Source organism: Bradyrhizobium vignae, assembly GCF_004114425.1.
Lineage (GTDB): Bacteria > Pseudomonadota > Alphaproteobacteria > Rhizobiales > Xanthobacteraceae > Bradyrhizobium > Bradyrhizobium vignae.
The window spans coordinates 1-53,190 of record NZ_RDQF01000003.1 but is presented as its reverse complement, the minus strand read 5'-3'; the positions used below and the strand labels follow the sequence as shown (position 1 = coordinate 53,190).

Here is a 53,190-nt window from a genome sequence, read left to right as displayed (position 1 = left end):
CCGCGAGCATCAGGCCAAGTTGCACGGGGCGGTTGGCGCGGACCGGCCAGGTGCTGTTGCCGTAATGTTTGCCGCCGTGACCGCGTTCGCCCGGCGCGAGCGGTGCGAGGGGAATTGTCGTTGCGACCTCCTTCACCGCCTGCTTGACCGTTCCGCGCGGGATCCGCGGCGTCGCGACCGCCACGCGCAGGCGGCTCGCAAGCGGCACGATCGGCTTGGGCTTGCGCCTCATCTGCGCCATCGCCACCCCGGCACAGACCGCAGCCAACACCAGCAGCACTGCGCCGACCGCGCCAAAACCCCAGAATTGCCCGTAACTGATGGCGATCCAGCGGTACAGGGCGATCAGCCCGACGAAAAGTGCCGCGACAACGAACAGGCCCGCGGCTGCGAACAGTCCGCCGGCCACGGCGTAAGATGTCACCTTGCCCGTTGCCTGGCTGGTCTGGTCACGCAGATAGGATTGAGCGGCGCGTTTGAGGTGGTTGAGCTTGAGCGCCACGCCGGCGCGCAGCAATTCGCCCGATGGCGCGAGCATGCGGACATCCTCCGAGAGCGAAAAAATGCATCGGAGGATGAACGTGGCGCTATTTGACTTGTTCCGAAGCGCGCGCGTCGCAAAGGCTCAGCCGAGATCGGCGGCTGCGATCCAGAACACCTCGCCCTCGGAATCTTCGGTGTCGAGCCAGAGCAGCGGCAAGTCCGGAAAGGCCTCGTCGACCAGCTCGCGGCCGCGCCCGATCTCGCAGATCAGCCCGCCGTCCGGCGTCAGGTGATCGGGCGCATCGCGCAGGATGCGGCGCACCACGTCGAGACCGTCGGCGCCGCCGTCGAAGGCGAGCTTTGGTTCGGCCCGGCACTCGGGCGGCAGCGCCGCCATGCCCTCGGCATCGACGTAAGGCGGGTTGGTGATGATCAGGTCGTATCTGTTGCCGCCGAGCGGGGCGAAAAGGTCGCCGCGATGGAGGCTGATCCGGTCCGCCAGCCCGTATTCGCCGACATTGCGGGCGGCGACTTCAAGCGCACCCTTGGAGATATCGACGGCATCGACGGTGGCGTTCGGGAAATGATGCGCGGCGAGGATCGCAAGGCATCCCGATCCCGTGCAGAGATCGAGCACGCGCGCCACGGCCGTTGGATCATCGATCAACGAGCCGGCATCGCCGTCGCCGCCGAAATGCGAATCCAGCAGCTCGCCGATGAACGAGCGCGGAACGATGACGCGCTCGTCGACATAGAAGGGCAGGCCGCGCATATAGATCTTGTTGACGAGATAGGCGGCCGGTTTGCGCGTTGTGACGCGCTTATGAATCAGATCGATGATGGCCTTGCCTTCCGCTGCGGTGACGCGCGCGTTGGCGAAGATATCGAATTGTTCGGGATTGAGATGCAGCGCCTCGCAGATCAGGAAGGCGGCTTCCGCGACCGGGTCGATGGTGCCGTGGGCAAAGGCGAGCCTGGCTTCGACGAAGCGGCTCACCGCATAGCGGACGAAGTCGAGCAGCGTGACAAGCTCGCCGGGCCCCACCTTTGCAAACTTCGGCGCCGCGCGGCCGCGCGCGGTCTTTCTTGCAGTTTTTGCCATCAGGATTTCGTCCAGCGCGCGGCGGCCTCGTCGTCACGGGCGTGGGCCTCGACCCAGCCGGTGCCGGTGGCGCTCTCTTCTTTCTTCCAGAACGGTGCACTGGTCTTGAGATAGTCCATCAGGAACTCGGCCGCCTGGAATGCGGCCTGGCGGTGCTGCGAGGCGGTCAGCACCAGCACGATGTTCTGGCCGGGCATAAGGCGGCCGACGCGGTGAATCACCGTGACGCCATTCAGCGGCCAACGCGAGGTCGCCTCCTCGACATGGCGCTTGATCTCCTCTTCCGCCATGCCCGGATAATGTTCGAGCGTGAGCGCGGCGATCTTCGCGCTCTCCTCGTCGGCGCGGCAAATGCCGGAGAAGCTCACGACCGCGCCGATGTCGGTGCGGCTCTTGGTCAGGACCGCGATCTCGCGCGCGATGTCGAAATCGTCCTCCTGGATGCGGATGGTGACGGGACAGGTCATGATCGTGCCGCTTCGACACCTCTCCCATCGGGAGAGGTCGCGCCGAAGGCGCGGGTGAGGGGATACGCCCTCTCGTGAGACCTCTGTCCCATCACCCGGATCGCGCCGGACGATGCTTTGCATCGCCGCGAGCGATCCGACCTCTCCCCGTTGAGAGGTGAGGCGGCGCCGCACGCTGGTCTGTTCCAGGACATCGGCCTAGCCGCCGGTCATCGGCGGGAAGAACGCGATCTCGCCGGCGCCGGCGATCACGGCGTCTGATTTGACGTGGGCGCGGTCGATCGCGGCGCGGATCACCTTCGGCTTCTCGAATGCATACGCATGGGCCTCGCTTTGGCCGGAGAGCCAGGCGATCAGCTCCTCGACGGTGCGCACGCTTCCCGGCGGCTCGATCGTCTCTTCGGCCTTGCCGACGCGTTCGCGCACCCAGGCGAAATACTTCACCTTCATCCCTCGTCCTCCTTGATGAGGTGATGGATGCCGGCGCGGAAATAGTCGTAGCCGGTGTACATGGTGAGGATCGCAGAAGCCCACAGCAGCGCCAGTCCGATCATCGAGACGACCGGCACCACCTCGTCCCCGGCTGGACCAGCGAGCAGGAAGCCGATGGCGACGAGCTGGACCGTGGTCTTCCATTTGGCGAGCTTGGTCACGGGCACGCTGACGCGCAGCGCGGCGAGGTATTCGCGCAGGCCCGAGACCAGGATCTCGCGGCACAGGATCACGATGGCGGCCCACAGCGACCAGCCGTGGATGATGCCGTCCGCGGCCAGCATCAGCAGGCAGGAGGCAACCAGCAGCTTGTCGGCGATCGGGTCGAGCATCCGGCCGAACGCCGATTGCTGATTCCAGATCCGCGCATAATAGCCGTCGAGGTAATCAGTCACCCCGGCCGCGATGAAAAGGGCGACGGCGAGCCAGCGCAGCCAGAGCGGCTGATCCAGAATCGACTGCGCATAGATGCATCCGACCACGACCGGGATCGCGGCGATCCGGCCATAGGTCAGGATGTTGGGGAGGGACATCGCGCGGCTGGTCGTCCCTCGTGTCGTGGCGATGTTCATCCGTCCTACCAATACCGCTCGGGCCCCAAGGTCAACCGTTCCGCTCCCCAGATGGGCGCGGGATGCAACGACCATATGACCGCGGCCCCCCTTTAGTTCATCCCGGCTGAGGATGGAAATATTCGAAAATCCTGCGGGCGCTCTCGGCGCTCACCCCCGGAACCTTGCCGAGATCGGCGATTGAGGCCCGTTCGATCTCCTTCAGGGTTCCGAAATGGTGCAGCAAGGCACGTTTGCGTGACGGGCCGATGCCCGGAATCTCCTGCAAGCCGGCCTCGCGGATGTCCTTCTTGCGCAGCTTGCGGTGCGAACCGATGACGAAGCGGTGGGCCTCGTCGCGCAGGCGCTGGATGAAATAGAGCACGGGATCGCGCGGCTCGAGTTTGATGGCCTCGCGTTCCGGCATGAACAGGGTCTCGCGGCCGGCATCCCGGTCCGGCCCCTTGGCGACGGACATCAGCGACACCTGGGTCAGGCCGAGATTTGCAAAGATCTCGCGAACGGCGTTGAGCTGGCCGCGGCCGCCGTCGATGATGACGAGGTCGGGCCATTGCGGGAAATCGTCGTCCTTGGCCTTGTCGTTTTCCCTGGCTGCACCGTCCTCGGGGGGATTGATCAGGCGCTTGAAGCGGCGCTCGAGCACCTCGCGCATCATGGCGTAGTCGTCGCCGGGCGTCAGCCCTTCCGACTTGATGTTGAACTTGCGGTACTGGTTCTTCACGAAGCCGTCGGGGCCGGCGACGATCATGGCGCCGACCGCATTGGTGCCCTGGATATGGCTGTTGTCATAGACCTCGATACGCTTGGGCGCATGCGGCAGGTTCAGCGTCGCGGCCATGGCCTCGAGCAGGCGGCTTTGCGTTGCGGTGTCCGCGAGCTTGCGGCCGAGCGCCTCGCGCGCATTGGTCAGCGCGTGAGTGACCAGCTCCTTCTTCTCGCCGCGCTTGGGCGCAGTGATCTCGACCTTGTGGCCGGCCTTGATCGAGAGCGCATTGGCGAGCAGCTCGCATTCCTCGATCTCGTGCGAGAGCAGGATGTTCCTCGGCGGCGGCTTGTCATCGTAGAACTGGGCGAGCAACGAGCCGAGCACCTCTTCCGGCGTAAAGCTCTTTTCCGCGCGCGGAAAATAGGCGCGGTTGCCCCAGTTCTGGCCGGTGCGGAAGAAGAACACCTCGACGCAGGAGAAGCCGCCCTCCTGGTGGATGGCGAACACGTCGGCTTCCTCCACCGTGCGCGGATTGATGCCCTGCTGCGACTGGATCGCCGACAGTGCGGCGAGGCGGTCGCGGTAGAGTGCGGCGCGCTCGAATTCGAGCTCGCTGGCCGCCTTCTCCATCTCGCCGGCGAGCTCCTGCTTCACCGCATGGCTCTTGCCGGAAAGAAAGTCGCTGGCCTCGCGCACCAGCGTCGAATAACCGCCGAAATCGATCTCGCGGGTGCACGGACCGGCGCAGCGGCGGATCTGATACAGCAGGCAGGGGCGGGTGCGGCTCTCGAAGAAGGAATCGGTGCAGGAGCGGATCAGGAACGCGCGCTGCAGCGCCGTGATGGTGCGGTTGACCGCGCCGGCGGAGGCGAACGGGCCGAAATAGCGGCCGGGCCGGGTCTGTGCGCCGCGATGTTTCAGGATCTGCGGCGCCCAATGGTCGCCGGTGATCAGGATATAGGGGAACGACTTGTCGTCGCGCAGCTGCACGTTGAAGCGCGGCCGCAGCTGCTTGATGAGGTTGGCTTCCAGCAGCAGGGCCTCGGTCTCGGTGTTGGTCGAGACGATCTCCACGGTCACGGTGGCCGCGATCATGCGCAGGATGCGGGCCGGCAGCGGCGCACTCTGGCGCGCATAGCTGGACAGTCGCTTTTTGACGTTCTTGGCCTTGCCGACATAGAGCACGTCGGCGTTCGCATTGAGCATGCGATAGACGCCGGGCGAGGTGGGTGCGAGCCGAACCGCGCGCTCGATCGCCTCATGACCGGTCGCCAGCGGGCCTTCGCCAACCGCGCCGCTCTCTTCCAGGATATCCGGCAGCAGCGCATCGTCCTCGTCGTCGCCGCCCGCTGCCGCGGGATCGACGTCCGGCGCTGCCAGGCGCTCGGGCGGCGCGTCGGTCGCACCAGGGCGCGGCGACTTACGCGCGCGGTCGTCCGGATTGTCGGAGGAATCGTGAACCATGGGGCGAATTTAGGTGCTGGGGGGGCCGATTTGAAGTTCCGGCCTTGCTGCACGCACAGGATGGCGGCCAGTTCCCGGTAACGCTTCCTTAAGTCTGTTAAGCGGGCGGTAACCCGACTTAACAGCCCTTTAACTTAAAACTCTCGATAAATCCTGCGCGAAAAGTTCTTGGTTCCGTAACCATGCGACGGTGTCGGCGCGGCGGCGCGGACATCGCGAGGGGTTGCGACAGTTGCGTTGGAGTGAGTGATGAAGAGGTTCGTTGTGGGCGCAGCCGCGTTGGTTGCCGCCGGCTGGACAGCTTCGGCAGAGGCCGCCGATCTCAATTACGGGCAGCGTGCGCCCTATACCGTCAATCAGCCGCTCAATGCCTATAGCTGGGCAGGTCCCTATCTCGGGGGCAACATCGGCTATGAGTGGGGCTCGGTCGACAACAACCCGACGAAGCCGTCGGGCTTCGTCGGCGGTGTCCAAGCCGGCTACAATTTCCAGAACGGCCCGTGGGTGTTCGGTGTCGAAGGCGACATCCAGGCGAGCGGTGCCGACGATACCTTTGCGCCGTGGAAATTCTCCAATCCGTGGTTCGGCACCCTGCGCGGCCGCGCCGGCTATGCGTTCAGCAATGTGCTGTTCTACGGCACCGCCGGTCTCGTTTTCGGCGAGCTGCGTGGGCAGACCTTTGGCTGGACGGAGTCGCACACCACCGCGGGCTGGACCATCGGTGCTGGCGCGGAAGTCGGCCTCGCGCCGAACTGGAGCGCCAAGCTCGAATATCTCTACATCGATCTGTCGACGAGCCAGTTCGCCATTACGGGCGTGTCAAACGGCTATAGCGCCAGCGTTGTCCGCGCAGGCGTGAACTATCACTTCTGACATCCAAAGAAGAAAATACCGGACCAGCCTCCCGGCCGCTCGCGGCCGGGATTTTTTTACTCAGGGCTCGCTAAAGCATGATCCGGAAAAGTGCGAAGCGGTTTTCCGGAAAGATCATGCGTAAACAACAAGCTAAAGCGCGATGACGATTCATCCAAATCTCATTGCGCTTTAGGAGAGGATCACCAAATTGACCGCTTTCGGTCCCTTCCCCTTCTTGTCCGGTTCGACTTCGAAAGTAATACGCTGTCCTTCGGCAAGGTCTTTCAGTCCCGCCCGCTCCACAGCGGTGATGTGAACGAAGACATCGCGACCGCCGTCATCGGGCTTGATGAAGCCGTAGCCGCGCTCGCCGTTGAAGAACTTGACCGTTCCCGTCATGGCCATCGGGAAACTCCCCCTCATTGCTCCTCCGCCGCGACGCAGACTCACGTCACGACATGACCGGGCCTCACGGAGCCCGGGAGCTGGCCATCCTTGGACGGACCTCATCGGTCCGGCGGGATCTTTCTTAGGGCCTTCACTCCGCCGCAACCATTCGCGGAAGCGGAACGTAAAGCCAGTCACAGAAACAGCATAATACGGTTCTTTGCAGATTGACTACGGGTCCTGCATATTTTTCCCAAGAATGCCGGAGTGTTACAGTCTCGGCACCTCCAATCGGAATCTGGCAGCCCCGCCCTGGCCGAGCGGCATTTCCAGCTCGGGCAGGATGGTCTTGAGCTCGCCGTGCAGCGTATAGGGCGGATTGACGATCAGGAGCCCGGTGGAGGTGAGGGCGGCGCCGTCGGCTTGCGGCGCGACGCTGAATTCGAGGCGCAGGCATTTCCCCGGCGGCTTTGCTGCAGCTGCGAGCCGCGCGACCGTTTGGGCCAGCGTGTCGGTGGCCCGCCGATTCTTGGCCGGATACCAAATAACATAGATACCGGTCGGCCATTTTGCGAAGGCCGCCGCGAAGGCCTCGCCCAGCCGCTCGAACTCGTCCTTGGCTTCGAACGGCGGGTCGATCAGCACGAGGCCGCGCCGCTCCTTCGGCGGCACGAAGGCCGGCAGCGCCACCCAGCCGTCGAGATCGACCACGCGGGCCTGCTCGTCGCGGCGCAGCACGTCGATCAGCGCTTTCCGCGCCTTCGGCTCGAGCTCGCAGGCGACGAGGCGGTCTTGCGGTCTGAGCAGGCCGCGCGCAATCAGCGGCGAGCCTGGATAAGCCCTAAGCTCGCCCTTCGGATTGAAGGCGCGGACGATGTCGAGATAGGGCTTGATCAGCGCCGCGGTCTCGTTCGACAGGCGCGCCTGCAGCAGCCGCGCAATGCCGGTCAGCCATTCGCCGCCGCGGCGCGCCTCGTCGCTGTCGAGATCGTAGAGCCCGGCGCCGGCATGGGTGTCGATGACGCGGAACGCCGCGGGCTTGTCCTGCAAGTAAGTGAGGATGCGCGCCAGCACGATGTGCTTGATGACATCGGCGAAGCTGCCGGCGTGGAAGGCGTGGCGGTAGTTCATGAAACAGCACTACGCTACGTGATCGCTTCAGCAAAGAGGCACGATCACATGTCCCGGACGCGGTGCAGCGCGTAACGCTGCGCCGCTGAGCCGGGACCCAGCTCTTTCTCGTATTGGGCCTCAGATCAGCAGCGCACTACGCCGCGGTTCGCGGCGTAGTGCGCTGAATCCCGGCCACAAGAGCGGGGCTACCCGCCCCTGATCGGCGGCATCGTCACCTGGTCGCGGCGGCAGGCGCGGCGCTCGATCTCGTCGCAGGCGCGGAATTGCAGGTCCTTGCTGAGGCAGATGCGGACCTCGGAGAGCCGGGTCCGGTTGCAGGTGACCGAGATGGCGGCATTGCTGAGACCGGGATTGGCCTTGATGAAGGCTTCCTCGACCTCCGCCGGCGCCACGGTCTTGGCCTGCGACAGATCGAGATATTCGGGCGGAATCTTGATCGCGGCGCGCGCCTTGCGGATCGTCTCGAAATAGCTGCGGCCTTCGAGCCCGGAGCAGGTGCCGTGTTTGTCCCATTCGTTGAAGATCAGGCCCGGCGCCGGCATCAGGTCGAGCATCGAGGAGACGATGCTGCGATTCAGCCGCGGCGCCGGCCGCTGGCAGTATTCCGGAAAGCCGTTCTCATATTGCGGCCACAGCCCATGCACCACGAAAGCGTAGGGCCGTCCGCCGCATTGCATCTGTGACCGGCCGCCGCGTTCTGCCGCTTCCTCGCAGAACGATGGCGACCATGACAGCGAAAGCACATAGAAGTCGAATTCGCCGGGCGCGTTCTGCCGCTTGTCCTGGGCCTTCGCACCGCCGGCGAGAGTTGCCAACCCGGCAGCAAGGGTCAGCGAGATCATCAGACGGGACAACGAACGCAATCTGGAATGAAACATGGCGACGCCCTCAACTAGACTGTGCACGCAGCCTAGCAGGCGGTTGGAACATTTCAAGAACAAAATTTGGAGCCGCTCTCGTGCGCCGGCCGATCAGCCCGAATCAGGCGCTCTTCGGATCAGGGTTTGGCGGCGCGGCAGGCCGGGTTGTAGGCCCAATTGCGATCGAGCCCGACCACGCACCACTCGACGCCGTTGCCGTAGCCGGCAAAGCCGCCGTCCTCGATGAGCGAGAAATGCACCCTGCGCACCTTGCCGTCGTTGAGCATGGCGTCAGCGGTGCAATAGCGGCGCGGAATGTTATCGGACTGCCAGGGGCGGAACGCGACCTCGCGAACGGCCGAGAAGCCGGTGATCTTCAAGGAGGAATTCCAGAACGAGCTTTCTTTCTCCCAGAACTGGGTGGCGATCGTCGGCAGCGCCTTGTCGCAATCGGCAACGGCGCCGTCGTAGCGCGGGCCGCTCAGCCAGAAATTCAGCTCAAGTCCGTTGGCGGCCTTGGCTTCGCCGAGCGACAGTGCCCCGAACATGAGGCCGAGCACGGCGGCGAAGCGGAGCGATTTCGAGGAGGGGGCGCGCATGATCAATCCAGACAGCTGAGGTCTTGCGAAGGTCGGACGGTGCCGCGAAGGCCGGGGGAGGTCAAGTGCAGCGCGGCAACACTTCGCCAGGAGTTGACCAAGACGTCGCGGCCAACTGGCCTTCGGTTCTTTTCACTTCCATCCCGGCACCGTAAACTGCCGCTAACAAATTGGAGTGACAGGAATGCGAATCATTGCGGCCGCGGGCCTTCTTGCCTTGGGGTTGATGGCGAGCCAGTCGGCGCGCGCCGATATCCTTCCGGTGCCTCCGTTCAAGGGCAACGACACCGGCGGCATCATCGCCTATTCGATGGCGACCCAGGTCGACGCGCGGCAGGTCGCGGTCGATCACTGCGCACGCTACGGCAAGGTCGCGAAATTCCTCGGCGTGCAGGCCTATGAGGGCGGTTACATCTCGTTCTCCTGCCGCTGGGTGCCCTATGGCGCCGCCGATCGGCCGATCCGCACGCTCTACTGAGGCGTTGTCGAAACGCCGCAATCTGTTGGCCGGGAGCTTCCCACATGACGCGCAAACTCGCTTTGCTCGGCTCGACGCTTTGCCTCGCGTTGTCGGCAGGTAGCGCCAGTGCCGATGACCTGCCGGTGCGCAAGGCCGGTCTTTGGGAGATGAAGCTGGTCACATCAGGCTCGCCCGTGCCCGAGATGACCATGCAGCACTGCACCGACGAGACCGTCGACAAGGAGATGAGCAACAACGTCTCCCCGATGGCCAAGCAGATCTGCGCCAAGCAGGAGATCAGGAAGACCGCGACCGGCTATGTCAGCGATTCCGAGTGCAGCGTCGCCGGCGTCAGCACGACCTCGCATGCCGAGATCACTGGCGATTTCAACTCGGCCTACACGGTGAAGACGACCTCGCATGCGCAAGGCGGCGTCGCCGGCGCGGCGGGGCGCGACAACACCACGACGCTGCAAGCCAAGTGGCTGGGAGCCTGCAAGCCGGAGCAAAAGCCCGGCGACATCGTGATGCCAGGCGGTTTCAAGATGAACGTGCGCGACATGGACAAGCTGAAGGCGCTGCTGCCGAAGTAGGGTGAGATGGTCGTGAGACCGTAGCCCGAGCTACACCGGAATCCTCACGCTCGCCCTCAATCCGCCCATCGGGCTGTCACCCAGCGTGATGTCGCCGCCATGCGAGCGGGCGATGTCGCGGGCGATGGCGAGGCCGAGGCCGGTGCCGCCTTCGTCCTGGTTGCGGGCGTTGTCCAGCCGGAGGAACGGCTTGAACACCTCTTCGCGCAAGTGAGCGGGAATGCCTGGGCCGTCGTCGTCGATCGTGACGGTGAGATAACGGTGATCGCGCTGGCCTGTGATGGCGATCGCCTTGCCGTAGCGCGCCGCGTTGGTGACGAGGTTGGCGAGGCAGCGCTTGAACGAGGCGGCCTTCACCGTCACCACCGGCAACCCGTGGAAGGCCACGGTTGCAGTGTGGCCATGGCGCTCGGCATCGCTGCGCAACTCCTCGAGCGCTTGCGCCATGTCGGTCGGCTGCGACTGCTCGCCGGAATCGCCGCGGGCAAACGCGAGGTAATCCTCGAGCATCATCGACATCTCGTCGACATCCTTGCGCATGCCCTCGAGCTCGGGGCTGTCGCCGATCAGCGCCAGCTCGAGCTTGAAGCGGGTCAGGATGGTGCGCAGATCGTGGCTGACGCCGGCGAGCATCGCGGTGCGCTGCTCCATCGTGCGCTCGATGCGCGACTTCATCTCGAGGAAGGCGACCGCCGCGCGCCGCACCTCGCGTGCACCACGCGGCCTGAAATTTGGCGCCTCGCGGCCCTTGCCAAAACTTTCGGCGGCATCGGCAAGGCGCAGGATCGGCTTGATCTGGTTGCGCAGGAACAGCACAGCGACGATCAGGAGGATCGAGGACGTGCCGACCATCCAGAACAGGAAAATCTCCGAATTCGAGGCATAGGCGGCGCTGCGCTGCGCGAACACGCGCATCACGGCGTCGTCGAGCTGGATGCGGATTTCGACCAGGTTGGAGCGGCCGACCGTGTCGATCCAGAACGAGCGTCCGATCTGGCGGCCGAGCTGCACCGACAGCGTCTGATCGAGCAGCGAGAAGAACGGCTTCGGCCCTGGCGGCGGCATGTCGCCGGCGGGCAGGAAGTCGACGACGAGGCCGAGACGCTGTTGCGCGATGCGGCGGATCTGGTCGCGGTCCTTGTCTTGCGGATAGCCCTTGTAGACGTCGATCAGCGCGGCGATGTCCTGCACCACGGCAGCGGACAATCTGCGCGTCACCGTGTTCCAGTGCCGCTCCATGAACACGAAGGCGACGACCGATTGCAGCACCACCATCGGCACGATCATGATGAGGAGCGCGCGGGCATAGAGGCCGGTCGGCATCCAGCCCTTGAACGCATTGCCCATCCAGCCATTGGCCGCCGAAACGCGGCCGGCGGCGCTCTTCAGAAGCGTCAGGCCGGTATCGATCGTGCTCATCTAGCGCGCTTCACTGATTTATGGCGAGGCAACCAGGCGGTAGCCGATGCCGCGCACCGCCTGCAAAAACAGCGGATTGGCGGGATCGGTCTCGATCTTGCGCCTGAGGCGGTTGATCTGCACGTCGACGGCGCGCTCGTTGACGCTGCCATTGCCGGTCAGTGCGCTGCGCGGCACGGTCTCGCCCGGCGTCTCCGCGAGAATCCGCAGCATCTCGCGCTCGCGATCGGTGAGGTGGATGACCTCCTCGCCCTGGCGCAACTCGCCGCGATCGAGATGGTAGACGTAGGGACCGAACGCGATCTTCTCGACGGTCGTGGCCTGCGGCGGCGGCGCGGCGCGCTTGAGGATGTTGTTGATGCGCAGCGCAAGCTCGCGCGGCTCGAAAGGCTTTGCCACGTAATCGTCGGCGCCGATCTGGAGGCCCTCGATACGGGCTTCGGCCTCGTGCCGCGCCGTCAGCATCACGATCGGCACCGAGGACGAGGTCCGGATGAAGCGGGCAAGGTCGAAGCCGGTCTCGCCGGGCATCATGACGTCGAGGATCAGGAGATCGAAATGCAGGCCCAGCAGTTTCGAGCGGGCATCGCCGGCGCTCGCCGCGGTGGTGACGCGGTAGCCCTCACTGGCGAGAAAGCGCGAGAGCAGATCGCGGATGCGGCGATCGTCATCGACCAGCAGCAGATGCGGGGCATCGTCGGCGGGTTGCACCGGCGGGCGGGCGAGCGTGGCAGCGAGCACGGTCACTCCTTGGCGTCGTGGTTGACGGAAGCGAAGATCGTCTCGAGCACCTTGTCCGGATCGTCGCGGTCGATCATCGCGCGTAGGAAGCGCTTCACGATCTCGGCGTCCTGCGGAGCCAACTCCGCGAGCGCCCTGGTGATCCGCGTGGTCTGGAGCCCGGCGAGCTTCTGCACCAGCGCCTCGCCCTTCGGTGTCGCGTAAAGCAGACGCTGGCGGCGATCATTGTCACCGGTCTTCTGCACGATGTAGCCCTCGTCCAGGAGCTGCTTGAGCACCCGGCCGAGCGACTGCTTTGTGATGCGCAGGACGTCGAGGAGGTCGGCGACCTTGAGGCCGGGATAGCGATAGACGAAATGCATGACGCGGTGGTGGGCGCGGCCGAAGCCGAACGCCTCCAGCTCCTGGTCGGGATCGCCGACGAAGTCGCGATAGGCGAAGAACAAGAGCTCGATGATATCCCAGCGCAAATTGCCTCCATCAGACGCGGCGGGCCGAGATTCGGCGACGTCAGGAGAAGAGGCTGCGAAATTTATGTCAGGCATATTGACGTATCTTGGGTTCAATGTTACAAAACGATCGACCCGGACGAAATTTTAGATCGTTTTCGCGTCGGGCGGTGTCGAAGCAGGGACGGCGAAAAGGGCCGGACAGGCGACGACGGCCGGATCAGATCTACCGTGCGATTGTCGAGCGGCATTTCGGCAAAACATACTGGACTTCCGCCTTCCGCAAAAGCATGTCCTCGGCGACATGCTGGCCACGGAAACCGGCCGTAACAAGGCTGGCGGCGGTCCGGCCAAGAACCCAATCAAGCCAGCCGGGCCCGAAACGGGCAGGCGGGCGCCAGAACAGCGCCGCAACCGGCAGCGGGAGGCAAGGACATGAGCATGAAATTCGACATCCAGCCCGCATCCAATCCGACGTCCGAAAAGGACCGTATCGCCAAGCTGGTGGACCCCGGCTTCGGGCGGGTTTTCACCGATCACATGGCGATCGTCCGCTACAATCAGGCCAAGAGCGGCTGGTACGAAGCGCGGATCGAGGCGCGCGCCAACTTCCAGCTCGATCCGGCCGGCGCGGTCCTGCACTACGCCCAGGAAATTTTTGAAGGCCTCAAGGCCTACAAGCGCGACGATGGCGGGGTGAACCTGTTCCGCCCCGACGCCAATGCGCGCCGCTTCAAGGACTCGGCGGACCGCATGGCAATGGCTCAGTTGCCTGAGGATGTCTTCATCGAGGCGGTCGAGCAGGTCGTGCGCATCGACCGCGCCTGGATGCCGGGCGGCGAGGGCAGCCTGTATTTGCGCCCCTTCATGATCGCGAGCGAGACCTTCCTCGGCGTCAAGCCGTCGTCGGAGTATATTTTTGCGGTGATCGCGTCGCCCGTCGGCTCCTATTTCAAGGGCGGGCCTGCGCCGGTCTCGATCTGGGTCTCCGAGAACTACACGCGCGCCGCGATCGGCGGCACCGGCGCGGTCAAGTGCGGTGGCAATTATGCCGCGAGCCTGCGCGCCCAGGCGGAAGCGATCCAGCACGGCTGCGATCAGGTGGTGTTTCTCGATGCGGTCGAGCGCCGCTATATCGAGGAGCTCGGCGGGATGAACATCTTCTTCGTGTTCGACGACGGCTCGCTCTCGACGCCGCCGCTCGGCACCATCCTGCCCGGCATCACCCGCGACTCCATCATCACGCTGGCACGCGATGCCGGCAAGACCGTGCGCGAGGAGCCGTATTCGCTCGAGCAGTGGCGCAAGGATGCGGCCTCAGGCAAGCTGAAGGAAGCGTTTGCCTGCGGCACTGCCGCCGTCATCTCGCCGATCGGCAAGGTGCGCTCGGTGAGCGGCGATTTCGAGATCTCGGGCGGCGCCGCCGGCCCCGTCGCCATGGGTCTGCGCAAGCAGCTCGTCGACATCCAGTACGGCCGCACCAACGATCCGCACAACTGGATACGGAAAGTCTTCTAGGATTCTCGTGTCCCCGACGCGGCGCAGCACTTCTTCAGCGGTGCGCCGCAGAGCCGGGACCCATCCCAGCGTCAATGGACCCCGGATCAGCAGCGCACCACGCCGCCAAGAGGCGGCGCGCTGGGGAGCGCCGGCTGGCATCTGGCACGAGCAGCCGTAGGACGGTTGCCGCCTCCCGCGTCGGCTGGTAAACGCCGCGCATGGCCGAGAAACCCAAAAAACCCCAGAAACTGAAGGCGCGCCTGCCGCGCGGGCTCGAGGATCGCGATCCCGCCGCGATCCGGGCGACGCGCGAGATGGTCGAGAAGATCCGCGCCGTCTACGAGCTCTACGGTTTCGAGCCGGTGGAGACGCCGGCGATGGAGTACACCGACGCGCTCGGAAAATTCCTGCCCGATCAGGATCGTCCGAACGAGGGCGTGTTCTCGTTCCAGGACGACGACGAGCAGTGGATCAGCCTGCGCTACGATCTGACCGCGCCGCTCGCCCGCTATGTCGCCGAGAATTTCGACACACTGCCAAAGCCCTATCGCAGCTATCGGGCCGGCTACGTGTTCCGCAACGAGAAGCCCGGCCCCGGCCGCTTCCGCCAGTTCATGCAGTTCGATGCCGACACCGTCGGCTCGGCGACGCCGGCGGCGGATGCCGAGATCTGCATGATGGCGGCGGACACGATGGAAGCGCTCGGCATTGCGCGTGGCCAGTATGTGGTGAAGGTGAACAATCGCAAGGTGCTCGATGGCGTTCTGGAAGCCATCGGTCTGGCGGGTGAGGAAAATGCGGCACGCCGACTGACCGTGCTGCGAGCGATCGACAAGCTGGACAAGTTTTCCGCCGACGAAGTGCGCAAGCTGCTTGGTCCTGGACGATGGGATGGCGGCGAAGAAGGCAAGGGCGACTTCACGAAAGGCGCCAATTTGAGCGCGGCGGAGGCTGACGTTGTTCTCGCCATCACCAAGACGCGCGAAGATTGGAAAGACGCCATCGCGGCGGCAGAGGCTTATCTCGCCAAGAGCGAAGTCGGTCAGGCCGGTGTCAGCGAGCTGGAAGAGATCGCCAAGCTGGTGACGGCGTCGGGTTACGGGGCAGATCGCATCAAGATCGATCCCTCCGTCGTGCGCGGTCTCGAATATTACACCGGTCCCGTCTACGAGGTCGAACTGCTGCTCGACACCAAGGACGAGAAGGGCCGCCCGGTACGCTTCGGCTCGGTCGGCGGCGGTGGCCGCTATGACGGCCTCGTCTCGCGCTTCCGCGGCGAGCCGGTGCCGGCGACCGGTTTCTCGATCGGCGTGTCGCGGCTGCAGGCGGCGCTGACGCTGCTCGGCAAGCTCGACACGCGGCCCGAGTTCGGTCCCGTCGTCGTCACCGTGTTCGACCGCGACCGTGTCGCCGACTACCAGAAGATGGTGGCAAGCTTGCGCACCGCCGGCATCCGCGCCGAGCTCTATCTCGGCAATCCCAAGAACATGGGCAACCAGCTCAAATATGGCGACCGCCGCAACTCACCTTGCGTCATCATCCAGGGCTCGGACGAGAAGGCGCGTGGCGAGGTGCAGATCAAGGATCTGGTCGAGGGCGCCAAGGCGGCGGCCGCGATCGCCTCCAATCAGGAATGGCGCGAGAGCAGGCCGGCGCAGTTCTCGTGCAGCGAGGCGGATATCGTCGCCAAGGTGCGCGAGATCCTGGCGCGCCATGACGTGAGCTGGGGCTAGCTATTCGCAGGCAGCGTCATGCGCGGGCTTGTCCCGGGCATCCGCGTCTTGTTTGATGGCGACCGTCAATGGCCGGTGTTCGGCCGCAAGGGAGAAAAAAATGCCTGAGATCACCATCAGCATGGCCGAAGGCCGCACGGACGAACAGAAGGCCGGCATGATGCGCGACATCACCCAGGCGCTGGTGAAGAATCTCGGCGTCGACGCCGATGCCGTCGTCATCCAGATCAACGAAGCCCCGCTCCGCCACAAGATGAAGGGCGGCAAGACGTTCGTGGAGCGCGCGGCGGCCGCAAAGAAGTAGTTTCGGCTGGCGCGGCATTTTCCGCTGGTCGTCCCGGACAAGCGTCAGCGCGGATCCGGGACGCAAGCCCCAGGGAACGGTTGTGGGGTGAAGCGGTAACTCCGAGTCCCTGCAATCACGAGGTTCTGTGGTTATGGATCCCGGATCGGCGCGCGCTCAAGGCGCGCTTGTCCGGGACGACACCTTGTTTGAGGCACCATGGACGCACGCGACTTCATCAAGGTTGGCATGAGCGCCGAGCGCACGCTGGTGGTGCCAGTGGAGCGCACCGTCGGGCACTTCGTGCCCGGCATGCCTTTCGTTTACGCGACGCCGATGATGATCCTGGAGATGGAGATGACATCCGGCGATGCGATCCGCTCAGCGCTTCAGCCGGGCTGGGTCACCGTCGGCACCGAGGTCGACATCCGCCATCTTGCCGCTGCGCTCGTCGGCGCGACGGTGCGGACCACCGCAAAGGTGGTCGCCGTCGAGCGCCGCGTCATCCGCTTCGATGTCGAGGCCTTCGAGGGCACGCGCAAGCTTGGCGAGGGCCGCCACGCCCGCGGGCTCGTGAATGTCGAGCTGTTCAACAAGCGGCTAGCCGCAGGCTCGAAATCGTAGGGCGGGCAAAAGGCGCGGAGCGCCGTGCCCATCATCTTTCCCGAATCTCGATCGAAATGGTGGGCACGCTTTCGCTTTGCCCGTCTTACGGCACTTTTCTATTTCGCCAATTCCTTCGACCGCTTCGTCGCCGCCGCGATGGCGCGGATCATCAGATCGCGCAACCCCGGTTCGCCCATCAGCACGCCGAGCGCCGCGGCCGTGGTGCCGCCGGGCGAGGTGACGTTCTGGCGCAGCGTGCTGGCGGGCAGCTCTGAGCGGTGCAGCAGCTCGCCGGAGCCGGTGACGGTTTCGCGGGCGAGCTTCGTCGCCAGCGCCTCGGGCAAGCCCGCTTCGACGCCGGCCCGCGCCAGCTCCTCGGCGAGCAGGAAGACATAGGCCGGTCCCGAGCCGGAGACGGCCGTCACCGCGTCCATCAATCCTTCATCCTCGACCCATTCCACCGAGCCGGTGGCGCGCAGCAGCGCATCAGCCACCGCGCGCTGCGCGGGGCTGACGTTCTTCGCCGCGACGGCAACGGTGATGCCGCGGCCGATCGCGGCCGGCGTGTTCGGCATCGCGCGCACCACGGCGCCGCCGCAGACCTCTTCAAGCGAGGCGATCGTGGTGCCCGCCATGATCGAGACCACCGAGGTCTTGTCCGAGACGAACGGCTTCAGCTTGGCGCCGGCCTCGCGGAACATCTGCGGCTTCACCGCGACGACCAGCGTGTCGATCGCGCCCGCGGTCGCCGCGTCAGGATTGAGCACGACGCCCTTGGCGGCCAGCGCGGAGATCTCGGGCGCAACGTGCGGATCGATCACCGCAACGCGGCGCGGATCGAGTCCGCCCGCGAGCCATCCCGTCAGCATCGCGCCGCCCATCTTGCCGGCGCCGGCGAGCAGGATGGTGCCGGTGATGTTTTGGAGGGTGTTGTTTGCCATCGGTGATCACCACAAGCTCGGTGTCGTCCCGGCCTAGCGCGCAATTGCGCGCGGGGGGCCGGGACCCATAACCACGACTGGTTCTAGTGGATGGAGGTGTTGGCAACAAGCCGCGTGCCACAAGGGACATCACGCGGTATGGACTCCGGATCTGCGCGCGCTTTAGGCGCGCTTGTCCGGGACGACGCGGGGAGGGGGCGGCGGCTCCCTCAAGACCCCTACGCCTCGCCCACCGTGTCGAACATCGCCGCGTCCATGGCCTCCGCGGTGGTCTTGCCGGCCCACACCACGAACTGGAACGCCGGGAAGTAGCGCTCGCAGGCGTGAATGGCGCCGGCGAGCATGGCCTCGCATTGCGCGGTCGAGGCGGTGAGGCCGCCCGGCAGCACCAGAGCCTGGCGGTGCATGATCAAGCCGGTGTTGGTCCACAAATCGAAATGGCCGACCCACAGCTGCTCGTTCACGGCGGCGACGAGCCGCTGCACCTCGCTTCGCCGCGGCAGCGGAATTTTCATGTCGAAGGCACACGCCAGATGCAGCGCCTCGATCTCGGCCATCCAGGTGAAGGAGAGCTGGTAATCGGTCCATTGTCCCTTTGAGACAATCGTGAGTTCGTCTTCGCCAGAGCGTTCGAACGGCCAGTTGTTGCTGGCAGCGATATCCTCGACCACCGCGAGCGGATGGCTTCTGGAATCGGTAGTGCCTTCGAGCAGGGACATGCCGTCTCGACCTCTTGCCTTCTTGTTGTCTTTGATACGCACGCGGTTGGGTCCGGCGCGCGCTCCCCTAACGTCGTCGATCTCGGGAGTCGCTTTCGCAATCTCCTTCCGATCGGCGCGGCCTGTCGCGGATCAACTGATGTGATTTGCGGAATCTGCGCAACTGGGTCCCGAGTCCGTCCACAAGCCAGGACTCGTTCGTCCACAGCTGATCTCGGCCACAATTGTTAACGAATGAGAACAAATCGGAATCGGATTCCCGAAAACCCCCAGTCGCTAATTCCGCTGTGCGAGGGGGCGCACCGCCCCTGCAGCATGGGACCATGCGGTTTTGGGCTGCGGAACACGCTTGCTTGCTGCCCCCGACCGGCGGCATAGTTCCAGCCAGGTCGCTCAATCCCGGGCGGCCGATGTTCTCAGGGCGGGGTGAAAGTCCCCACCGGCGGTAAGGGCCGAAAGGCCCAAGCCCGCGAGCGCCTTCCGTGAGGGTCATCCCGAAGGGAAGGGTCAGCAGATTCGGTGCAACTCCGAAGCCGACGGTCAAAGTCCGGATGAAAGAGAACGGTCGGTGGCAGACGCATCGCAAGATGCGGCTGTTTGTCGTTCCGTGTGCCCTGATTCTGGTCCTTAAACCGAGGAAAGCCATGAATCAGATGTTGCAAGATCCCCAAACCGAAACGTCCCAGCCCACTCGACCGCCGGTTCCCCAGGACCCGGTGCCGGAGCATCCGCGCTTCGCAAAGCCGCAGCGGGTGGCCTTCGTGCAGGCCTGCTGGCACCGCGATGTGGTCGCGGAGGCCCGCATCGCCTTCCTGAAGGAGGCGGAGGCGCGGCACCTCACACATGTCGACGTGTTCGAGGTGCCGGGCTCGTTCGAGATTCCGCTGCACGCCCAGGTCCTCGCCAAGACGCGGCGCTACACCGCGATCGTCGCCGCCGGTCTCGTCGTCGACGGCGGCATCTATCGCCACGAATTCGTCGCGGACACCGTGATCAAGGCGCTGATGGATGTGCAGCTCCGCACCGAGGTGCCGGTGTTCTCGGCGGTGCTGACGCCGCAGCAATTCCACGAGACCGAGGTGCACTACGACTTCTTCCGCAAGCATTTTGCGATCAAGGGCGTCGAGGTCGCGGCAGCCTGCGCCGAGACGTTGCACGGCCTGGAGCGCCTGCGCGGCCAGGTCGCGGCGGGGATCGTGGGATAAGTCGAAGAGCCGTCAGCGTTCTTGCAGCGAGACCCGGACTCTCGAGAGTCCGGGGGCTCTGTTGCCGCGCCCTGGAATGACCAGGGTGCAGATACAAGCAAATCGGTCGGCCATGGAGGCCGACCGACTTGTCATGGGATCACGCCGCCTTGGTATTGCTCAGCGGTGTTGAATCGATGTTCACCGTGGTGCTGCTGGCGAAGCTGCCGGCGTCGTCGAACAGCTCGATGGCGCCGAGATTGAGGTCGACCTCCGGCCAGAAGAACGACGAGACGCAATCGTTCATGTTGACGGCGCGCAGGTCGACAGCCTCGGTCTTGCCGGTGCCGACCAGATCGACGCAGCGGCCGCAGCCGCTGAGGTCCGCCACAGTCTTGCCGGCAGGGCCCGACGTCACGTTATCCATCAACGACATCACAGTGCCGACCGGCAGGTTGAACGCGACGAAGGTGGCCTGGTCGAACGTGAATGATTGGAGCCGCTGACGCTGGTTCGGCACGAAATCGCCGGTGCTGAGGTCGAAGCGCTGGCTGCTCCAATTGTCGTCGCGGAACAGCGCCACCGAGCCGCTGGAGAGCTGTGGGGCGGGCGCGGAAGGCGCAGGCAATCTGGTGAGCAGGCTAACCTGGGTGGCGGGGTAATCTCGCCTCTCTCGGCAAGCGGGAGGGGGCGAAAAATCAGTCGAACAGGCTCGACACCGACTCTTCCGCAGCGGTGCGCGCGATCGCATCCGAGATCAGGCTGGCGATCGGCAGGGTGCGGATGTTCGGCGCCTTGGTCACCGCCTCGGTCGGCAGGATCGAATCGGTGATCACCAGCTCCTTCAGCTTCGAGCCGGAGATGCGCGCGGCCGCGCCGCCGGAGAGAACGCCATGGGTGATGTAGGCGTAGACGTCCTTGGCACCCTTCGCGATCAGCGCGTCGGCCGCGTTCACCAGCGTGCCGCCGGAATCGACGATGTCGTCGACCAGGATGCAGCTGTAGCCGGAGACATCGCCGATCACGTTCATGACTTCGGATTCGCCCGGACGCTCGCGGCGCTTGTCGACGATCGCGAGCGGGGTGTTGATGCGCTTGGCAAGGCCACGGGCGCGGGCCACGCCGCCGACGTCGGGCGAGACCACCATCACCTTGCCGAGGTCGAAACGTTCGCGGATGTCGCGCACCATCAGGGGGGCGGCGAACAAATTGTCGGTCGGGATATCGAAGAAGCCCTGGATCTGGCCGGCATGCAGGTCGAGCGTCATGACGCGGTCGACACCGGCATGGGTGATCAGATTGGCCACGAGCTTGGCCGAGATCGGCGTGCGCGAGCCGGAACGGCGGTCCTGCCTGGCATAGCCGAAATAAGGGATCACCGCGGTGATGCGGCGCGCCGAGGAGCGGCGCAGCGCGTCGGTGATGATCAGCAGCTCCATCAGATTGTCGTTCGCCGGGAACGACGTCGACTGGATGATGAAGGCGTCCGAGCCGCGGATGTTCTCCTGAACCTCGACAAAGATCTCCATGTCGGCGAAGCGCCGCACCACCGCCTTGGTCAGCGGCATGTCCAGGCCTTGCGCGATCGCCTGGGCGAGAGCCGGGTTGGAGTTGCCGGCGACGAGCTTGATGGAGCCGTTTTTGGCCGACATGGACGTTTCCTCCCGCGCTTTGCTGGATACGACGTTCAACATCAGAAAATACCCACAGGCAGCACGGTTACGACGGGCGAGGAAATATCAGGCCGGGGGCTCGAATGGCAACCCGGGATGCTACAGTTTTCCCTGCGAAAATCCCGAGTCGGGCCAACGGCTTGGCCGTGACTTGAGCCCGTGGTTTAGCGGGGGTCATCGGCATAGCCGAGGGCCGAGGCCGGCATGTCCGACGCTGGCGGCTGCTGGATCACGCTCGCGACCGCCGGCCCCCGGAGGCCGGGAGCCGCGCCCGGTGCATCCGGCGTTCCGTTGATCATGTTGGAAAGTCCGCTGAATCCGGCCTGGGCGATCTTCCGCAGTACCAGGTCGTCGGCGGCCGCCCAAGCATCACGTGTCGCGTCGCGACCACCCTTGGCCGAGGTCGGTTCCTCGCCGGACAGGCGCAGTGCCCGTTGCTGATTGGCGTCATAGACGTCCCAGACCCAGGCGATCACGGTCCTGCCGCGGACGACCTGGGCGGAGAGGTAGCTGCGCACGCGGTAGGCGGCCGTGCCCTCGCGGGAGACGACGGACAGGCTGCGTAGCTTGGATTCGCTGTCGAGCACGCCGACCATGCGGTCGAACACTTGCGGCGGCGGCCCGTCGATCGATTCGAACGCCACCGTCGCACCCGAGCCGGTGCTCGGCGCCATTGCATAGGAGTTGGCGGCACTGCCGCCGCCACCGGCGCAGCCGCCAAGTGCGGTCGCAGACGCCAGCAGCATGACCGCCAGCACGCGCGAACCCGCGCGGCGCAGAAAAGATGACGCTTCCCTCATTGGAGGGCAGCGATATCGTTAAAACGCATTAACGTCTAGGGCGGAGGCGACACAAAAGGGGGCCGAAGGAAATGGGGTATTGCCACCCTGGTTTGCGTCACATGGAAGCTTCTCGTGTCCCGGACGCGCTGCGGCGCGTAGTGCCGCTGCGCTGAGCCGGGACACGAGATTGGCGCCGAGATCGAGATTGCAGAGAATCGAGATTGCAGAGAATCGAGATTGCAGAGACATGGGCCCCGGCTCAGCGGCCGCATCACTTGCGTGCTGCGCCGCGTCCGGGAGCACGGGCCCTCAGCCCTCGAGCGCGATCGCGTGAACGTGGCGGCCGTAATCCGGCTCCTTGCGATGCACCGAGCGGCGGTAGCTGAAGAAACGTTCGTCGGCGTAGGTGTCGAGCCCGAGATCGTCGATCATCAGGATGCCGGCGGCTTCCAGCCGCTTGCGGATGAAGCCGGCGAGATCGAACATCGCGTGGCCCTCGCGCACCGACGGGATGAAGAACACCGCGTTGTCCGCGTCCGCCTCGATGAAGCGCGCGACGAACTCGTTGCCGACCTCGTAGCTGTCCTGCCGGATCAAGGGGCCAATCGCGGCAATGATACCGCCGCGCGTGGCGCCGAGTTGCTCCATCGCCGAGATCGTTGCTTCCAGCACGCCTGACAGCGCGCCCTTCCAGCCGGCATGGGCGCCGCCGATCACGCGTGCATTGGGATCGACGAACAGCACCGGCCCGCAATCGGCGGTGGAGACGCCGAGCGCGATGCCGGGCGTCTTCGTCACCAGCGCATCGCCCCTCGGCCGCGGCCCGTTCGGCCACGGCGCGTCAGCCACGAGCACGTCGGGCGAATGGATCTGGTGCAGGCTGAGGAAGCGTTCGGGCGCGACGCCGACATGTTCGGCCATGCGGCGGCGGTTCTCGGCGACCAGCGCCTGATCGTCGTTGGAGCCGAGCCCGCCGTTCAGCGCACAATAAATGCCACCGGAGACGCCGCCCTCGCGGGTGAAGAAGGCATGGCGCAGGCCGGGCACGGCTGACAGCAGCGAGGAAGCAATCGTCATGAGGCCTCTCCTGCGTGTTCGAGATCGCTGAGGCCGGCAAGGCCCGATAGCCGCGGCTCGGAGATGCCGAGCACCTTGAACATCGAGCCCATGCCGCCACGCCCGGTATCAGTCAGGCGCTTGAGTGCCACCGAAATGTCGGTAGCCACCTCCGGCGCCGCCTTCTGCATCAGGGCGGCGGCGCGGGTGTCGATGCCGATCCGCTTCAGGAAATCGCCTTGCGTCACCGGGCCGTGCACGCGGGCGCCGACATCCTCGGCCGCGCGCACCAGCGCCTGGAAGTCGACATGCGCGGTGACGTCGGCCTGGCCCGGCGCCTTCAAGGGATCGGCGAAGGTGTGGCGCGCGATGGCCTGGAAGGTGTCGCCGGCATCGCTGCGCAGATGGCCGTAGTCGATGATCAGCGCCGCGCCGTCCTGGTCGCGCACGCGCGTGGCGAGCTTCATGATTTCGCCGTCGGGCCGCCATTCGAATACGGCCCCTATGGGCGCGGCGCGCACCAAGGGCGGCAGCAGCACGTCGAAGCGTGGCGTCGGCTCGGGCGCCGCGCCGAACTGAAGCCTTCCGTTGGGATCGATCTCGATGACGCGCTCGTGCCAGCCGTTTTCGTGGCGGATCATCTGATGGATCGGCAGCACGTCGAAATATTCGTTGGCGAGGATGATGCTAGGTCCCTCCGGCACCTCGTCGATGCTGTCGTGCCAGGCGATGTTGCGCACGTTGGCCAGCGTCGCGCTCTGCCGTTCGCGCAAGACGGGATTGACCTCGACCAAGTGGATGTGAAGCGCCTGGTAGAGCGGCGGCAGCACGCGCAATGCGCGCAGCGCATCGGCCATCATGGTGCCGCGGCCGGGCCCGAGCTCGATCAGCCGCAGGAATTGCGGCGAGCCCATCTGCTTCCACACCGAGGCGGTCCACAGGCCCAGGAGCTCGCCGAACATCTGGCTGACCTCGGGCGCGGTGGTGAAATCGCCCTCGCGCCCGAGCGGATCGCGCGAGACGTAATAGCCGTAGCGCGGATGCATCAGGCACAGTTCCATGTACCGCCAGACCGGCATGGGCCCTGAGGATTTGATCAGCGCCTTGATCTCGTTGAGGAGCGGCTGGTCGGTCACGGCGTGCTTTCTCGAAATGAATTAATGAACGGCCTCGATCGGCTTCGGCGCACCGCGCCGCACTGCCAATACAATAAGTATGAGGCCGACGATAAGCATCGGGATCGACAACAGCATGCCCATGGTTAATCCGCCCCAGAGGTAGCCGAGCTGGGCGTCCGGCTCGCGGAAGTGCTCGCCGATGATCCGGGTCAAGCCGTAGATCAGGATGAAGCTGCCGAGGATGAGCCCCGGCCGCTTCAACGCGCCGCGGCGGATCATCACGGCGAGCACGGCGAACAGCAGCAGCCCCTCCATGCCCGCCTCGTAGAGCTGGCTCGGATGGCGCGGCACGTCGCCGCCGGTCGGAAAGATCATGGCCCAGGGCAGGCTGGGATCGGCAGCGCGGCCCCACAATTCGCCGTTGATGAAGTTCGTCAGCCGCACCAGGAAAATCCCGATCGGCGCAACGCCGCAGGTGATGTCGCCGAGCGACAGGATCGAGATGCCGTTCTTCCGGGCGAACCACATCACTGCGACGACGCAACCGAGGAAGCCGCCGTGGAAGGACATGCCGCCTTCCCACAATTTGAAGATGGCGGCCGGGTGCTCGATGAAGAAGGGCAGATTGTAGAACAGGACATAACCGCTGCGGCCACCGACGATGATGCCGAGCGTCACCCACAAGATGAAATCGTCGATCTGCACCAGGCTGATCGGCGATGAGCCGGCCCACAGCCTGTCGTTCTTGATCAGTGCGCGGGCATAGAGCCAGCCGATCGTGATCCCGCAGATATAGCCAAGCGCGTACCAGCGGATCGCAAACGGCCCGATCTGGAGCGCGATTGGGCTGAACGAGGGAAAGTCGATGAGAAGGAAGGGCATCACGCCTTCTGTGCCTAGACGAGGTTGCGGCGATCGAGCGCCAGCAGACGCCGCGTGATTCTTCTTATGCAGGGAGGTTGAATACGATTGCAAGGAAACGGGGGCATGACAAGGATACCGCTGATCGGCCCTTGAACCGTTCCCTGCGGATTGCCATTGTCTTTTTCGAATGTTCGCGCAAAGTTTATCGCAAGGCCGCGAGGAGACCGACATGACCCAGACCAGCAACCGGTTTTTCGACGAGATCGGTCGCCTGATGAACGACGCCGCCGGTGCGGCCCAGGGCGTCAAGCGCGAGTTCGACACGGTGATGCGCAGCCAGGCCGAAAAATTCCTGCGCGACATGGATCTCGTCAAGCGCGAGGAATTCGAGGCGGTCAAGGACATGGCGCGCCTGGCGCGTGAGGAGAACGAGTCCCTGAAGGCGCGGATTGCCGCGCTGGAGGCCAAGCTGGGCGGGTGACGCCTCTCTGCGTCATTTCCGGCGCGCGGCGAAGTCGCGAACCCCGGTGCGCAATTGCGCACCTGGGAATCTCGAGGTTCCGGGTTCGGTGCTCCGCATCGCCCCGGAAAGACGGGGTACGGGCCTCACAGGTCCCCGCAAAAAGTCCCCGCATTTCCTTGTCATTTCCGCATCTTCCGGGTAAAAGCCCGCCACGTTCGCGGCCCCCGCACCCCTGGAGGCTTGCTGCGAGCTATGCCATGGGCCGCCTTGCGGCCCATTAACTTTTGCAAAAACAAGGACTTAACGACATGGCGACGACCGTCAAGGAATTGAAGGCGACCGCACGTCCGAAGAGCGGCAAGGGGGCCGCCCGGGCTGAGCGTCGCGCCGGGCGAGTGCCCGGAGTGATCTATGGCAACAACCAGCCCCCGCTGACCATCTCGATCGAAGATCGTGAGCTGCGCCAGCGCATCCTCGCCGGCCGGTTCCTGACCACGCTGGTCGACATCGACCTCGAAGGCAAGAAGCACCGCGTCATTCCGCGCGACTACCACCTCGATCCGGTGAAGGACTTCCCGATCCATGTCGATTTCATGCGGCTCGGGGAAGGCGCCACCATCCGTATCAGCGTTCCCCTGCACGTGGTGAAGGCGGAAACCTCTCCGGGCGTGAAGCGCGGCGGCACCGTCAACATCGTTGCCCACGCGATCGACCTCGAATGCGGCGTCGAGAGCATCCCGCAATACATCGAGGCCGATGTCGGCTCGCTCGAAATCGGTCACTCCCTGCATCTGTCGGACGTCAAGCTCCCGGCCGGCGTGAAGGCGCTGACCCGCGAGGACGCGACCCTCGTCACCATCGTGCCGCCATCCGGCTACGCCGAAGAGCAGAAGGCTGCTGCTGCGGCTGCGGCGGGTGGGGCGGCTCCGGCCGCGGGTGCTGCTGCTCCGGCTGCAGCTGCTCCGGCTGCGGGTGCTGCTGCTCCGGCGGCGGCTGCCAAGGCTCCCGCCGGCGGCGACAAGAAGAAGTAATCTCTCAAAGCTGGCGCGCGGTCCCTGACCGCGCGCCGAGCGAGGGGCGCGCCGCGTCATGCGACTCTTTGTTGGGCTCGGCAATCCCGGCGCGAAATACGCACGCAACCGGCACAATATCGGCTTCATGGCCGTCGACGAGATCGCGCGGCGTCATGGCTTTGCGCCATGGCGCCGTCGCTTTCAGGGCGAGACCTCGGAAGGCACGCTCGGACCTGAGCGCGTGATCCTGCTCAAGCCCACGACCTACATGAACGAGTCCGGCCGCAGCGTTCAGGAGGCGGCGGGCTTCTTCAAGATCGCGCCGGGCGACGTCACCGTGTTCCACGACGAGCTCGAGCTGCCGCCGGCCAAGGTGCGGGTGAAGATCGGCGGCGGCATCGCCGGTCACAACGGCCTGCGCTCGATCTCGGCGCATATCGGCAACGACTATCGCCGGGTGCGGCTCGGCATCGGTCATCCCGGTGTCAAGGAACTGGTGCACGGCCACGTGCTCTCGGATTTCGCCAAGGCCGACAACGAATGGGTGGCGACGCTCTGCGAGGCGGTCGCCGAGCACGCCGCGCTGCTCGCCAAAGGCACGGACGCGACCTTCGCCAACAGGGTCCATCTGGCCATGCAGGCGAAGGGATTTTTGACCAAGGACGAGAACGGCAAGGAATAACGCTCGTGGGATTCAAATGCGGGATCGTCGGATTGCCCAATGTCGGCAAGTCGACCTTGTTCAATGCGCTGACCGAGACGGCCGCGGCGCAGGCCGCAAACTATCCGTTCTGCACCATCGAGCCGAATGTCGGCGAGGTCGCCGTGCCCGATCCGCGGCTGGAGAAGCTCGCCGCGATCGCCAAGTCCGGCCAGATCATTCCGACGCGGCTGACCTTCGTCGACATCGCGGGCCTCGTGCGCGGCGCCTCCAAGGGCGAAGGCCTCGGCAACCAGTTCCTCGCCAACATCCGCGAGGTCGACGCCATCGCGCATGTCGTGCGCTGCTTCGAGGACTCCGACATCACCCATGTCGAAGGCAAGATCGCCCCGCTCGCCGACATCGAGACCATCGAGACCGAGCTGATGCTCGCCGACCTCGACAGCCTCGAGAAGCGCGTCGACAATCTCACCAAGAAGGCCAAGGGCAACGACAAGGACGCCAAGGAGCAGCTCGACCTCGTCAACCGCACTTTGGTGCTGCTGCGTGAGGGCAAGCCCGCGCGGCTCGTCGAGCGCAAGGCGGAGGAAGAGCGCGCGTTCTCCATGCTCGGCCTCTTGTCGTCGAAGCCCGTGCTCTACGTCTGTAACGTCGAGGAAGGCTCGGCCGCGACCGGCAACGCCTTCTCGAAGGCGGTCGAGGAGCAGGCTGCGAAGGAAGGCGCAGTCGCCGTCGTCATCTCCGCCAAGATCGAATCCGAGATCGCGACGATCTCACGTGAAGAGCGAGCCGACTTCCTGGAGACGCTGGGCCTCGAAGAAGCCGGGCTCGATCGCCTGATCCGCGCCGGCTACACGCTGCTCGACCTCATCACCTACTTCACCGTTGGCCCGAAGGAAGCGCGCGCCTGGACCATTCACCGCGGCACCAAAGCGCCGGCGGCAGCCGGCGTGATCCACACCGATTTCGAGAAGGGTTTCATTCGCGCCGAGACGATCGCGTATGAAGATTACGTGGCGCTCGGCGGCGAAGCCGGCGCGCGCGATGCCGGCAAGCTCCGCCTCGAAGGCAAGGAATACGTCGTCGCCGACGGCGACGTGATGCATTTCAGGTTCAATACGTAAGCACCGACCTCGGTACAGGGTGGGCAAAGCGAAGCGTGCCCACCACCTCTCTCATATCGCGGAATGATCGTGGGCACGGCGCTTCGCGTCTTTGCCCATCCTACGGCACCTATGTGTGCCGCTACCGCATCCCGCCGCCCTGATCCCGGATCGCGCCGAGATGCTCGTTGATGCGGAAGACGATCAGGATCAGCTCCGCGACGATGCGCGAGAACACGATGCCGACCACGACGCTCGCGATCGACGACAGCAGCACCAGAAAGCCGCCGAACGGGCTGATCGCCATCGCAGCGAGGCCTGAGAAGATGCCGGAGAGGCCGAACAGGCAGATCAGCGCGATCACCAGCCAATAGAAGGTCTTGATGATTGTCGGCGTGATGAAGCGGTCCCATTGGAATAGGTCGCTGAATGAAAACATTGCTCTCCCCAGGGCAAATCGGGACGTCAAATTCGGCCGCGTCGATGGATCCTGGCCCTCGGCTGATCCGACTCAAGACCACCGCCGCCACCGCCTATGTAGCACGAGCCATGCGGGCCGGCGGGTTGAGATTGCCGCAAAGTGCGGCCACAATCTGTCATTCCCGCAAAGCTTTCCCGAGATGACCCTGACCTTCGAAGACTTCCCGCCCGGCCGGTTCGGCACGTTCGGCCCGCGCCATGTCACCCGCGACGAGATCGTGGCCTTTGCCGCCGAGTTCGATCCGCAGCCGATGCATATGGACGAAGAGGCCGCAGCCAGAAGCATGCTGCGCGGCCTGTCCGGCTCGGGCTGGCACCTCTGCTCGCTGATGATGCGGATGATGGCCGACGGCTTCATCACCCGTGCCGCCTCGCTCGGCTCGCCCGGCGTGGATGAGGTGCGCTGGCTGTCCCCACTTCGCCCTGGCGACGATCTCACGCTCGATGTCGATGTCGTGGAGGCGCGCACTTCCAAGAGCCGCCCGGAGCTCGGCATCGTCAAGTTCAAATGCACCGCGCGCAATGCGGCGGGGCAGGCGCTTGCCGAGATGACCTCGCCGATCCTGATCAAGCGGCGCGAGGGAGCGGTCTGATGCGGTTCTTCGAAGACATCGCGATCGGACAGCGGCGCGAGCTCGGCAGCTATACGTTCACGGCGGAGTCCATCAAGACATTCGCCCATAAATTCGATCCGCAGCGCTTTCACCTCGACGAGGAGGAAGGCAAGAACTCGCTGTTCGGCGGGCTCGCCGCCTCGGGCTGGCATGTCGGCTCGGCCTGCATGAGCCTGGTTGTCGCCGACGGCCAGCGTCTGGCGCAGGAAGCCGCAGCACGCGGCGAGGAGGTCGCGGTGTGGGGCCCGTCGCCGGGCTTTCGCGACCTGCGCTGGATCAGGCCGGTGCTCGCCGGCGATACCGTCTCTTACGTCAGCGAAGTCGTCGACAAGCGCACCTCCGCCTCGCGTCCCGGCTGGGGCATTTTGACGGCTCGCACCACCGGCACCAACCAGCGCGGCGAAGAGGTCTATTCCATCACCGCCAGCGCCTTCGTGCCGCTGCGAAAGACGAACTAGATCAGTTCCAAGATGGACGGGCAAATGAGTGCGCGAGTGTTGCCCTCGCGCTATGGACGCGATTCCGGGCGGCTGCCATAAGCCTGCGCAACATGGTTACCGCGAAGCAGTTTGGCGGAACCGGGGAGATGCTAACTAATTATGAACCTGTCGCTGCCTATTTGAAACGAATTGGCAGAGGACAGGGGACGAGGACCATGGCTGACCGCGGCGCACTTAAATTCGTTGGATTCATCTTTGCGACCGCGACGCTGGCCGTGATGCTGGTCGCCGGCATGGTGGTGAAGGGCTATGCCGATGGCGCCTACACGCTGGAAGCCTCGACCGTGGAAGCCCCGTAAGAATTCGTTGATCTTCCGGGCCCGTGCCCGGCCCTGTGTCAGCGGCTGTAGACGAACGCCAGTACCGCGATCGCAACCACCAGCAATCCGACAAAGCGCAGCATGATCGTGCCGAGCTGATTCGGCGCGGGCCGCAGCGATATCGGGTCCGTGTTGTCGGGCCGAATGCTTTCCATGACATGTCCCCTGAGTCCGGCGGTGCCTGCACGGGTGCTTGGCATTGGTCGCGGGGGAGGGGCTGAGGGTTCAATGCCTCGCGCTGCCGCATCCATCGCCGTCATGTCCCGGCGTGACCGGGGCATCCAATACGCCGCGGCCTCTCGATTCAATCACTGCCGCCTCTGGGATACTGGATCGCCCGGTCAAGCCGGCGATGACACCTTCGTTGATGAGAGTGTCCACCCATCATACCCACAAATCAAAACCGCCGCGCTCTCCTTTCGGGAACGCGGCGGCCAATGGCGTCGTGCGAATGATCAGCTGTTGCGGAGACCGTCGGCGGCGCGCTTCCACTGCGCGACGTTGTCGGCGATCATACGGGTCGACTTCATCGCGGCCTGGCTGAGCTGGGCGTAGCCGGAGATCTCGCGCTGGACGCGCTGGCCTTCGGCATGCAGCAGGTCGCGCAGGCTCTCGAGCTCGGAGATCAAGTTCTCGATCTCGGCGAGCGAGGTGCCGGCGACGCGCTGGATCAGCGAATTGACGTTGTTGACGGTGGCTTCCGCGCTCGGGTCGAGCGGCGGCGCGTCGGCGGTGCTCGATGCCGGACGGCGCAGATAGGCGATGTCGTTGCGGACGAAATCGCGGATGCCGGCTTCGACCTCGGTCACGGCGGCGAGGTTGGTATCGACCGTCTCGGTCTCGGTGGATTCGATCTTTTCCGGGCGAGTGGCGTTCATCGTTGTTCCCCTGTTCGCGTTGAGCGCAGCGCGAGTGTCCCCCGCACGACGACGTCTGTGAGGCAGCCCGCATCAGGGCGTCCGATTTTGACCGCAAAGGGGCCGAGATGCGGCAAGGGAGGACCATTCGGGGGTTTTGCCGTGGCGCATGGTTAGGGGAGTGTGAATCGGCGGGAGCCTCCATCTCCTCATGGTGAGGAGCGCGAAGCGCGTCTCGAACCATGAAAGGCCCAGCTCTAACGGCGGGGCCTCGATCCTTCGAGACGCGCTCCTTCGGAGCGCTCCTCAGGATGAGGGGTGGATGAGGGGAGAGCGTGGAGCGCTGGTCTCACCAGCTCTTCTTGAAACCCGCCGTCACGCTCTTGTTCAGCGCACCTTGCGAAGTCTCGCCAACCGAGCCGGAGACGGTGATGTTGTCGAACAATTTTTGCTCGGCGCCGACTTTGCGCAGCCATTTGTCGTCGGTGGTCGACAGCGTCTGGCCGGCGGTGATGCTGGTGCCGGTGTCGGCGAGGGTGATCTTGGCGGTCTGGTCGGTCTCGTAATTGCGCGTGACGTGGCCGCCAATGCCGGGGACTGCGGTGGTACCCTGCTGGTTGACGCTGTAGCCGTTCTGCAGCGTCAGCGAGGTGTCGCCCGACAGCGGCATCGATTTGGACAGTGACGCCCCGATCTTGCTGTGCTCGGCGCCGGGATCGACCCGGGCTTCCACCGCGGTCTTGTCCCAGATCGCGCCCGCGCCGGGCGCAGTCGCCGCCGCCCAGGCGCTGCCGGAGGATTGCGGCAAGCTGCCGCCATTGGTGGCCTTCTGCGCCAGCAGCTCGGACATCGTCTTGGGTTCGCTCGTCACCGTCATGTCGGCGCCGACCCGCGTATCCCAGAACGAGAACACGGACTGTTTCACGGTCACCGCCGACGAGCCATTTGCATTGGGGTTGGACGACCAATCCAGGCCCTCCTTGGCGGCGGCCTCGGCACGCCTCTTCGCAGCGAGGGGATCGATGCCGGTCCCGGCATCGACCGCGAGCTGGCTCCAGTCGAGCTTGTCGACGTCGATGCCCTTGAGCACGTCGGGATCGTTGACGTCGGGGGCCTCCGCGGCCTCGGCCGCTTCGTCGTCAGGTGCGGCCGGCGTCGGCGCAATGATCTGCGCCGAGACCGTCAGTGCCGAGCCAAAAATGAATGCGGCCGCCAGCAATGGCAGCCTGGTCCAGCCAAACCCTGTCGAGAATTTCATCGTCCTGCCCGCGAGCCCCGGCGCATGCTTTGCGATAGTTATATATCGGCCGTCCGCAAAGACCATGCGCCATTCCGCGCTGAAAATGCCGATTCATCGTTGCGGAATTGTGGCGGTTCGCTGGGGGGCGAACCAACGGGCCGCGCGAAAGGTGCGCGCCCGATGACGAGCTCTTGATGCGACGGCATCCGGCGGGGCTGGAGGCCAGGACGTCGCGCCAGGCAAGGTCATCGGTCCCGATAGGCGGGACCCGTTGGCGTCCCCTTCAGCCGACGCTGGTCATCTTCGGCAGATGAATGGCGCGGCCGAGTGCCTGCTCGACCAGGTCGAAGGTGTCGATCAGCACGCGCATGCTGACGAGCTTGCCCGCCTTGAACTGGGCGAACTGTGCCACGCGCAGGCTGATCGGCTTGCTGGAGTCCAGGGCCGTCAGCGAATAGCGCAGCATCGAGGCGGCGGAATCGGCGCCCAGCATGATGCTCTCGCGGTCGAAGCGGCGGACGTGGAAATTGTCGGCGAGCTGGCGGATGACGTCGAGCACGGCATCCTTGCCCTGCCGCGCGCCGAAAAACGGAAACATGTCGATCGGGCCGTAGAGCGCCCATTCGACGTCCTCGTCGAGCAGGGCTTCGATATCCCTGAAGTGCCGGTCGTTGATCGCGCGGTGCAATGCGCGCGAGAAACGCCAGAGGCTGTGCTCTGTCATTTGGGCAGTCCTGACGCTGGCTTGCGGAAAAAAACGGAAACCAACCCCATGCACCGTAAACGTGCCCTGGGGCGCTCAACCCATTTGTATGCGAACGAAATAGCCGATTTCGGTCAAAACGCAATTCACAATTTCGCAAAGCACAATTGAGCGCGTTTTGTGAGATTTACAATAGAACCCCGTAATTTTCCGGTCTCCGGCCGGCACCAGGGAGAGAGAACGATCAGTCCACCCGCGTCCCGACGATCAGCGGGCCGATCTCCCGTTCCAGCACCTGCTGCACGAGGTCGTAGGAATCGATGATCTCGCGGATCTGCGCCACCAGCCCGCCGCGGAAGGTGTAGAACACCGCCATGTCGAACTGCACGATGCGATCGTTGCTGCGCTTCCTGAAATAGGTGTGCATGTAGGTCGCGACCGCCTCGCCCTCGGCGAGGATGTGCGGTGCCTTGTAGCGGATTTCCGAATAGCGCGACCAGACCGTCTGCCAGAGCTCGCGCAGCTCTTGCTTGCCGTGGCGCGGCGCCATGTGCGGCAGCACGTCGATCGGCGCGTGGGTGAGGAAGTCGACATCGTCGGTGCAGCAGGACAGCGCCGTCTCGATATCGCCGCGCGCGAAGGCGTCGAGCAGATGCACGACGCGTTGGCGATTCAGCTTCTCCAATGTCATCACGCCCGTCCTCGTTTGGCCCCGTGGCGCTCCGCAACGCTAGCGCGCCGCAAGATCAGGGGTGTTGCAGACGTTTTGACGCGCGAGCGCAATGCCCGGTTCATGGCGAGCAGGTTGACATATGGGATGGCTGCACGAATTCGCGCCCTCTGCGGCTACCACGACCTCGTCGGCGACCCCGGCGTCGCCATCTTCGTCGCCATCGCCTCGCTCGTCCACGCGATGCTTGCAGTCACGCTCGGGCCGAGCTTCCCCGCCCTCTTCAAGACCGTCTACGAGCCGAAATTCTTCGAGGCGCAGTTGTCGCTGTCCGACAAGATCACGGCATGGCGTACCCAGCCGGTCGCCTCGCTTCAGCTCGTGACGATTGTGCTGCTGCAGTCTGTGATGGCGGTGGTGACGGCGAGCGTGGGGTGAGGGGCACAAATCTCTCCTCGTCATTCCGGGGCGCCGCGGAGCGGCGAGCCCGGAATCCGCCGCTTACCTCTTCTTCCACCCACCCCGCCGCCCCGGCGCCCCGCCCGTCGATTTCGGCGCCGGCCCGAACTCCGGGCCCGACTGCCGCGAATCCGTCGGCTGGATGATCCGGCTGGTGCTTCCGAACGGCTTTGACGGCAGGTTCGGGCTCGCGCGGTAGGGCAGGGATTCCGGGCCGTGCATTTCGTCGAGATGCGGCTTGTGCACGCGGGAGCCCTTGCCGCCGCCGGCCTTCAGCGCGGTTGCGGCGCTCTTGTTCTTCATGGCGCTGACGGGGAGGTTGGCGGCGTCGCCGTACTTCTTCGCGCCGGCATAGGCGCCGGCCCTGCTCTGCACGGCGCGCTGTTTGGCGGTGGGGTCGTCGACCACGGCGAGCTCGGTGGCGCGCAGGCGCTTGACCTCGTCGCGCAGCCGGGCGGCTTCCTCGAAGTTCAGATCGGCGGCGGCCTCGCGCATCCTCGTCTCGAGATCGGCGAGCACGGCCTCGAAATTGTGGCCGATCGAGATGACGTCGTCGGTCATGTCGTGGCCGCCGACCTCGACCAGCACGTGGTCGCGCTCGTAGACGGAGTTGAGGATGTCGCCGATCTGCTTCTTCACGCTCTCCGGCGTGATGCCGTTGGCCTTGTTGTACTCGACCTGCTTCTCGCGGCGGCGGTTGGTCTCGGCGATGGCGCGCTCCATCGAGCCGGTCATGCTGTCGGCATAGAGGATGACCTTGCCATCGACGTTGCGTGCGGCGCGGCCGATGGTCTGGATCAGCGAGGTCTCGCTGCGCAAGAAGCCTTCCTTGTCGGCATCCAGAATCGCGACCAGCGCGCATTCGGGAATGTCGAGGCCCTCGCGCAAGAGGTTGATGCCGACCAGCGCGTCGAACGCGCCGAGACGCAGATCCCTGATGATCTCGATGCGCTCGATGGTGTCGATGTCGGAATGCATGTAGCGGACGCGAATGCCTTGCTCGTGCAGATATTCGGTGAGGTCCTCAGCCATGCGCTTGGTCAGCACGGTGATCAGCGAGCGGTAGCCCGCCTGCGCGGTGGCGCGGACCTCGCCGACGAGATCGTCCACCTGGGTACGCGCCGGGCGGATGTCGACGGGCGGATCGATCAGGCCTGTGGGGCGAATGACCTGCTCGACGAACACGCCGCCGCTCTCGTTCAGCTCCCAGCTGCCCGGGGTCGCCGACACCGCGATGGTCTGCGGCCGCATCATGTCCCATTCCTCGAACCGCAGCGGGCGGTTGTCCATGCAGGAGGGCAGGCGGAAGCCGTATTCGGCCAGCGTCGCCTTGCGGCGGAAGTCGCCGCGGAACATGGCGCCGATCTGCGGGATGGTGACGTGGCTTTCGTCGGCGAAGATCAGCGCGTTGTCGGGGACATATTCGAACAGCGTCGGTGGCGGCTCGCCGGGCCGGCGTCCGGTAAGATAGCGCGAATAGTTCTCGATGCCGGCGCAGCTTCCAGTCGCCTCCATCATCTCGAGGTCGAAGGTGGTGCGTTGCTCCAGACGCTGCGCTTCCAGCAGGCGACCCTGATTATTCAGCTGATCGAGCCGCTGCTTCAATTCGAACTTGATCGACTTGATCGCCTGCACCAGCGTCGGGCGCGGCGTCACATAGTGCGAATTGGCGTACATCTTGATGAATTCGAGCTCGTCCTGCTTGTGGCCGGTGAGCGGATCGAACTCCTCGATGGCCTCGATGGTGTCGCCGAACAGGTTCACGCGCCAGGCGCGGTCTTCATAGTGCGCCGGGAAAATATCGATCACATCGCCGCGCACGCGAAAGGTGCCGCGGGTGAAATCGGCCTGGGTGCGTTTGTACTGGAGCGCGACGAGGTCGGCGATGAGCTGGCGCTGGTCGATACGTTCACCTTTCTTCAGCGCAAAGGTCATGGCGGTGTAGGTCTCGACCGAGCCGATACCGTAGATGCAGGACACCGACGCCACGATGATGACGTCGTCGCGCTCGAGCAGCGCGCGCGTCGCCGAGTGCCGCATGCGGTCGATCTGCTCGTTGATGGACGAATCCTTCTCGATGTACGTGTCCGTGCGCGGGACATACGCTTCCGGCTGGTAATAGTCGTAATATGAGACGAAATACTCGACCGCGTTGTCCGGGAAAAAGTTCTTGAACTCGCCATAGAGCTGGGCCGCCAGCGTCTTGTTCGGCGCCAGGATCAGGGCCGGGCGCTGCGTCGCCTCGATCACCTTTGCCATGGTGTAGGTCTTGCCCGAGCCGGTGACGCCGAGCAGCACCTGGCTGCGGTCGTTGCGCTGGATGCCCTCGACCAGCTCGGCGATCGCGGTCGGCTGGTCGCCCTTGGGCTCGTAGGACGATTTGATCTCGAAGCGCACGCCGCCTTCGGATTTTTCCGGGCGTGGCGGCCGGTGCGGCGTCCACACCTTCATGGAGCCGTCGTCTTTGCGGAACTCAGGCCGGCCCTCGCGGATCAGCGACTCCAGCGCATCCGCGGTCGCCTTGACGCCGAGCGCTTCCATCTTGCTGCGCGGCGGACGCGCCAGCGCCTCGGCATCGTCCTCTTCCGTCGGCAGGCCGAGCTGACGCGCCAGTTCCGGATCGAGCGTCGGGATCGTGGCCGCCGTGCCGTAATTGGCCTGCGGCGCCTCCTCGAAACCACCGCTCCCTCCCCCCGTGTGGGGGAGGGATGTTGGCCGCGCCATATCCTGCGGAAACTGCTTCGGCGTCGATGCGCGCGCGCGATGCGCCGCAGCCTCGCCCCCGGCGCGGCGGTCACGCGAATTGTCCGGCGGCGGCTGCAGGCCGGTGCCCGAGCCAAGCCCGGCATCGCCGCGATTGATCGCGGGATTGAGCAGCTCGGCCAGCGCCGGCCCGATCGGCTGCACGTCAGGCCGATGTGCTCTGGATTTGGGGGACTTGCCGGATTTTTCGGAGGATGCAGGTTTCTTCGCCATGGGGCGAATATGGGACGAGTCCGCACCGCGATAAAGGGCGAATGCCCGCTGCCATGCAGGCTGCTGACAGCAGGTTGGCAGCAGCCTTGCGGTTCATGCCGCCGGCGGCGGCTCATTGTCATCCCCGGCCGTGATGTGAGGCTCGAGGATGTCGAGATGAATGCCGCCGCAATCCGTGCAGCGCATGGTCCAGTACTCGCATCCGGCACGACCGCCGATCACGCGGAGCACCGCGAGATCGCCGTCGCATTCCGGGCAGTTGGACAGCACCGCGCGGGCGTAGATCCGCGGCCGCGCCGCGTTGATTTCGATGATGGACATGACCGGTTTTCCCCTTGCGCCGCCCCGTCTCTGGTCCGCCCGCGGACCCGTCGTCTATTCGTCGTCGCCGTCGGCCCGCCGGCGGAAGCGATCGATGTGGTGCTTGGCATCGGCAATCGCGGCATCGCGATCGGGCCAGGCGAAGCCGACTTCCATGGCAGGAAACAGCACGCCGTCGATGGCCACCGGGCTGAAATCGGCACGCCGGATCCGCGCGTGCCACAGCCCCTTGCCAGCTTCGAAGGATTCGATGTCAAAGCCGTCGTAAAGGGTCGTCATGAGTGTAGGTCCCACGTTTCTTTTCGGAGGATCAGGGGACCATGTTTGCGGATTTCAGAATGTGAAGCCGTTCACAAGCAGTCGGCTTTTTTGCCCGGGGGGGCCTCAACTCCGCGCCGCGGCGCGGCCAATCCGCCGCGGGCGGGCGGCGGGTTCCGACGCCGCTCGCATGATCCAGCGGCGGAACGCGGCAAAGTCGCGCTGCTCGGTCTGAAAGCTGCGATAGAGCAGGTACCAGCGCATGCCCTTAGGGACGGAGAGGTCGAACGGCGCCACCAGCCGGCCGGCGGCGAGGTCGTCGTCGATATAGGGGCGGATGCCCATGGCGATGCCGAGCCCGTCGGCGGCGGCCTGCAACGCCTGGCCGTAGAACTGGAACTCGGGCCCGCGCGCATTGATCCGCGCAGCGCCTGCGGCCTTCAGCCAGATCGGCCAGTCCTCGGCTGAGTGCGCGACGCGGATCAGGCTCGGTCCCTTCAAATCGGCCGGACGCTTCAGGCCGCCCGCGAGGCGGGGCACGCAGACGGGGGTGAGATCGCCGGCGAACAGCGGCTCCGCGACGAGACCGGGCCAGTCGCCGGTGCCGAGCTTGATGCCGCAGCTCCAGTCCTCGCCGAACGGCACCGCGGCGCCGCCGGTGGTGAAGCGCACCTCGATGTCGGGCTCCTCGCTGCGGAACTCCGACAGGCGCGGGATCAGCCAGCGCATCGCGAAGGTGTGGCCGACGCCGATGGTGAGCACGCGCACGCTGGCAGGCGCCGTCACCTGCGCGGTGAGGCTTGCCAGCGCATCGAAGATCGGGGTCAGTCCGCCCTGATAGGCGCGGCCGGCCTGCGTCAGCACCAGGCGGTTGGCCTTGCGCTCGAACAGCGCGACGCCTAGTCGCTCTTCGAGCAGATGCACCATGCGGCTGACGGCGGCCGCCGACACGCTCAGCTCCAGCCCGGCCGCAGCAAAGCTGCCGGTCCGCGCCGCCGCCTCGAACGCCTTGATGCCGTTGAGAAACAGCAGCCGCCGCAAATGATCCGCCCTCAGGAAAGCTGATGCCAGGCCAAGATAACTCAGTTTGCGCGAGAGGAGCAAGCGAGGCACGTTCTCCTTCGCCTTCCCCCAAGCGGGGCAAGGGGGAATTGGCAACTTGCGTCCCCAACCCACCGGCAGGAGATACCCTTCGTGGCGCCCATCATGATCGCTGCCCTCGGATTGCTGATGGTCGCCACCGCGTTCCTGTCGGGGCTGTTCGGCATGGCGGGCGGGCTGATCCTGATCGGCGTGCTCTTGGCCTTGATGCCGCTGCCGACAGCGATGGTACTGCACGCGATCACGCAGATGGCCTCGAACGGCTGGCGCGCGTTCCTGTGGCGGGCGCATATCCGCTGGCGGCCGGTCGCGAACTATATGGTCGGCGCCGCGGTCGCGCTCACGGCTTGGTCGCTCACCCGCTACGTGCCGGACAAGCCGACCGCGCTGCTGATGCTCGGCGCCACGCCGTTCATGGCGCGGCTGCTTCCCGCGAACATCAAGCCGGATCCCGACCGTCTCTGGCAGGGCACGGTCTATGGCACGATCTGCATGGGCTTGATGTTGATGACCGGCGTCTCCGGCCCGCTGCTCGACACCTTCTTCCTCGGCGGCGATTTCGGCCGGCGCGAGAAGGTCGCGACCAAGGCGATGTGCCAGCTCGTCAGCCATTTCACCAAGCTGGTCTATTTCGGCGGCATCATCGATCAGGCCGCGAGCCTCGATCCCGTGCTCGCCGGGGTCGCGATTCTCGCCTCGATGCTCGGCACCACGCTGGCACGGCGCATCCTCGAAGCCATGACCGACCAGCAATTCATCGCCTGGTCCAACAAGCTGATCACCACCATCGCCTGCTACTACATCGCCCATGGCGGCTGGCTGTTGCTTCGTGCGCCGGTGCTGGCCGCCTTCGACAGGGGAGGTTTGCAATGAGCGAGACCGTCGATCCGCTGGTGCTGGACTTCGTCGAATGGGTGGCGCGCGAGCCGCGCGCCTATGCCGAGGTGATCGCGACCTGGAAGACCTCTTGCCCGCGCCTCACGATCTGGGAGGACGCCGCCGACCGCGGCTACGTCGCCCGCGAGACGGTTGCCGGCCTCGGGCTGGTCATCGCGGTCACCAAGGACGGCGAGAAACTGCTGCGCACCAACGGGCGGTGAAGCGCTCGCTTTCTCGATGTCTCGCTGTCATCATCCGCGAAGGCGGATGATCCGGTAGACACCGGCGGCAGTGCATCTCACGACTGCCGCGGCGTACTGGATGCCCCGGAGAAGCCGGGGCATGACAACAGAATTTGGCGTGGACATCTCTCACCACATCGTCATTGCGAGCGCAAGCGAAGCAATCCAGAATGTCTTTCGCGGCGGCAGTCTTCGTCGCAACAGCTCCTCGCAATGACGGAGCGTGTGGAGACACCTTGCATGTCGCTCAAATTGTTCGAACTCGTCGGCACCGACCCCGCGCGCCCGTTCAGCCCGTATTGCTGGCGCACGCGGATGGCGCTGGCGCACAAGGGTCTATCGGCGGAATCACTGCCCTGGCGCTTCACCGAGAAGAGCGCGCTTGCCCCGCACGGCTCCGAGAAGGTCCCGGTGCTGTTGCACGACGACAAGCCAGTGGTCGATTCCTGGACCATCGCGACCTATCTCGAAGACAATTTCCCGGATCGCCCGTCGCTGTTCGGCGGCGAGGGCGGCCGCGCGATGGCGCGCATGATCAACGCATGGGGCGACATCGCCATCGTCGGCGGCATCTTTCCGCTGATTATCGCCGACATCCCGGCGAACCTTGCCGACGTCGACGCCGCCTATTTCCGCAAGTCGCGCGAGGCGCGCTTCGGCGGCAAGACCCTCGAGGAGATCATGGCGAGCCGCGATGCCGGCGTGGTCGCGTTCCGCAAATCTCTGGAGGTGATGCGGCAGACATTCAAGACGCAGCCCTTCATCGGCGGCAACGCGCCGAACTATGCCGACTACATCGTGTTCGGCGGATTCCAATGGGCACGCGTGGTCAGCCCGTTCAAGCTGCTGGAGGCGGATGATCCAGTCTACGCCTGGCGTGAAAAGCTGCTGGATGCGTTCGATGGCATGGCGCGCAAATCGCCCGGACATCAGGTGCAGGTTTCGTAGCCGGATGGCAGCGAAATCCGGGGATTGTGCCTGCAGAACGTTTCCGGATTACGCTTGCGCTCCGTCCGGGCTAGGCGCCTCCGCCGCCCTGCGCAGACACTCCCGGCACAGGCAGTCCTCGCCCTCGACCGGCATCGGCAGTCGCGCGGTTTCCTCCGCGCACCAGCAGTTGCCCGAGAGATCGCAGCCGAACTCGCTGCCGCAGCGGGAGCAGGCGAGGCGCCGTGGTTCCTGCAATGCGGGTTCTTTCGGATTTGTCATGATTTACGTCGAAGCTTCGCCGTCATTTTTCATGTCGGGTTCATCTGTCGCTCCGGTATATTAGAGCATGATCCGGAAAAGTGTGGAGCGGTTTTCCGAAAGGATCATGCTCGAACAATAACCTGGAGCGCGATGGTGATTCATCCTGATCCCATCGCGCTTCAGGCGCCGCGAACGTATCAGGAAAGCGGCTCCCAACGCGCGAAGGACAGATCGATGGCTCGCGATTCGCAAGCCGCCCTCATCGCACTCAACCGCTTCGGCTTCGGCGCCCGCGGCGGCGCATCGGGCGATCTCATCAACGCAGCATCCGACCCGCGCGGCTTCGTGAAGGCCGAGCTTGCGCGTCCCAATGGCGTGCTGCTGGAAGCGCCCGGACTGCAATCGACGCCGCAACTCGGTCAGGCCGTGTTCGCCTATCAGGACCAGGTCAAACAGGCGCGCGAGGCCGCCAAGGAAACTGCCAAAGCCGGGGGGCCCGCCGAAACGCCGGCACAAGCGCCTGCCGATCAGACGCCGGGGCTGCGCCGCAATCTCTCGCTGAACGCTGCGGCGGAGATCACCGGGCAGATGGCGGAGGCGAAGCCGACCGAGAACACCGCCAAGTCCGAGACCATGCAGCCCAACGCGGCCACGCCGCCTGCGGCAAAGCCGGCACCGCAGCCGCTCAACGTGATTCAAAAGATCTTTCGCGCCGAGGCGCTGGCACGCCTGCAGCGCGCGACGCTCGTCGATTGCGGCTTCACCGAGCGTCTCGTCGTGTTCTGGTCCAACCATTTCTGCATCTCCGCCGGCAAGGGCGAGCTGGCGCGGATCTGGGCCGGTTCCTTCGAGCGCGAGGCGATCAGGCCGCATGTGCTCGGGCGCTTCGCCGACATGCTGAGGGCGGTCGAGCAGCATCCGGCCATGCTGTTCTTCCTCGACAACCAGCAATCGCTCGGACCGGACTCGCGCGCGGGCCAAAACCGCAAGCGCGGGCTGAATGAAAATCTCGCGCGCGAGATCATGGAGCTGCATACGCTCGGCGTCGGCGGCGGCTACACGCAGGGCGACGTCACCTCGCTCGCGCGCATCATCACCGGCTGGACCTTTGCCGGACGGCAGGGGCAGTTGGGGGCACCCGGCTCCTTCGTCTTCAACGTCAACGCGCATCAGCCCGGGCCGCAAGTCCTGCTCGGCAAGACCTACGACGCCGCCGGGCTCGCACAGGGCGAAGCCGCGCTCGCCGACCTCGCGCGACATCCGTCGACCGCGAACTTCATCGCCACCAAATTCGCTCGGCACTTCGTCGCCGACGATCCGCCGCCGGTGCTCGTCGCGCGGCTGCGCGATGTCTTCGTCAAGACCGACGGCGATCTCAAGGCGCTCGCGACGGCGCTGGTCGATTCCGATGAGGCCTGGAAAGCGCCGCTGACCAAGATGCGCAGCCCTTACGATTTCCTGGTCGCGAGCGGCCGGCTGCTGGCGCGCGTGCCCGAGGATCCCGGGGTGTATCTCAACGGTCTCAACCTGCTCGGCCAGCCGCTGTGGTCGCCGGCAGGACCCAACGGTTTCCCCGATACCAGCGCCGCCTGGGCTGCGCCCGAAGGCATGAAGCTCAGGCTCGACATCGCCGCGCGGATCGGCGCGCGGCTCGGCAACAACATCGATCCGCTCGACCTGCTGGAGTTCGCAGCGGCGGACGCGGCCTCGACCGAAACGCGCCGCACCATCGAGCGTGCGGAGTCGCGGCAGCAGGCGCTGGCGCTGCTCTTGATGTCGCCGGAAATGCAGAGGAGATGATGATGACCGATTGCCTCGAGAACCGGCTCCTCACCACGCGCCGTGGCCTGCTGCTCGGCAGCGCCTCCTTTGCAGCCTGGGCTTACCTGCCGAAATTCGCCCGCGCGGCCGACGGGCGCGATCCGCGATTGATCGTGGTGATCCTGCGCGGCGCGCTGGACGGGCTCTCGACCGTCGCGCCGATCGGCGATCCCGATTATGCCGGCCTGCACGGATCGATCGCGCTCACGGCCGATGGAGCCCATCCCGCGATCATGCTCGACTCGTTCTTCGCCTTGCATCCGGCGATGCCGGAGTTCGCGCGCATGTATAGGGATCGGCATGCCGCGGTGATTCATGCGGTGGCGACGCCCTATCGCGACCGCTCGCATTTCGACGGTCAGGACGTGCTCGAAAGCGGCTATGCCGGCCCCGGCCGGGTGCAGTCCGGCTGGCTCAACCGCGCGCTGGAGGCGCTGCCGCGCGGCGAGCGCGTGTCGAGCGGCCTCGCGGTCGGGCCGACCACGCCGCTGGTGCTGCGCGGCAACGCGCCGACCGTCGGCTGGGCGTCGGTGGCGCTGCCGCAGGCCGACGACGACACCGCGATGCGGCTCGTCGAGCTCTATCGCCACCGCGATCCCGTTCTGGCCTCGGCGCTGTCGCAAGGCCTTCAGCTCGACAAGGTCGCGAGCGGCGACGACATGAAAGCGACGCGCGGCAACGCCGTCGCACAGATGCGCCAAGTGGCGCGCGGCGCCGCCAAACTGATGGCGGCCGATGACGGCCCGCGCATCGCCGCACTCGCCTTCGACGGTTGGGACACGCATGCCAATGAAGGCGGCCCGGTGGGGCGTCTCGCCTTCCTGCTCGGTGGGCTCGACGGCGCGCTCGCCGAATTCGAAAGCTGCTTGGGCAATCGCTGGCGCGACACCATCGTGGTCGTTGCCACCGAGTTCGGCCGCACCGCGCGCATCAACGGCACCGACGGCACCGATCACGGCACCGGCACGATCGCGCTGCTCGCCGGCGGCGCCGTGAAAGGCGGCCGCGTCATCTCGGACTGGCCGGGCCTCAAGCTCGCGAACCTGTATGAGAGCCGCGACCTCAAGCCAACGACGGATCTGCGCTCCGTGATCAAGGGCGTGCTGCAGGACCAGTTCGGCCTGTCGGATCGTGTGCTGGCGGAGACGGTGTTTCCGGACAGCGCAAGCGCAAGGCCGATGAAGGGGCTTGCGGCTTAGCTGTCATTCCGGGCCGTGCGAAGCGCGAACCCGGAATCCATCTCTCCACACTTTCTGCAGAAAAATGGATTCCGGGCCCGCGCCTTGCGGCGCATCCCGGAATGACGAAATATCGGCGGAGCATCAGGAGAACCACCCCATGTACATCGCCATGAACCGCTTCCGTGTCGCCAAGGGCTCCGAGGCCGCCTTCGAGCAGGTCTGGCTCACGCGCGATACCCATCTCGACAAGGTGCCAGGCTTCATCGAATTCCATCTGCTGCGCGGGCCGGAAGCCGAGGATCACACGCTGTACGCTTCGCACACGGTCTGGGCGAACCACGCAGCCTTCGAGGCCTGGACCAAGTCGGAGGCGTTTCGCGCGGCGCATCACCGGGCCGGCGACAACAAGCCGCTTTATCTCGGCCATCCTCAGTTCGAGGGATTCGAGGTCATGCAGACGGTGGGGCGCGGCGCGAAGTGACGCTGTCGCAAAAAAATGCGGCCCCTGTCAGACGCGGCGACTGACGGGGACCGCTTGGGCGCTTGATCGGAGACGGGGGGCCTGACCAGACGCAGGGGCAGCCTAACCTTGCTATGTTACGCGCGGGTGACAGGCGGAGTTATCCACAGGACCCCACGGCACAGGACTCAGAAGATCTTGCGATAGACGATGAAGCCGGAGCGCTCTGCGACCTTGTCGTACAGGCGCTGCGCCGTGAGATTGGTCTCATGTGTCTGCCAGTAGACGCGCGGCGATCCCGCAAGTTTTGCCCGCTCGTAGACGCCTAGGATCAGCGCCGAGGCGACACCCTTGCCGCGCGCCGCCTCGAGCGTGAACAGGTCCTGCAAATAGCAGGACGGCTCGATCGCGGTGGTGCTGCGATGAAACAGATAATGCGTCAGCCCGAGCAGGCGGCCGCCGTCCTCGGCGACCAGCGCGTGCATCGGCTCGTAGGCATCGAAGAAGCGCTGCCACGTCATGCGCGTGATCTCGGGCGCGAGCGCGGTCGGACCGGAGCGGCCGTAGAAGGCGTTGTAGCCGTCCCACAGCGGCAGCCATTGATCGTAATCCTGCCTGGTGACGGCGCGAATGGTGAGGGGCATGTGAATTTCCGCGATCAATCAAGTGCCCTTCATACGTGATGATCGGTGCAGCAATCAATCGCGCTGTCAGTTGGGCACGAAGAGGATTGGCTAGCTCAGGATTCGGTTCACCTCTGCCCGTCGGGGAGAGGTGAACCCCGAGCGCCGCCAGTGCTTGCGTTCGACCCTGTTCTACTCCGCGAAGCGCAGATACCGGATCAGCTTGCGGCTCGCGGGGTCGCGCAGCGAGCGGTAGTAGTCGGCGCGCGACGGCGCGTCGGTGTGGCGCACGAGGTCGGTCACCGGGGTGTAGCTCAGCATCCGTCCGCCGTCGGGCAGCGCGGTGCAGACGAAGCGCAGCACCTCGCCGCTGCGCAATTTGATGTTGATCGGCGTGGCATCGCCGACCCGCACCATCTCCATGCGCTGCGCGATGAAGGTGCCGAGCTCGTCCGCGGGCAGCTCGAACGCGCCGGTGTCGCGGCCGTGATACATCAGCGCGATGAAGGGCGGCTTGCCGTCGGCGATCTCGTCCGGCACCCCAAAATAATCGCGGAACGCGCGGTTGATGAATTCGGCCCGGGTCTCGGCATCGAGCAGCACGATGCCGATATCGATCTGGTCGAGCGCGGCCGACAGCCGCGCGGCCGTGGCGTGGCTCCGGCGTTCGGCCGCGAATGTGCGGAGCAGCCGCTCGCGCATCAGGCCGGTGATGCCGGCCGTGCCGGCGGCCGTGATGGCCAGGAGCCCGAGCCGGATCAGATCGGCGGGCCCATAGCCGGACACGCCCTGGCGGCTGAGGAAGAACAGCGCCGTGCCGATCACCGCGACGACCGCGGTCGTCGTCGCGGCGGCGAGACCCGCGAGCGCGCCGGCGAGAGCCACGATGCAGACGAACAGCGGCGCGGGCGAGGGCGTGGGGATGAAGCGGTCGAAAAGCAGTGCCAGCAGCAGGGCTGTTGCCGTCAACGCCGGACCGCAGATCGCGCGCCATCCGAACCGCATGGACCAGTCTCGCTCCTTCCGAACGATGTAAGGCCGCAACACTGAGTGATTGTTGCGCGAGCGCGATGCGATTTCGTGCGGTGTGCTTAAGGCGCGCTTGCGTGCAAGCGCAGGGTTTTCGGATGATTTTAGACCATATGCGCGTGCTTGACGCGCTGTTGCAGCGTCGGCGCATTCAGCGTCGATGTCCCCGCGCCCTTGCGCGTGCCGACGATGATCAGCAGCGATGCCGCGACCAGGATGGCCGCAGTCAGGGTGATTGCAACGACTACCACAGGTGATTTCATCGACGTCCTGTCGCAATGCCGGTCGGCGCGGGCCCCGTGGCGCCCTGAAGGCTGGTCCAGGATGAAACGGGAATCAGACCGGCAGGCCCATCGCCATGGTCGCCTTGGTCGACAGCACCGTCAGGGTGACGATCAGGCACAGCGAGAGCGCGGCGACGGCGAGCGAGGCCGCGACCGCATGGGTGAGCCGGGAAGACGCGACGGTAGCGGATGGGCTTTGAAAGCCTGCCGTGCCGGACGCCCGCATCATTGGTCTAAATCCTTCAACACGCGAGCGAATCACCCGCGATTTTCCGGAAATTCCCAGTTTCAACCGGCAATATTGCGGCGGCGATCGCGCTGAAAGTGGCGGGATTGCGGCAAAGGCGGTCCTTATGCCCGCTATTCGCCGGAGCCGGTCGCGCCGTCAGGCGCCCGCCGCGATGCTGGCGGGGTCGTCGATGTCGGCCGGGCGCCAGTCCATCGTCACGAATCCGGGCGTGGCTTCGACGCGTTTCAGCCAGTCCCGGATCGCCGGGAAGGTCGAAAGATCGAAGTCGCAGCGGTCGGCGAGGTGGGTGTAGCCGTACAGCGCGATGTCGGCCACCGTGAGCTGGCGCGCGGCGAAATAGGCGTTGGTCTTGAGATGGTTCTCCATCACCTGGAGCGCGCCATAGCCGCGCTCCATCCAGTCCTCCAGCGAATGGGTCTGGAGATCGCGGCCGCCCTTGACCAGCGACAGCCAGAAATAGGCCGCGCCGATGTTCGGCTCGAGCGCGTGCTGCTCGAAGAACATCCATTGCAGCGCCTCGGCGCGGTCGATGCGGTTCTCCGGTGCGAGCGGCGTACCGACGGCGACGTACCAGAGGATGGCGTTGGACTCGGCGAGATAGCGGTTCTCGCCGACCTCGAGCAGCGGCACCTGCCCCGAGGGGTTCTTGCTCAGAAAATCCGGCGTGCGGCTCTCGCCGCGCAGAATGTCCACCTCCACCGCTTCGTAAGGCAGGTTGAGCAGCGCCAGCGCAAGGCGGACCTTGTAGCTGTTGCCCGAGCGTTGCATCGAATAGAGCTTGTACATTCTGGGGTTCGAATCCGAGGACGGGAAGACGCGGCGCTCGTTGCCCCGCGAGGCGGCTAAACAATGATGCCGATGCGAATCCGCCGCAAGAGCCAGCCAATAGAAAAACTCGAAAACCCTACCGCACTGCAATGCTGCGGAAGATCATTTCCGCGCGACGATGCAATTCAGTTCACGCTTGCGTCAACGCGGGCAGGCATTGCGCCGCGCATGAGCGAGAGACGGTTGAGCGATTGAGTTAGGTCGCTGCCATAGAATCAGCACGCCGTCATGCCCGGGCTTGTCCAGGGCATCCACATTCTTTGCGCCGTTTGGCAGGACGTGGATGGCCGGGACGAGCCCGGCCATGACGGTGCAGAAACAGCGCCACGCGCAAGCAAAATTGCTCCGAGGACAGGCCTTGCCGGATATGAGGGATTTGGCCGGCAAAGTTGCGCAATATTGCGGAAAATCGCACCTTGAGACGGTCGAAAATCATAAACTTTTCCGAGATCGGGCCGAAGTTTCTTGCGGCGCAGCGGCACACGTTTTAGGGTAGCTCATTCCCACAATCAGAGTCGTGAGGCGAAAGGCTTCACGACGCTTGTCAGGAGATGACGATGTCCTTCCTTGCCGCTGCGCTCGACCGTGTGAAGCCGTCCGCGACCATCGCGGTCACGGACAAAGCACGCGCGCTGAAAGCGGCGGGGCGCAACGTCATCGGCCTCGGTGCCGGCGAGCCCGATTTCGATACGCCCGCCAACATCAAGCTGGCAGCGATCCGCGCCATCGAGGCCGGCAAGACCAAGTACACCGCGGTCGACGGCATCCCCGAGCTGAAGGAAGCCATCATCGCCAAGTTTCAGCGCGAGAATGGCGTGGCCTACAAGCCGAACCAGATCATCGTCGGCACCGGCGGCAAGCAGGTGCTCTACAACGCGCTGATGGCGACCATCAATCCGGGCGACGAGGTGATCATTCCCGCACCGTACTGGGTCAGCTACCCTGAAATGGTCGCGCTCGCCGGCGGCGAGCCGGTGCCGGTGGTCTGCCCTGCCGGAACCGGTTTCAAGCTGCAGGCGGAGGCGCTCGAGCGCGCGATCACGCCGAAGACCAAATGGGTCATCCTGTGCTCGCCGTCGAACCCGACGGGGGCCGCCTACACCAAGTCGGAGCTGAAGGCGCTCACCGATGTGCTGATGAAGCATCCCCATGTCTGGGTGATGACCGACGACATGTACGAGCATCTCGTCTATGACGACTTCCAGTTCACCACCGTCGCACAGGTCGAGCCCGGCCTCTACGACCGCACGCTCACCGTGAACGGCGTCTCCAAGGCGTATTGCATGACCGGCTGGCGCATTGGCTATGCCGGCGGTCCGGCGCATCTCATCAAGGCGATGGCGACCATTCAGTCGCAATCGACCTCGAACCCGTGCTCGATCGCGCAGTGGGCCTCGGTCGAGGCGCTGAACGGTCCGCAGGAGTTCATCCCCGCCAACAACAAGGTGTTCAAGGAGCGCCGCGACCTCGTCGTCTCCATGCTCAACCAGGCGAACGGCATCGAGTGCCCGCGTCCCGAGGGTGCGTTCTACGTCTATCCCTCCTGCGCCGGTACCATCGGCAAGAAGGCGCCGTCGGGCAACGTGATCGGCAATGACGAGCAGTTCGTCACCGAGCTCTTGGAGACCGAAGGCGTCGCCGTGGTGCAGGGTTCGGCCTTCGGCCTCGGCCCGGCCTTCCGCATCTCTTACGCGACCAAGACCTCGGACCTCGAAGACGCCTGCAAGCGCATCCAGCGCTTCTGCGGCAACCTGCGCTGAGCCGAGGACAGTGTGCGAATTGAAAAGGCCCGCTTCGGCGGGCCTTTCTTGTTGTGTTTCGATAAGCGGAGTCGGATGGACTTTTGCTCTGGTCGGCGTTGTGCCCGGCCCCTCACCCGGATCACATCTGCGACGACTGTAAGGGACGCACGTCTCTCTCGCTCCCTCGCCCATTCTTACTGGGAGAGGGTGGGGCGAGGGGCCTCTCTCCGCGAATTCGATTCTAAACGCGTCCGATCTGGCAGCCACAACGCTCTTGTGGCATAGACGATCGCGCGGCGTGTGCCGCGTCCTTCCTGCTTGCATCCCATTCATCGCCGGAGACATTCATGCGCCGTTCGTTCGTCCTTGCCGGGCTCGCCGCCGTCAGCCTCCTTGCCTCCGTCGGGAGCAGCGGCGCGCAGCAGCAGCGGATGGTCCGGGTCGGCGTGCTCGAATGCCGCGGCGGCGCCAGCGTCGGCTTCATCGTGGGATCGGTGACCAATCTCGGCTGCGTGCTGCGCGCCGACGGCTTGCCTGAGGACCGCTACGTCGCGACCATCCGTAAAGTGGGCCTCGACATCGGCATCACCCAGGAGACCTCGCTCGCCTGGGGCGTGTTCGCGCCGGTCGACCGGCTCGGCCCCGGCGATCTCTCCGGCAATTACGCCGGCGCGCAGGGCAGCGCCTCGGTTGGCGTCGGCCTCGGCGGCAACGTGCTGGTCGGCGGCTCCAACAACGCGATCGCGCTCCAGCCGCTCAGCGTGCAGGGCCAGGTCGGCCTCAACGTCGCCGCCGGTCTCGAAAGCCTGGAACTCCGCCCGGGCCGTTGAGCGCCGTCAATTCTAATTGACTGAAGAGGCTCTCGTTCACCTCTCCCGAAGGGAGAGGTCGGATCGCATCGAGGGATGCGATCCGGGTGAGGGGTTACGGTCTCACCAAAAGCTGCCGCCCCTCACCCGGATTGCTGCGCAATCCGACCTCTCCCCGTCGGGGAGAGGCAGAACGCCGGACTCGAAGCCACATCTGGTCTCAACCGTCATCAAGACTTACTGACGACGCACCGCAGCGACGTTTGATGCTTGCCAAACCTCGGGGACGGGCAGAGCATCAATGCTTGCCGACCCAATCATGGGCCGAGCTCCACACAAAGGAGGCGGCGAATGGGACAAGACGTCAGAAGTCCCCGAGGTCCACGGTGCATTGCGCTGGTGGGCCCTTTCCAAAGCGGTAAAACCACACTTCTCGAAGCAATCCTGGCGCGAACGGGCGCAATCCCGCGCGCCGGCAGCGTCGACGCCGGAACTTCCGTTGGCGACGCCACGCCAGAGGCCCGTCAACACAAGATGACCGTCGGGCTGACTGCCGCGACCACGAGTTTCATGGGCGACAGCTACACCTTCCTCGATTGTCCCGGTTCCGTCGAGTTTGCCCACGACATGCGCGCCGCGCTTCCCGCGGTCGACGCCGCCATCGTGGTCTGTGAGGCCGACGAGAAGAAGCTGCCGCAGCTTCAGATCATCCTGCGCGAGCTGGAGGAGCTGAAGATCCCGCGTTTCCTGTTCCTCAACAAGATCGATCGCGCCAGCCAGCGCATCCGCGAGACCCTCGCGATGCTGCAGCCCGCCTCGCGCGTACCGCTGGTGCTGCGCCAGATCCCGATCTGGAAGGGCGAGCTGATCGAGGGCTTCGTCGATCTCGCGCTGGAGCGCGCCTTCGTCTATCGCGAGCACAAGGCCTCCGAGGTGATCGCGCTCGAAGGCGGCGATCTCGACCGCGAGAAGGAAGCCCGCTTCTCGATGCTGGAGAAGCTCGCCGACCACGACGATGCGCTGATGGAGCAGCTGCTCGAGGACATCCAGCCGCCGCGCGATGCCGTGTTCGACGATCTCGCCCGCGAATTGCGCGAGGGACTGATTTGCCCGGTGCTGTTAGGGTCTGCCTTGCGCGAGAACGGCGTGTTGCGCCTGATGAAGGCGCTGCGCCACGAGGCGCCCGGTGTCGCGGAGACCGCAAAACGTCTCGGCGTTCCCGAAACCAAGGATGCACTCGGCTACGTCTTCAAGACACTGCATTCGCAGCATGGCGGAAAGCTGTCGCTGACGCGGCTGCTCGCCGGCCATCTCGACGACGGCGCCACGCTGCAATCGTCCTCCGGCGGTGCAGGGCGCATCTCCGGCATCCTCGCCGTCAACGGCGCCTACGACACCAAGCGTGCCACCGCCGATCTCGGCGACACCGTGGCGCTCGCCAAGCTCGATCCCGTGAAGACCGGCGACACGGTCTCAAATGGCAAGACGCCGCCCGCGGCATTGATCGCAATCGAGCCGACGCCGCCGGTGCTCGCGATCTCGATCGCGGCGACCGATCGCAAGGATGACGTCAAGCTCGGCCAGGCGATGATGCGGCTGCACGAGGAGGATCCGTCGCTTGTCGTCGTGCAGAACGCCAAGACCCACGACACCGTGCTGTGGGGGCAGGGCGAGATGCATCTGCGCGTCGCCGGCGAGCGGCTGCGCGACCGCTTCGGCGTCAAGGTCACCTCGCATCCTCCCGCGATCGGCTATCAGGAGACCATCCGCAAGCCGATCACCCAGCGCGGACGCCACAAGAAGCAGTCCGGTGGCCATGGCCAGTTCGGCGACGTCGTGCTCGACATCAGGCCGTTGCCCCGCGGCGACGGCTTCAAGTTCGCCGAGACGGTGGTGGGTGGCGCGGTGCCGCGCAACTACATCCCGGCGGTGGAGGAAGGCGTCATTGATGGGCTGGCGCGCGGCCCGCTCGGTTTCCCCGTCACCGACGTGCAGGTGACACTGACCGACGGCTCCTATCACAGCGTCGATAGTTCCGACCTCGCCTTCCGCACGGCGGCGCGGATCGGCCTCAACGAGGGCCTGCCGCAATGTCAGCCGGTGCTGCTGGAGCCGATCCACGTGGTCGAGATCGTCTGCCCGACCGACGCCACGGCCAAGATCAACGCGATCCTGTCGGCGCGGCGCGGACAGATCCTCGGCTTCGATACGCGCGACGGCTGGAGCGGCTGGGACTGCGTCCGCGCCATGATGCCGGAAGCCGAGATCGGCGAACTGATCGTGGAGCTGCGCTCGGCCACCGCCGGCGCCGGCAGCTTCACGCGCCAGTTCGACCACATGGCCGAGGTCACCGGCCGCGCCGCCGACCAGATCATCGCCGCGCATCAGCACGCGGCGTGATACGTAAGTCTCCGCTCTCTCACTCCCTCTCCTCGTCCTTATGGGGAGAGGGTGGAGGGCTGTCTCTTCGCGTGCGGCGTTTCATGTAGGTCGCGCCCCATCCACACGTCATTGCGAGCGCAGTGAAGCAATTCAGAGTCGTTCCGCGGAGGGATTCTGGATCGCTTCGCAGAGCCTGTCATCGGGCCGCGCTTCGCGCGGACCCGTTGGCTCGCAATTGTGCATGTTCAATAATTCGCTGATTGGATCGCTGCAGCGGAGGAACGATCCGATGCGAGACAACAGCTATGACCGAACGGTTGAACGCAACTATCTGCAGAAGTGGCGTTTTCTGATTTCGGAATATGAGGCGGTGAAGGCTGGCCGATCGCCGCTGTTCAAGCGGGTCGGCGACTTCTACCGGCACCACGGGACCTGCTCGCAGACGTTCCGCAAGTATTACAATCGCTATCTGCAGAGCGGCGAGGACG

64 protein-coding genes and 1 riboswitch (1 of these 65 only partly in view) are annotated in these 53,190 nt (G+C 65.2%); of the genes, 27 read left to right on the top strand and 37 right to left on the bottom strand.

What is annotated here, in order from left to right:
* The 6 genes from EAV90_RS03180 to uvrC form a co-directional block, all read right to left on the bottom strand.
* Positions 1–538, bottom strand: partial view of a phage holin family protein gene (locus EAV90_RS03180; RefSeq protein ID WP_122400984.1) — the 5' portion only. It extends 65 nt beyond the left edge of the window; 538 of the gene's 603 nt are visible here — the first part of the coding sequence; it begins with the start codon at positions 536–538; the stop codon falls past the left edge of the window.
* 87 nt (positions 539–625) lie between these two features.
* On the bottom strand, positions 626–1,585 hold the full coding sequence (prmB, locus tag EAV90_RS03175; protein WP_129142573.1) for a 50S ribosomal protein L3 N(5)-glutamine methyltransferase: 960 nt from the start codon (positions 1,583–1,585) through the stop codon (positions 626–628).
* Positions 1,585–2,052, bottom strand: coding sequence for a molybdenum cofactor biosynthesis protein MoaE (locus EAV90_RS03170; RefSeq protein WP_129142572.1), 468 nt, complete (start codon positions 2,050–2,052; stop codon positions 1,585–1,587). The genes prmB and EAV90_RS03170 overlap by 1 nt, the downstream gene beginning before the upstream one ends.
* A 198-nt stretch (positions 2,053–2,250) precedes the next feature.
* Positions 2,251–2,502 carry a molybdopterin converting factor subunit 1 gene (gene moaD / locus EAV90_RS03165; protein ID WP_122400987.1) on the bottom strand — a complete coding sequence of 84 codons (252 nt, stop codon included), beginning with the start codon at positions 2,500–2,502 and terminating at the stop codon, positions 2,251–2,253.
* On the bottom strand, positions 2,499–3,116 hold the full coding sequence (gene pgsA, locus EAV90_RS03160; RefSeq protein WP_122400988.1) for a CDP-diacylglycerol--glycerol-3-phosphate 3-phosphatidyltransferase: 618 nt from the start codon (positions 3,114–3,116) through the stop codon (positions 2,499–2,501). The genes moaD and pgsA overlap by 4 nt, the downstream gene beginning before the upstream one ends.
* Before the next feature lie 97 nt (positions 3,117–3,213).
* Positions 3,214–5,286: an excinuclease ABC subunit UvrC gene (gene uvrC / locus EAV90_RS03155; protein WP_129142571.1), complete on the bottom strand. Its 2,073-nt coding sequence runs from the start codon at positions 5,284–5,286 to the stop codon at positions 3,214–3,216.
* Positions 5,287–5,535: 249 nt separating this feature from the next.
* On the opposite strand from uvrC, the gene EAV90_RS03150 reads away from it, so the two are divergent.
* Positions 5,536–6,159: an outer membrane protein gene (locus tag EAV90_RS03150; RefSeq protein ID WP_164936754.1), complete on the top strand. Its 624-nt coding sequence runs from the start codon at positions 5,536–5,538 to the stop codon at positions 6,157–6,159.
* Positions 6,160–6,330: 171 nt separating this feature from the next.
* Here EAV90_RS03150 and EAV90_RS03145 read toward each other — a convergent pair whose 3' ends face one another.
* The 4 genes from EAV90_RS03145 to EAV90_RS03130 all read right to left on the bottom strand — a co-directional run bounded on the left by EAV90_RS03145 (position 6,331) and on the right by EAV90_RS03130 (position 9,121).
* Complete coding sequence (locus EAV90_RS03145) at positions 6,331–6,546, bottom strand: cold-shock protein (protein ID WP_008544396.1); 216 nt, start codon at positions 6,544–6,546, stop codon at positions 6,331–6,333.
* Positions 6,547–6,798: 252 nt separating this feature from the next.
* Positions 6,799–7,659, bottom strand: a complete 861-nt coding sequence (locus EAV90_RS03140) for a 23S rRNA (adenine(2030)-N(6))-methyltransferase RlmJ (RefSeq protein ID WP_129142569.1) — start codon at positions 7,657–7,659, stop codon at positions 6,799–6,801.
* Between the two features lie 188 nt (positions 7,660–7,847).
* Complete coding sequence (locus EAV90_RS03135) at positions 7,848–8,540, bottom strand: ribonuclease T2 family protein (protein WP_129142568.1); 693 nt, start codon at positions 8,538–8,540, stop codon at positions 7,848–7,850.
* Between the two features lie 119 nt (positions 8,541–8,659).
* A complete protein-coding gene (locus EAV90_RS03130) occupies positions 8,660–9,121 on the bottom strand; it encodes a hypothetical protein (protein WP_162500122.1) in 462 nt (153 codons plus the stop codon).
* Between the two features lie 184 nt (positions 9,122–9,305).
* Between EAV90_RS03130 and EAV90_RS03125 the strand changes: the two genes are divergently transcribed.
* On the top strand, positions 9,306–9,599 hold the full coding sequence (locus EAV90_RS03125) for a hypothetical protein (RefSeq protein ID WP_122400994.1): 294 nt from the start codon (positions 9,306–9,308) through the stop codon (positions 9,597–9,599).
* Between the two features lie 44 nt (positions 9,600–9,643).
* The gene (locus tag EAV90_RS03120; protein WP_129142567.1) at positions 9,644–10,174 is read left to right on the top strand and encodes a DUF3617 domain-containing protein; all 531 of its coding nucleotides are present in this window, start codon (positions 9,644–9,646) and stop codon (positions 10,172–10,174) included.
* 30 nt (positions 10,175–10,204) lie between these two features.
* Here the strand turns inward: EAV90_RS03120 and EAV90_RS03115 are convergent, their stop codons facing one another.
* From EAV90_RS03115 to EAV90_RS03105, 3 genes are read right to left on the bottom strand one after another with little or no spacing between them, the layout of a single operon-like run.
* Positions 10,205–11,593, bottom strand: coding sequence for an ATP-binding protein (locus EAV90_RS03115; RefSeq protein ID WP_129142566.1), 1,389 nt, complete (start codon positions 11,591–11,593; stop codon positions 10,205–10,207).
* Between the two features lie 18 nt (positions 11,594–11,611).
* Positions 11,612–12,340: a response regulator gene (locus EAV90_RS03110; RefSeq protein ID WP_122400997.1), complete on the bottom strand. Its 729-nt coding sequence runs from the start codon at positions 12,338–12,340 to the stop codon at positions 11,612–11,614.
* Positions 12,337–12,879 carry a MarR family winged helix-turn-helix transcriptional regulator gene (locus tag EAV90_RS03105; RefSeq protein ID WP_129142565.1) on the bottom strand — a complete coding sequence of 181 codons (543 nt, stop codon included), beginning with the start codon at positions 12,877–12,879 and terminating at the stop codon, positions 12,337–12,339. The genes EAV90_RS03110 and EAV90_RS03105 overlap by 4 nt, the downstream gene beginning before the upstream one ends.
* 339 nt (positions 12,880–13,218) lie before the next feature.
* On the opposite strand from EAV90_RS03105, the gene EAV90_RS03100 reads away from it, so the two are divergent.
* The 4 genes from EAV90_RS03100 (at position 13,219) to EAV90_RS03085 (ending at position 16,923) form a co-directional block, all read left to right on the top strand.
* The gene (locus EAV90_RS03100) at positions 13,219–14,301 is read left to right on the top strand and encodes a branched-chain amino acid aminotransferase (protein WP_129142564.1); all 1,083 of its coding nucleotides are present in this window, start codon (positions 13,219–13,221) and stop codon (positions 14,299–14,301) included.
* Between the two features lie 200 nt (positions 14,302–14,501).
* A complete protein-coding gene (gene hisS / locus EAV90_RS03095) occupies positions 14,502–16,016 on the top strand; it encodes a histidine--tRNA ligase (RefSeq protein ID WP_129142563.1) in 1,515 nt (504 codons plus the stop codon).
* A 55-nt stretch (positions 16,017–16,071) separates the two neighbouring features.
* Complete coding sequence (locus EAV90_RS03090) at positions 16,072–16,320, top strand: tautomerase family protein (RefSeq protein ID WP_122401001.1); 249 nt, start codon at positions 16,072–16,074, stop codon at positions 16,318–16,320.
* Positions 16,321–16,518: 198 nt separating this feature from the next.
* On the top strand, positions 16,519–16,923 hold the full coding sequence (locus EAV90_RS03085; protein WP_129142562.1) for a thioesterase family protein: 405 nt from the start codon (positions 16,519–16,521) through the stop codon (positions 16,921–16,923).
* Positions 16,924–17,021: 98 nt separating this feature from the next.
* Here EAV90_RS03085 and proC read toward each other — a convergent pair whose 3' ends face one another.
* Complete coding sequence (gene proC, locus EAV90_RS03080) at positions 17,022–17,846, bottom strand: pyrroline-5-carboxylate reductase (protein WP_129142561.1); 825 nt, start codon at positions 17,844–17,846, stop codon at positions 17,022–17,024.
* Between the two features lie 218 nt (positions 17,847–18,064).
* On the bottom strand, positions 18,065–18,565 hold the full coding sequence (locus EAV90_RS03075) for a type III secretion system chaperone family protein (protein ID WP_129142560.1): 501 nt from the start codon (positions 18,563–18,565) through the stop codon (positions 18,065–18,067).
* Between the two features lie 408 nt (positions 18,566–18,973).
* A riboswitch (FMN riboswitch) is annotated at positions 18,974–19,132 on the top strand.
* A gap of 77 nt (positions 19,133–19,209) precedes the next feature.
* Between EAV90_RS03075 and EAV90_RS03070 the strand changes: the two genes are divergently transcribed.
* The gene (locus EAV90_RS03070; RefSeq protein ID WP_122406389.1) at positions 19,210–19,770 is read left to right on the top strand and encodes a 6,7-dimethyl-8-ribityllumazine synthase; all 561 of its coding nucleotides are present in this window, start codon (positions 19,210–19,212) and stop codon (positions 19,768–19,770) included.
* A gap of 139 nt (positions 19,771–19,909) precedes the next feature.
* Here the strand turns inward: EAV90_RS03070 and EAV90_RS03065 are convergent, their stop codons facing one another.
* The 6 genes from EAV90_RS03065 to lgt all read right to left on the bottom strand — a co-directional run bounded on the left by EAV90_RS03065 (position 19,910) and on the right by lgt (position 25,260).
* Positions 19,910–20,377 carry a hypothetical protein gene (locus EAV90_RS03065; protein ID WP_129142559.1) on the bottom strand — a complete coding sequence of 156 codons (468 nt, stop codon included), beginning with the start codon at positions 20,375–20,377 and terminating at the stop codon, positions 19,910–19,912.
* A gap of 70 nt (positions 20,378–20,447) precedes the next feature.
* Complete coding sequence (locus tag EAV90_RS03060; protein ID WP_162500124.1) at positions 20,448–21,401, bottom strand: ribose-phosphate pyrophosphokinase; 954 nt, start codon at positions 21,399–21,401, stop codon at positions 20,448–20,450.
* A gap of 185 nt (positions 21,402–21,586) precedes the next feature.
* Positions 21,587–22,222 carry a hypothetical protein gene (locus EAV90_RS03055; protein ID WP_129142558.1) on the bottom strand — a complete coding sequence of 212 codons (636 nt, stop codon included), beginning with the start codon at positions 22,220–22,222 and terminating at the stop codon, positions 21,587–21,589.
* 291 nt (positions 22,223–22,513) lie between these two features.
* Positions 22,514–23,281, bottom strand: a complete 768-nt coding sequence (pgeF, locus tag EAV90_RS03050; RefSeq protein WP_122401008.1) for a peptidoglycan editing factor PgeF — start codon at positions 23,279–23,281, stop codon at positions 22,514–22,516.
* Positions 23,278–24,396 carry a class I SAM-dependent methyltransferase gene (locus EAV90_RS03045; protein ID WP_129142557.1) on the bottom strand — a complete coding sequence of 373 codons (1,119 nt, stop codon included), beginning with the start codon at positions 24,394–24,396 and terminating at the stop codon, positions 23,278–23,280. Before EAV90_RS03045 ends, pgeF begins: the two co-directional genes overlap by 4 nt.
* A gap of 21 nt (positions 24,397–24,417) precedes the next feature.
* Positions 24,418–25,260, bottom strand: a complete 843-nt coding sequence (gene lgt, locus EAV90_RS03040) for a prolipoprotein diacylglyceryl transferase (RefSeq protein ID WP_162500125.1) — start codon at positions 25,258–25,260, stop codon at positions 24,418–24,420.
* 211 nt (positions 25,261–25,471) lie between these two features.
* Between lgt and EAV90_RS03035 the strand changes: the two genes are divergently transcribed.
* The 4 genes from EAV90_RS03035 (at position 25,472) to ychF (ending at position 28,503) form a co-directional block, all read left to right on the top strand.
* Positions 25,472–25,723, top strand: a complete 252-nt coding sequence (locus EAV90_RS03035) for an accessory factor UbiK family protein (protein WP_122406390.1) — start codon at positions 25,472–25,474, stop codon at positions 25,721–25,723.
* A gap of 290 nt (positions 25,724–26,013) precedes the next feature.
* Positions 26,014–26,736, top strand: coding sequence for a 50S ribosomal protein L25/general stress protein Ctc (locus EAV90_RS03030; protein ID WP_122401011.1), 723 nt, complete (start codon positions 26,014–26,016; stop codon positions 26,734–26,736).
* A 58-nt stretch (positions 26,737–26,794) separates the two neighbouring features.
* Entirely contained in the window at positions 26,795–27,400 is a 606-nt protein-coding gene (pth, locus tag EAV90_RS03025) for an aminoacyl-tRNA hydrolase (protein ID WP_129142556.1), read from the top strand.
* A 5-nt stretch (positions 27,401–27,405) separates the two neighbouring features.
* Positions 27,406–28,503, top strand: coding sequence for a redox-regulated ATPase YchF (ychF, locus tag EAV90_RS03020; RefSeq protein WP_027575780.1), 1,098 nt, complete (start codon positions 27,406–27,408; stop codon positions 28,501–28,503).
* 121 nt (positions 28,504–28,624) lie between these two features.
* Here ychF and EAV90_RS03015 read toward each other — a convergent pair whose 3' ends face one another.
* Positions 28,625–28,921 carry a DUF4282 domain-containing protein gene (locus tag EAV90_RS03015; RefSeq protein WP_018648333.1) on the bottom strand — a complete coding sequence of 99 codons (297 nt, stop codon included), beginning with the start codon at positions 28,919–28,921 and terminating at the stop codon, positions 28,625–28,627.
* 181 nt (positions 28,922–29,102) lie between these two features.
* Here EAV90_RS03015 and EAV90_RS03010 point away from each other — a divergent pair, with 181 nt between their 5' ends.
* The 3 genes from EAV90_RS03010 (at position 29,103) to EAV90_RS39250 (ending at position 30,375) form a co-directional block, all read left to right on the top strand.
* The gene (locus tag EAV90_RS03010) at positions 29,103–29,555 is read left to right on the top strand and encodes a MaoC family dehydratase (protein WP_122401014.1); all 453 of its coding nucleotides are present in this window, start codon (positions 29,103–29,105) and stop codon (positions 29,553–29,555) included.
* Positions 29,555–30,034, top strand: a complete 480-nt coding sequence (locus tag EAV90_RS03005) for a MaoC family dehydratase (RefSeq protein WP_122401015.1) — start codon at positions 29,555–29,557, stop codon at positions 30,032–30,034. Before EAV90_RS03010 ends, EAV90_RS03005 begins: the two co-directional genes overlap by 1 nt.
* 197 nt (positions 30,035–30,231) lie before the next feature.
* Entirely contained in the window at positions 30,232–30,375 is a 144-nt protein-coding gene (locus tag EAV90_RS39250; protein WP_164936753.1) for a hypothetical protein, read from the top strand.
* 38 nt (positions 30,376–30,413) lie between these two features.
* Here the strand turns inward: EAV90_RS39250 and EAV90_RS39245 are convergent, their stop codons facing one another.
* The 5 genes from EAV90_RS39245 to EAV90_RS02985 form a co-directional block, all read right to left on the bottom strand.
* On the bottom strand, positions 30,414–30,551 hold the full coding sequence (locus tag EAV90_RS39245) for a hypothetical protein (protein ID WP_164936752.1): 138 nt from the start codon (positions 30,549–30,551) through the stop codon (positions 30,414–30,416).
* A 300-nt stretch (positions 30,552–30,851) separates the two neighbouring features.
* The gene (locus tag EAV90_RS03000; protein WP_122401016.1) at positions 30,852–31,274 is read right to left on the bottom strand and encodes a hypothetical protein; all 423 of its coding nucleotides are present in this window, start codon (positions 31,272–31,274) and stop codon (positions 30,852–30,854) included.
* A 328-nt stretch (positions 31,275–31,602) separates the two neighbouring features.
* Positions 31,603–32,511: a hypothetical protein gene (locus EAV90_RS02995; protein ID WP_129142555.1), complete on the bottom strand. Its 909-nt coding sequence runs from the start codon at positions 32,509–32,511 to the stop codon at positions 31,603–31,605.
* Positions 32,512–32,776: 265 nt separating this feature from the next.
* Complete coding sequence (locus tag EAV90_RS02990) at positions 32,777–33,217, bottom strand: nuclear transport factor 2 family protein (RefSeq protein ID WP_122401017.1); 441 nt, start codon at positions 33,215–33,217, stop codon at positions 32,777–32,779.
* Positions 33,218–33,440: 223 nt separating this feature from the next.
* The gene (locus EAV90_RS02985; RefSeq protein WP_122401018.1) at positions 33,441–33,887 is read right to left on the bottom strand and encodes a nuclear transport factor 2 family protein; all 447 of its coding nucleotides are present in this window, start codon (positions 33,885–33,887) and stop codon (positions 33,441–33,443) included.
* A 126-nt stretch (positions 33,888–34,013) separates the two neighbouring features.
* On the opposite strand from EAV90_RS02985, the gene EAV90_RS02980 reads away from it, so the two are divergent.
* A complete protein-coding gene (locus EAV90_RS02980; RefSeq protein ID WP_245163174.1) occupies positions 34,014–34,304 on the top strand; it encodes a hypothetical protein in 291 nt (96 codons plus the stop codon).
* A gap of 63 nt (positions 34,305–34,367) precedes the next feature.
* On the opposite strand, the gene uvrB is transcribed toward EAV90_RS02980, so the two are convergent.
* The 4 genes from uvrB to EAV90_RS02960 all read right to left on the bottom strand — a co-directional run bounded on the left by uvrB (position 34,368) and on the right by EAV90_RS02960 (position 38,921).
* Entirely contained in the window at positions 34,368–37,301 is a 2,934-nt protein-coding gene (gene uvrB, locus EAV90_RS02975; RefSeq protein ID WP_129142554.1) for an excinuclease ABC subunit UvrB, read from the bottom strand.
* A 93-nt stretch (positions 37,302–37,394) separates the two neighbouring features.
* A complete protein-coding gene (locus EAV90_RS02970) occupies positions 37,395–37,622 on the bottom strand; it encodes a hypothetical protein (protein ID WP_122401020.1) in 228 nt (75 codons plus the stop codon).
* Positions 37,623–37,676: 54 nt separating this feature from the next.
* Positions 37,677–37,901 (bottom strand): hypothetical protein, encoded by a 225-nt coding sequence (locus EAV90_RS02965; protein ID WP_035710417.1) that lies wholly within the window; start codon positions 37,899–37,901, stop codon positions 37,677–37,679.
* Positions 37,902–38,006: 105 nt separating this feature from the next.
* The gene (locus EAV90_RS02960; protein ID WP_129142667.1) at positions 38,007–38,921 is read right to left on the bottom strand and encodes a LysR substrate-binding domain-containing protein; all 915 of its coding nucleotides are present in this window, start codon (positions 38,919–38,921) and stop codon (positions 38,007–38,009) included.
* A gap of 153 nt (positions 38,922–39,074) precedes the next feature.
* Between EAV90_RS02960 and EAV90_RS02955 the strand changes: the two genes are divergently transcribed.
* The 3 genes from EAV90_RS02955 to EAV90_RS02945 all read left to right on the top strand — a co-directional run bounded on the left by EAV90_RS02955 (position 39,075) and on the right by EAV90_RS02945 (position 41,050).
* A complete protein-coding gene (locus EAV90_RS02955; protein ID WP_129142553.1) occupies positions 39,075–39,854 on the top strand; it encodes a sulfite exporter TauE/SafE family protein in 780 nt (259 codons plus the stop codon).
* The gene (locus tag EAV90_RS02950; protein WP_122401023.1) at positions 39,851–40,081 is read left to right on the top strand and encodes a hypothetical protein; all 231 of its coding nucleotides are present in this window, start codon (positions 39,851–39,853) and stop codon (positions 40,079–40,081) included. Before EAV90_RS02955 ends, EAV90_RS02950 begins: the two co-directional genes overlap by 4 nt.
* Positions 40,082–40,342: 261 nt before the next feature.
* Positions 40,343–41,050 carry a glutathione S-transferase family protein gene (locus tag EAV90_RS02945; RefSeq protein ID WP_129142552.1) on the top strand — a complete coding sequence of 236 codons (708 nt, stop codon included), beginning with the start codon at positions 40,343–40,345 and terminating at the stop codon, positions 41,048–41,050.
* A gap of 48 nt (positions 41,051–41,098) precedes the next feature.
* Here the strand turns inward: EAV90_RS02945 and EAV90_RS40350 are convergent, their stop codons facing one another.
* A complete protein-coding gene (locus EAV90_RS40350) occupies positions 41,099–41,311 on the bottom strand; it encodes a cysteine-rich CWC family protein (RefSeq protein WP_122401026.1) in 213 nt (70 codons plus the stop codon).
* 216 nt (positions 41,312–41,527) lie between these two features.
* Here EAV90_RS40350 and EAV90_RS02935 point away from each other — a divergent pair, with 216 nt between their 5' ends.
* The 3 genes from EAV90_RS02935 to hmuQ all read left to right on the top strand — a co-directional run bounded on the left by EAV90_RS02935 (position 41,528) and on the right by hmuQ (position 44,776).
* Positions 41,528–43,093: a DUF1800 domain-containing protein gene (locus EAV90_RS02935; protein WP_164936751.1), complete on the top strand. Its 1,566-nt coding sequence runs from the start codon at positions 41,528–41,530 to the stop codon at positions 43,091–43,093.
* A 2-nt stretch (positions 43,094–43,095) separates the two neighbouring features.
* Positions 43,096–44,313: a DUF1501 domain-containing protein gene (locus tag EAV90_RS02930; protein WP_164936750.1), complete on the top strand. Its 1,218-nt coding sequence runs from the start codon at positions 43,096–43,098 to the stop codon at positions 44,311–44,313.
* 139 nt (positions 44,314–44,452) lie between these two features.
* Positions 44,453–44,776 carry a heme-degrading protein HmuQ gene (hmuQ, locus tag EAV90_RS02925; protein WP_122401029.1) on the top strand — a complete coding sequence of 108 codons (324 nt, stop codon included), beginning with the start codon at positions 44,453–44,455 and terminating at the stop codon, positions 44,774–44,776.
* Positions 44,777–44,943: 167 nt separating this feature from the next.
* Here the strand turns inward: hmuQ and EAV90_RS02920 are convergent, their stop codons facing one another.
* From EAV90_RS02920 to EAV90_RS02905, 5 genes are all read right to left on the bottom strand, one after another.
* Positions 44,944–45,399, bottom strand: a complete 456-nt coding sequence (locus EAV90_RS02920) for a GNAT family N-acetyltransferase (protein WP_129142549.1) — start codon at positions 45,397–45,399, stop codon at positions 44,944–44,946.
* 171 nt (positions 45,400–45,570) lie between these two features.
* On the bottom strand, positions 45,571–46,383 hold the full coding sequence (locus EAV90_RS02915) for a PAS-domain containing protein (protein WP_129142548.1): 813 nt from the start codon (positions 46,381–46,383) through the stop codon (positions 45,571–45,573).
* A gap of 128 nt (positions 46,384–46,511) precedes the next feature.
* Positions 46,512–46,670, bottom strand: a complete 159-nt coding sequence (locus EAV90_RS02910; protein ID WP_122401031.1) for a hypothetical protein — start codon at positions 46,668–46,670, stop codon at positions 46,512–46,514.
* A gap of 73 nt (positions 46,671–46,743) precedes the next feature.
* Positions 46,744–46,920, bottom strand: a complete 177-nt coding sequence (locus EAV90_RS39240; protein ID WP_162832045.1) for a hypothetical protein — start codon at positions 46,918–46,920, stop codon at positions 46,744–46,746.
* 156 nt (positions 46,921–47,076) lie between these two features.
* Entirely contained in the window at positions 47,077–47,727 is a 651-nt protein-coding gene (locus EAV90_RS02905) for a glutathione S-transferase family protein (RefSeq protein ID WP_122401032.1), read from the bottom strand.
* A gap of 346 nt (positions 47,728–48,073) precedes the next feature.
* On the opposite strand from EAV90_RS02905, the gene EAV90_RS39235 reads away from it, so the two are divergent.
* From EAV90_RS39235 to EAV90_RS02880, 5 genes are all read left to right on the top strand, one after another.
* Complete coding sequence (locus tag EAV90_RS39235; RefSeq protein ID WP_164936749.1) at positions 48,074–48,265, top strand: hypothetical protein; 192 nt, start codon at positions 48,074–48,076, stop codon at positions 48,263–48,265.
* A 61-nt stretch (positions 48,266–48,326) separates the two neighbouring features.
* Positions 48,327–49,529, top strand: coding sequence for a pyridoxal phosphate-dependent aminotransferase (locus EAV90_RS02895; RefSeq protein ID WP_122406393.1), 1,203 nt, complete (start codon positions 48,327–48,329; stop codon positions 49,527–49,529).
* A 329-nt stretch (positions 49,530–49,858) separates the two neighbouring features.
* Positions 49,859–50,341: a DUF992 domain-containing protein gene (locus EAV90_RS02890; protein WP_129142546.1), complete on the top strand. Its 483-nt coding sequence runs from the start codon at positions 49,859–49,861 to the stop codon at positions 50,339–50,341.
* A gap of 330 nt (positions 50,342–50,671) precedes the next feature.
* Positions 50,672–52,720 (top strand): elongation factor G, encoded by a 2,049-nt coding sequence (locus EAV90_RS02885; protein ID WP_129142545.1) that lies wholly within the window; start codon positions 50,672–50,674, stop codon positions 52,718–52,720.
* 271 nt (positions 52,721–52,991) lie between these two features.
* On the top strand, positions 52,992–53,190 hold a 199-nt coding region (locus EAV90_RS02880; protein WP_164936748.1), incomplete at its 3' end, for a hypothetical protein.

Bases quoted from the DNA above. Each gene is read 5' to 3' on its own strand.
- prmB (WP_129142573.1), bottom strand. From the start codon at position 1,585: ATGGCAAAAACTGCAAGAAAGACCGCGCGCGGCCGCGCGGCGCCGAAG.
- EAV90_RS03170 (WP_129142572.1), bottom strand. From the start codon at position 2,052: ATGACCTGTCCCGTCACCATCCGCATCCAGGAGGACGATTTCGACATC.
- moaD (WP_122400987.1), bottom strand. From the start codon at position 2,502: ATGAAGGTGAAGTATTTCGCCTGGGTGCGCGAACGCGTCGGCAAGGCC.
- pgsA (WP_122400988.1), bottom strand. From the start codon at position 3,116: ATGAACATCGCCACGACACGAGGGACGACCAGCCGCGCGATGTCCCTC.
- uvrC (WP_129142571.1), bottom strand. From the start codon at position 5,286: ATGGTTCACGATTCCTCCGACAATCCGGACGACCGCGCGCGTAAGTCG.
- EAV90_RS03150 (WP_164936754.1), top strand. From the start codon at position 5,536: ATGAAGAGGTTCGTTGTGGGCGCAGCCGCGTTGGTTGCCGCCGGCTGG.
- EAV90_RS03145 (WP_008544396.1), bottom strand. From the start codon at position 6,546: ATGGCCATGACGGGAACGGTCAAGTTCTTCAACGGCGAGCGCGGCTAC.
- EAV90_RS03140 (WP_129142569.1), bottom strand. From the start codon at position 7,659: ATGAACTACCGCCACGCCTTCCACGCCGGCAGCTTCGCCGATGTCATC.
- EAV90_RS03135 (WP_129142568.1), bottom strand. From the start codon at position 8,540: ATGTTTCATTCCAGATTGCGTTCGTTGTCCCGTCTGATGATCTCGCTG.
- EAV90_RS03130 (WP_162500122.1), bottom strand. From the start codon at position 9,121: ATGCGCGCCCCCTCCTCGAAATCGCTCCGCTTCGCCGCCGTGCTCGGC.
- EAV90_RS03125 (WP_122400994.1), top strand. From the start codon at position 9,306: ATGCGAATCATTGCGGCCGCGGGCCTTCTTGCCTTGGGGTTGATGGCG.
- EAV90_RS03120 (WP_129142567.1), top strand. From the start codon at position 9,644: ATGACGCGCAAACTCGCTTTGCTCGGCTCGACGCTTTGCCTCGCGTTG.
- EAV90_RS03115 (WP_129142566.1), bottom strand. From the start codon at position 11,593: ATGAGCACGATCGATACCGGCCTGACGCTTCTGAAGAGCGCCGCCGGC.
- EAV90_RS03105 (WP_129142565.1), bottom strand. From the start codon at position 12,879: ATGCCTGACATAAATTTCGCAGCCTCTTCTCCTGACGTCGCCGAATCT.
- EAV90_RS03100 (WP_129142564.1), top strand. From the start codon at position 13,219: ATGAGCATGAAATTCGACATCCAGCCCGCATCCAATCCGACGTCCGAA.
- hisS (WP_129142563.1), top strand. From the start codon at position 14,502: ATGGCCGAGAAACCCAAAAAACCCCAGAAACTGAAGGCGCGCCTGCCG.
- EAV90_RS03090 (WP_122401001.1), top strand. From the start codon at position 16,072: ATGGCGACCGTCAATGGCCGGTGTTCGGCCGCAAGGGAGAAAAAAATG.
- EAV90_RS03085 (WP_129142562.1), top strand. From the start codon at position 16,519: ATGGACGCACGCGACTTCATCAAGGTTGGCATGAGCGCCGAGCGCACG.
- proC (WP_129142561.1), bottom strand. From the start codon at position 17,846: ATGGCAAACAACACCCTCCAAAACATCACCGGCACCATCCTGCTCGCC.
- EAV90_RS03075 (WP_129142560.1), bottom strand. From the start codon at position 18,565: ATGTCCCTGCTCGAAGGCACTACCGATTCCAGAAGCCATCCGCTCGCG.
- EAV90_RS03070 (WP_122406389.1), top strand. From the start codon at position 19,210: ATGAATCAGATGTTGCAAGATCCCCAAACCGAAACGTCCCAGCCCACT.
- EAV90_RS03060 (WP_162500124.1), bottom strand. From the start codon at position 21,401: ATGTCGGCCAAAAACGGCTCCATCAAGCTCGTCGCCGGCAACTCCAAC.
- EAV90_RS03055 (WP_129142558.1), bottom strand. From the start codon at position 22,222: ATGAGGGAAGCGTCATCTTTTCTGCGCCGCGCGGGTTCGCGCGTGCTG.
- pgeF (WP_122401008.1), bottom strand. From the start codon at position 23,281: ATGACGATTGCTTCCTCGCTGCTGTCAGCCGTGCCCGGCCTGCGCCAT.
- lgt (WP_162500125.1), bottom strand. From the start codon at position 25,260: ATGCCCTTCCTTCTCATCGACTTTCCCTCGTTCAGCCCAATCGCGCTC.
- EAV90_RS03035 (WP_122406390.1), top strand. From the start codon at position 25,472: ATGACCCAGACCAGCAACCGGTTTTTCGACGAGATCGGTCGCCTGATG.
- EAV90_RS03030 (WP_122401011.1), top strand. From the start codon at position 26,014: ATGGCGACGACCGTCAAGGAATTGAAGGCGACCGCACGTCCGAAGAGC.
- pth (WP_129142556.1), top strand. From the start codon at position 26,795: ATGCGACTCTTTGTTGGGCTCGGCAATCCCGGCGCGAAATACGCACGC.
- EAV90_RS03015 (WP_018648333.1), bottom strand. From the start codon at position 28,921: ATGTTTTCATTCAGCGACCTATTCCAATGGGACCGCTTCATCACGCCG.
- EAV90_RS03010 (WP_122401014.1), top strand. From the start codon at position 29,103: ATGACCCTGACCTTCGAAGACTTCCCGCCCGGCCGGTTCGGCACGTTC.
- EAV90_RS03005 (WP_122401015.1), top strand. From the start codon at position 29,555: ATGCGGTTCTTCGAAGACATCGCGATCGGACAGCGGCGCGAGCTCGGC.
- EAV90_RS39250 (WP_164936753.1), top strand. From the start codon at position 30,232: ATGGCTGACCGCGGCGCACTTAAATTCGTTGGATTCATCTTTGCGACC.
- EAV90_RS39245 (WP_164936752.1), bottom strand. From the start codon at position 30,551: ATGGAAAGCATTCGGCCCGACAACACGGACCCGATATCGCTGCGGCCC.
- EAV90_RS03000 (WP_122401016.1), bottom strand. From the start codon at position 31,274: ATGAACGCCACTCGCCCGGAAAAGATCGAATCCACCGAGACCGAGACG.
- EAV90_RS02995 (WP_129142555.1), bottom strand. From the start codon at position 32,511: ATGAAATTCTCGACAGGGTTTGGCTGGACCAGGCTGCCATTGCTGGCG.
- EAV90_RS02990 (WP_122401017.1), bottom strand. From the start codon at position 33,217: ATGACAGAGCACAGCCTCTGGCGTTTCTCGCGCGCATTGCACCGCGCG.
- EAV90_RS02985 (WP_122401018.1), bottom strand. From the start codon at position 33,887: ATGACATTGGAGAAGCTGAATCGCCAACGCGTCGTGCATCTGCTCGAC.
- EAV90_RS02980 (WP_245163174.1), top strand. From the start codon at position 34,014: ATGGCTGCACGAATTCGCGCCCTCTGCGGCTACCACGACCTCGTCGGC.
- uvrB (WP_129142554.1), bottom strand. From the start codon at position 37,301: ATGGCGAAGAAACCTGCATCCTCCGAAAAATCCGGCAAGTCCCCCAAA.
- EAV90_RS02970 (WP_122401020.1), bottom strand. From the start codon at position 37,622: ATGTCCATCATCGAAATCAACGCGGCGCGGCCGCGGATCTACGCCCGC.
- EAV90_RS02965 (WP_035710417.1), bottom strand. From the start codon at position 37,901: ATGACGACCCTTTACGACGGCTTTGACATCGAATCCTTCGAAGCTGGC.
- EAV90_RS02950 (WP_122401023.1), top strand. From the start codon at position 39,851: ATGAGCGAGACCGTCGATCCGCTGGTGCTGGACTTCGTCGAATGGGTG.
- EAV90_RS02945 (WP_129142552.1), top strand. From the start codon at position 40,343: ATGTCGCTCAAATTGTTCGAACTCGTCGGCACCGACCCCGCGCGCCCG.
- EAV90_RS40350 (WP_122401026.1), bottom strand. From the start codon at position 41,311: ATGACAAATCCGAAAGAACCCGCATTGCAGGAACCACGGCGCCTCGCC.
- EAV90_RS02935 (WP_164936751.1), top strand. From the start codon at position 41,528: ATGGCTCGCGATTCGCAAGCCGCCCTCATCGCACTCAACCGCTTCGGC.
- EAV90_RS02930 (WP_164936750.1), top strand. From the start codon at position 43,096: ATGACCGATTGCCTCGAGAACCGGCTCCTCACCACGCGCCGTGGCCTG.
- hmuQ (WP_122401029.1), top strand. From the start codon at position 44,453: ATGTACATCGCCATGAACCGCTTCCGTGTCGCCAAGGGCTCCGAGGCC.
- EAV90_RS02920 (WP_129142549.1), bottom strand. From the start codon at position 45,399: ATGCCCCTCACCATTCGCGCCGTCACCAGGCAGGATTACGATCAATGG.
- EAV90_RS02915 (WP_129142548.1), bottom strand. From the start codon at position 46,383: ATGCGGTTCGGATGGCGCGCGATCTGCGGTCCGGCGTTGACGGCAACA.
- EAV90_RS02910 (WP_122401031.1), bottom strand. From the start codon at position 46,670: ATGAAATCACCTGTGGTAGTCGTTGCAATCACCCTGACTGCGGCCATC.
- EAV90_RS39240 (WP_162832045.1), bottom strand. From the start codon at position 46,920: ATGATGCGGGCGTCCGGCACGGCAGGCTTTCAAAGCCCATCCGCTACC.
- EAV90_RS02905 (WP_122401032.1), bottom strand. From the start codon at position 47,727: ATGTACAAGCTCTATTCGATGCAACGCTCGGGCAACAGCTACAAGGTC.
- EAV90_RS39235 (WP_164936749.1), top strand. From the start codon at position 48,074: ATGACGGTGCAGAAACAGCGCCACGCGCAAGCAAAATTGCTCCGAGGA.
- EAV90_RS02895 (WP_122406393.1), top strand. From the start codon at position 48,327: ATGTCCTTCCTTGCCGCTGCGCTCGACCGTGTGAAGCCGTCCGCGACC.
- EAV90_RS02890 (WP_129142546.1), top strand. From the start codon at position 49,859: ATGCGCCGTTCGTTCGTCCTTGCCGGGCTCGCCGCCGTCAGCCTCCTT.
- EAV90_RS02885 (WP_129142545.1), top strand. From the start codon at position 50,672: ATGGGACAAGACGTCAGAAGTCCCCGAGGTCCACGGTGCATTGCGCTG.